The organism is Flavihumibacter cheonanensis, from assembly GCF_022352215.1.
GTDB lineage: Bacteria > Bacteroidota > Bacteroidia > Chitinophagales > Chitinophagaceae > Flavihumibacter > Flavihumibacter cheonanensis.
This window is the reverse complement of the sequence record NZ_JAKRWF010000003.1, coordinates 173,014-230,684: the sequence shown is the minus strand read 5'-3', so window position 1 is coordinate 230,684 and position 57,671 is coordinate 173,014. Positions and strand designations below refer to the sequence as shown.

The following is a 57,671-nucleotide window of genomic DNA, read 5'->3' as shown; positions in this document are numbered from 1 at the left end:
GTTATGAACTGAAACTCTCCCGCATACTGAAGCAGGGGGCCGATCTTTGGTTGAATGTACCCCGCATCGGGCATGAAGCTTCTGGTACCAGTGGGATGTCTGCCGCCATGAACGGGGCAGTTAATCTTTCCATTCCGGATGGATGGTTTCCGGAGTTTGTTAGAGACAAAGAAAATGGCTTCGTTATACCGCCTGCGGATCCCTCTCTGCCGGAACATATCCAGGATGAAAAAGATGCCAATACCTTATATGATCTCCTGGAAAAGGAAATACTCCCGATGTACTATCAAAATAAAACTCGTTGGCAAGCTATTGTAAAAAGCAGCATGAATTCCATTCTTCCCCAATTCGACAGTAATCGGATGGCGATTGAGTATTATGAAAAACTTTATGGAGGTGCTGAATAAAAGTTTTTGACTAATATTGACGTAGTAGGAAGTGAGAATAGAATGATTATGAGTAATCCATTATTAGATCCGGGTTCGAACCCGGCAGGTTCTGCGGAAAAAGAGTTTGAGAATAGTTTGCGCCCACGCGAAATTGACGATTTTGCCGGGCAGGCGCAGATCATTGAGAACCTGAAAATTTTCATTAAAGCAGCAAAAATCAGAGGTGAAGCCCTCGATCATGTCCTGTTTCACGGTCCGCCCGGTTTGGGTAAAACCACCCTGTCCAGGATTGTGGCCAATGAGATGGGAGTACAGATTCGGGAAACATCCGGACCTGTGATAGAAAAGCCAGCCGACCTGGCGGGCCTGCTTACCAACCTGGAGCCCAATGATGTATTGTTTATTGATGAGATTCATCGCCTGAGCACGGTGGTGGAAGAATATCTCTATGCCGCGATGGAAGATTACCGGATTGATATCATGATCGACAGTGGCCCAAATGCCCGCAGTATCCAGATCAATCTGAATCCTTTTACCCTCATTGGTGCCACTACGCGGAGTGGTTTATTAACAGCTCCCTTATTAAGTCGATTTGCGATCAAATCTCGCCTTGAATATTACAATGCCGGCACGCTGGAGAAAATCATTCGTCGTTCTGCTGCCTTATTAAATGCTCCTATTACCGATGATTCAGCTGCCGAAATTGCCCGCCGGAGCCGGGGTACGCCAAGGATTGCGAATGGACTATTGCGGCGCGTGCGGGATTTCGCTATGGTCTTAAACGATGGGCAACTTGATCTTGGAATTACCCAACATGCACTGAAAGCCCTGAATGTGGACGAACATGGTCTCGATGAAATGGATAACCGGATACTCTCTACCATTATTGAGAAGTTCAAAGGTGGTCCGGTTGGCATTACCACCATTGCAACGGCAGTAGGAGAGGAAGCAGGTACGCTGGAAGAAGTGTATGAGCCTTTCCTGATTCAGGAGGGGTTCCTGCAACGTACGCCCCGGGGAAGGGAAGCTACATTAAAAGCCTATGAACACCTGGGAAAGCAACCCCGTACGGGTCACTTCCCAGGTTTGTTTGATTGATTTGTGTAAAGACTGATTAAGCAGGAGTTGGTACTACCAGGCGGAATCCATTGCCGTGAATGTTGACGATTTCAATGCTGGAATCCTCTTTCAGGTACTTCCTTAGTTTAGCGATGTATACATCCATACTCCGGCCATTGAAGTAGGTATCACTACCCCAGATTTTTTTAAGAGCCTGCTCACGTGGCAAGAGGTCATTCATGTGCTCACAAAGCATTTTCAGTAATTCATTCTCCTTGGGCGACAAGGTTTGTGTTTGTCCGCTGTGCGTAAGCTCTCTCAATTTTGGGTTGAAATGGAAACTGCCAAGGTCAAATTCCTTGTTTTCCTGTTCCTTGTTCAGTTCCTCATTGCGCTTGAGGATAGCTTTAATCTTTAACAACAGCACTTCACTGTCGAAGGGCTTGGTGATATAATCATCCGCACCCAGTTTGTAACCCTGGATAATATCTTCCTTCATGGTTTTGGCACTTAGGAAAAACAGGGGCACATCGGGGTCGATATCGCGGATCTCTTCTGCCAAACTGAAGCCATCCATATTTGGCATCATTACGTCCAGCAGGCAGAGATCAAATTTTTCACGCTGAAAGGCTGCGAGACCTAGTCGGCCATCGCGTTCCAACACCACATCAAAATCATTCAATTCCAGGTAATTCTTCAACACCAGTCCGAGATTCTGATCGTCTTCACACAATAGTATTCTTGCTTTCTTTTCTTCCATGATCATTGATTTATGAGTTAATAATAAAATTAATTCATTTTCTGCCGGTGACCAAGTGGGATAAGATTTTGTTAAATGGGACAAAGGAGGTGGGAGGAGTGAAGCGGCCCGTCTCCTGCCTCCCGTCTCCCTTGTTTCCATCTTCCATTCCTCCGTATTTTTGCCAAAAAATACTACTCCATGCGCCTTACAGCTGATGCTAAACTGAAAAAACTGATTGTAATTGGTGACAGGGTGCTGATTCGTCCCTCCAAACCAAATGAACAAACTGCCAGTGGTCTTTATCTTCCTCCCGGTGTGCAGGAAAAAGAAAAAGTACAACAGGGATATGTAATTCGGACGGGCCCGGGTTATGCGATTCCTACACCTCCCGAAGATGAATCCTGGAAGCAGGCAGAAGAACAGGTTAAATATATTCCACTGCAGGCGCGCGAAGGAGATCTTGCTATCTTCCTGGTGAGTGGCGCCACCGAAGTGATGTACGAGGGAGAAAAATATTTTATTGTTCCTCAAAGTGCCATTCTGATGCTGGAAAGGGAAGAGGATTTTTAAACCACCCAATTCCATTTTTCCATTATCTTACCCGGAAATATCGATTTCATGTCAGCAGATACGAACCAGTTCATTGAAGCCATCAAAAAGGGCTACACGTTTAAAGGTGATTCCGCTAAAATTGGTATAGGCATACTGAATGGTCAGCCGGTTCCGGATGCAGAAATACTGCTGCCCCTGAAAACCCTGAACCGACACGGTCTTATTGCCGGTGCCACGGGTACCGGTAAAACGAAAACCTTGCAGGTACTGGCAGAGGTACTTAGTGATAATTCCGTGCCCGTACTGCTGATGGATATCAAAGGTGACCTGAGTGGACTCGCTGCAGCCGGTGCCAGTAATGATAAGATCAAAGAACGCTACCAGCATCTCCGGATGGACTATCAGCCAACATCCTACCCGGTGGAGCTGCTCTCCCTGAGTAATGAACCCGGAGTGCGCTTGAGGGCTACCGTTAGCGAGTTCGGTCCCGTGCTGCTGAGTAAGATTTTGAGTTTGAATGATACCCAGGCCGGGCTTGTTGCCATGATTTTCAAATGGTGTGATGACAACCAGTTGCCCTTGCTGGATCTCAAGGATTTCATCAAGGTATTACAATATGTGAGTGCTGAAGGCAAGGCGGAACTGGAGAAAGCCTATGGGAAAATATCAACTACTTCTACCGGCACCATTCTGCGTAAAGTGGTAGAATTGCAGCAGCAGGGGGCGGATCCATTTTTTGGAGAAAAAAGTTTCGAGGTGGAAGATCTGATGCGGATCTCCGACGATGGAAGAGGTGTGATTTCGATTCTGCGGGTTACGGATCTGCAGGATCGTCCCAAATTATTCTCTACGTTCATGCTGCAATTGTTGGCAGAATTGTATGGTTCCAGTCCGGAAGAAGGGGATATGGACAAACCCAAACTGGTCCTCTTCATTGATGAAGCTCACCTGATTTTCCAGGAGGCAAGTGAAGCCTTGCTGCAGCAGATCGAAACGATTGTGAAGCTGATCCGCTCCAAGGGAATTGGTATTTTCTTTTGTACGCAGAATCCAATGGATGTGCCAAAGGATGTTCTCGGACAATTGGGCCTGAAAGTGCAGCATGCCCTTCGGGCTTTTACAGCCGCTGATCGTAAAGTGATCAAACAAACTGCAGAGAATTATCCGGAAACGGAGTTTTATAAAACGGACGAGTTGCTAACCCAACTGGGTATTGGTGAAGCGATTGTCACATTGCTGAATGAAAAAGGTATTCCTACCCCGCTGGCGCATGTACTGCTTACCTCTCCACGAAGCCGGATGGATATTCTGACTGAACAGGAAATTGCCGGCCTGGTTTCCGGAAGCAAAATGGTAAAGAAATACAACCAGGAAGTAGATGCTGAAAGTGCCTATGAATTATTGACAGCCAAACTGGAAGAGGCAGCCGGACTCGAAGCTGCCGAAGAAGCAAAGAAGCAGGTTGCTAAAGAAGCGAAGGCAAACGGTTCTAAAAAAGAAGAAAAAACCGTGCTGGAAAAAATGCTCAACAGTTCCGCTGGCAGACAGGCTACCCGCACGCTAACGAGTACCATCACCCGAACCTTGCTGGGTGCATTGGGCCTGGGCGGAAGAAGCAGCAGAAAAAAAACACTTTGGTAGTGGGTGGCGTTACAAACGTTCTACCATGCCACTGATCTGCACCCGGATTAATTGTTCTGATTCTAAGAGACGGATAACCCCCAGCAATTCCTGCTGATTAGCATTGTTGCCAATTTCAGCCTGAAGCGTGGTTATTGATTTAGCGCCATTTTCCAGTGAATTCAGTATTTTATTTTGTAATTGCTGAGGTTTTGCTGCTTTCCTCTTTTTTTCAAGGCAGTTATCACAAATGCCACAATCTTTTATGGCTGCATCACCGAAATAGCGACCAATAAAACTACTTCGGCAGGTGTTGCCGATTGTGTATTGGAAGAGCGCATCCAGTCGTTCTTTCGCGATTTTTTTTCTGCGTTCAATGGCTTTCAGGTCCAGCTGGATGTTTTCAGTTTTAACCCGCTCGGTCAATAGAACCAGTTGTGGCTGATCACGGGCCTGTTCATAGTTTACTATACCAAGTGATTCCAACTGTTTCAATTGATTAATTATGTTTTCCCTTTCTGTTCTTAATAGCCGTGCCAGGTAGGTTTCCGAAATCATGCCCGGATAACTGAAAATTCCTTCTATCGTGCGAAGCAGGGTTTTAATAAGAGGTTCGAGTGCCGGATAATTTTTCTCCACCTGCTCCAGCCAGCTGCGATCCGCAACAAACTGCACCCTCGCTGGTTCATATACCGATTCATTCAAGGCACAATAACCATTGGCCTGAAGTAGTTGCAAGGCATTAATGGCTACCATCCGGTCCAAGTCAAAATTTTTGCAGAACAGCGTAAGGTCAAAATCGAATGATTGTCCCTCTCCGGTACCTGTAGGCAAATGCAGAAAATTCGCCATTGCCTGGTAAACTTTTTTAATTGTTTCCATGTCGGGGAATTTTTTTTCCAGTTGCTGCTCCACTTCAGTCAAATCCTGCTGGTTGTATAAGAGAACTGCATAGGCTTTTTGCCGGTCTCTGCCTGCACGGCCTGCTTCCTGGTAATAATTCTCCAGGCAATCCGGAACATCATAATGCACTACTGTTCGTACATCCGGTTTATCGATGCCCATACCAAAGGCATTGGTACTAACGATGATGCGTACCTGATTTTGTGTCCACTGTTGCTGACGTTCATTTCTTTCCTCCTGGTTCAGGCCGGCATGATAATAAGTTGCTGAAATTCCCCGCTCATTCAGGAAACGACAGATATCCACCGTGCGTTTTCGGCTTCTGCAATACACAATGCTGCTGCCTTCCACTTTGGAAATGATATCAAATAGTTTAGGAAGTTTGCTGCTTTCTTCAAAACAGCTATAGGAGAGGGCTTCACGAATAAAGGAACCCTTGTGCACAACAGCTTTCTTCAACTGCAATTGAGTCATTATATCTTCCTGAACCAAGGGGGTAGCCGAAGCGGTAAGCGCCAGAATAGGAACTTCCGGAAGGATTTCCCGTAGACTTGCTATCTGCAGGTATTGCGGACGGAAATCATATCCCCATTGGGATACACAATGTGCTTCATCCACAGCAATCAGGGTAACCGGAAGAACTGGCAGGTATTCCTTAAAAAGATTGGTCTGCAAGCGTTCTGGTGACAGATATAAAAATTTGATCTGGCCATTCAGTGCGAGCTGCAGGGTTTTATTCACCTCTTTGTAGGGCATGCCGGTATGAATCGCCAGGGCTGAAATACCTTTTTTACGTAACTGCGCCACCTGGTCTTTCATCAGGGCAATCAACGGACTAATTACCAGGCAGATTCCCTCCATCGCCAATGCCGGTACCTGGAAACAAACAGACTTCCCACTCCCTGTAGGCAACAGCGCCAGGCAATCCTGCTTTTCCAATGCTGTTCGGATTATTTCCTCCTGCAGCGGTCGGAACTCCGAATGCCCCCAGTACTGCTTTAAAATAGAATGAATATCCTGCTGCAATTGTTATTGTTTTGTTGTTCCCTCATTCATCTTCCTTTCCTCCATCCTCCCATCCTCCCTTTTCCATACTTATTTCACCCTCTTCACAAAAAGCCTTACCGAATTCACTGCCAGCACCACATCACTGAGGCCCATTACCAGTGCACCAATCGCGGGAGTCAGGAATCCAAATGCAGCCACCGGAATCGCAACCACATTATAGGCAAAGGCCCAGAATAAATTCTGTTTGATTGTAAGCAGGGTGTGTTTTCCTAATCCCAGCGCTTCCGGGAGTTGCGTCAATCCGTGATTCATAAGAACAATATCGGCAGTTTGCATCGCTACCTGGGAAGCATCACTCAGCGATATTCCAATGGAAGCTTTTGCCAGTGCCGGCGCATCATTGATACCATCACCCACCATTGCTGTTGGTATAGCTGCATTGCGTTCTTCAATGATCGCCAGTTTTTGTTCTGGTGATTTTTCCGCAATCACTTCCCGGATGCCCAGCTGGGAAGCAATAACTGCTGCCTTCGCCTGCCGGTCGCCACTGAGCAATACGGTATGAATTCCTTTACTATGCAAGTAATCCATCACCTCCTTTGCTTCCGGACGTATTTCATCCCGCACATCAATCCAGCCAATGAGTTCCCCATTTCGCAGGATATACACATTATGATGATCCTCACGGGTATGGCTATTGGCAATTTCATAAGAGCCGGCCCAGTATTGATCACCATCCTTACTCATTGCTTTCATGCCTTTGCCTTTTACTTCTTCAATGGAAGCCCAGCGGATCAGGTTGTTGTTTTTCCACTCGCGACTAATCGCCTGTGCAATTGGGTGATTGGAATATTTTTCCAGCGACACCACAATTCGTTTGAATTCATCTGCCGATACCCCCAATGCTTCAAATTGCTGGATGGTAAAACTGCCAGTGGTTACCGTGCCGGTTTTATCAAAGACCACCTGTTTGATATCTTTAAACGCTTCAAGGGATTTGGCATTTCGAAAGAGTATTCCTTTTCGGGCTGCACGACCCAATCCTACTGCGATCGCCGCAGGTGTGGCCAGACCCATGGCACAGGGACAAGCGATCACTAGTACCGCAATGCTGCGCATTAATGAATCACGCAGGGCATGTTCAGATGAACCTGACAGAAAAATATAATTCAACCCAAATGTCAGCAATGCTATCACCAGCACTACCGGCACAAAAATCGCGCTGATCCGGTCTGCCATACGCTGAACGGGTGGTTTATCTCCCTGCGCCTTTTTCACCAGGTTGATGATATTCGCCAATACCGACTGATCCGCTCCGGCCGTTACCTGCGCTTTCACGGTTCCTTCTAATAAAAGACTGCCGCCTATCAACATATCCTTCTGCTTTTTTAGAATGGGTTCACTTTCACCGGTAATGATGGATTCATTCACGCTGGCCTCACCCCATAATATTTTAGCATCCGCAGGAACCTGCTCCCCATTTTTTATCAGGATCAGATCACCACTTTTCAATTGCGTATTCTCAATGGGAAAGACCAATTCCTGGTGCTGATCGTCAAAGGCGATCATATTCGCCATTACTTTTTGACTCCTGACCAGTTTGTTCAATTCGCGTTGTGTGCTATGGATGGAAAGATCCTCCAGGTAATTTCCTAAAAACACAAGGGTGATGATAGCAGCAGCCGTTTCAAAAAACAGATAATCGCCGGGCTGTTCTAGAAATATCCCCACCAGGCTATATACAAAAGCGGCAGTTGCGCCCAGGGCAATTAACACATTCATATTCGGAACTCCTGAACGGAGACTCTTCCAGGCACTTCGTCCAAAATGATACATTCCGATTGCATAAACCGGTAAACTCAAAGCGAGCTGGACCCAGGGGTTCATAAGCCAGTCACAATGTAATCCCGGTATCATATGCAACATAAGTACCAGTGTAAAGGGCAGACAGATCAGCATATACCGCAGGTATTTGTTCATGGGCGGTTGCTGGCCCTCGGCTGGTTTGGCTGCTTTTTCATGTACAACCGCATACCCAAGGGAGGAGATTCCCTTTGTTAAACTAGCCTGCTTTTCTTTATCGAAGTGAACTGTTTCAAAATGAACATCGCCATCAATCGGGTTAACTTTCACATTCTGCATTCCCTCTTTCTCAAGATATTTGGTTACACTGAGGGCACAGTTGGAACAGGTCATTCCTTCCACTTTCCAATTAATTGATTCCATATTTCATCATTTGCCTGTTAATGAGCAAATTTACGAAAAGCCTGGCTGGCAGGAAGGCGGTTAAATTGCCCTAATTTTGGATATGGTTCGACGTTTTACCTACTCAGAATTGCACCTTGTGGCCCGGGAAATTCTGAACTACCTGAAGCAGCCCCGTATCATTGCTTTTAATGCACCCATGGGAGCGGGTAAAACCACCCTGGTTCATGCACTTTGTGATGCCCTGGGTGTGAAAGATCCGGTGGGCAGTCCAACTTTTTCCATCATTAATGAATATGCCAGCGAAAGTGGGCCTGTTTTTCACATAGATTGTTATCGCCTTAAATCTGAAGAAGAAGCCGTAGATGCGGGTATAGAAGATTGCCTGGAAGGAAATCACTGGTGTTTCATTGAATGGGCTGAAAAAATCCCGCGTCTCCTGCCAGATAACCTGGTTACCATCACCATCCGGGTTGAGGACCCAACCACCCGCTACCTCGAACTCAGGGATTCAACCCCTTCTTAGTCAAAAATCGCCGCAGAAATTGTAATTTTCCAACTCGATCTATTTCATGTCGCAGCAAAAACCATTTATCAGCACCTCCTTCAGTTACGAAACACTGGAAGAGACTTTGGATGTGAAACCAACCGGCGCCCAATTGCATATTGGTATTCCGAAAGAAATAGCATTCCAGGAAAATCGTATCTCCCTCACACCGGATGCTGTAGGTGTTCTGGTAAGTAATGGCCACCAGGTCACCATCGAGCACAATGCAGGTGATGCGGCTCATTTCCGTGATCGTGATTACAGCGAAGCGGGCGCGCGTATCGTCTATGAAAAAGCAGAAGTGTATAAAGCTCCTATCCTGGTGAAAAGTGCTCCGGTTATTGAAGAGGATATCCCGCTGCTGCAAATGGGCCAGGTAATCATTTCTCCCATGCATACAACGCTGCTTAAAGCTGCCCTGTTGGAGAAGATGATGGACAAAAAAATTACTGCCCTCTGCTTTGAACAACTCAAAGATGAAAGCGGGTCTCTTCCCATTGTTCGTAGCATGAGTGAAATTGCAGGAAGCGCCGTGATGTTAATTGCCGGTCAATACCTGAGTTCGGCTAATCATGGCAAGGGTGTTTTGCTCGGAGGTATTTCCGGAATTCCACCTTCCAAAGTTATCATCATAGGTGCAGGCATCGTTGGAGAGTATGCTGCAAGGGCAGCCATCGCGCTGGGCGCCTCCGTAAAAGTGTTCGACAACAGTGTGTACCGGCTGAAACAATTACAGAATAATATCGGCCACCGCCTTTGGACCTCCGTGCTGGAACCCAAGATACTGGCCAAACAACTCAAAACCTGTGAAGTAGCAGTAGGTGCACTTGGTTCAAGTACCGGCAGAGCTCCTGTTGTTGTTACTGAGGAAATGGTGAGTAACATGCGCCCCGGTAGTGTAGTCATTGACGTTAGTATCGACAGCGGCGGCTGTTTTGAAACTTCCGAAATCACCAGTCATGAACAACCGATTTTCATGAAATACGGGGTGATTCATTATTGTGTTCCAAATATTCCATCCGGATTTGCCCGTACGGCTTCACATGGTATCAGCAATGTTTTGATGCCCTTATTGCTAGAAGCTGCTGAAGAAGGGGGTATTGAAAACCTGATCTGGCAAAAAATCTACCTGCGTAGCGGCATTTACCTGTTTAAAGGAGCGCTTACGCATTTTCATCTCAGCCAGCGTTTTAACCTGAAGTATACGGATCTGAACCTGCTGATTGCAAGCAGGCGTTAACGGTTTTTTTTTGCTACCGGTTTCCAGTCGAGGATGGATAATTTCTCCTGGCAAAATCCATATTCCTGCGGGTCATTACTACTTACAATCACCAGTCGGTTCTGGCTGAACGCAGACATTAATTCCTGGTACATACTAATTCCTGATGTGTCCAGGTTGGAGCAGGGCTCGTCAAGCAATAAGAGTGCTGTATCCGAAAAAATAGCCTGTATCAATTTGATACGCTGTTTCATTCCCGAAGAATAAAATCGGATTTGCTTGTGCAGGGCATTTTGAAGTCCCACACGCTCCAGCATGGATTCAATTGAAAAGCCAGGCAAAAAGGGTTTGAAGGATTGATGAAATTGCAAAAATTCCAGGGCAGTCATCTCTTCAATCAGATCCAGGTAAGGTGCTGCTATAGAAAGTTGTTTGTATACCTGGTCGGGGTCAATACTACCGGTTGTATTTTGCCAGTTTATTTTACCTTCCGAATGTGCCACTGCCCCAGCCAGTACTTGTAATAAGGTGGACTTGCCAGAACCATTTGGTCCGGTTATAGCATAAGCATTGCCGATAGTAAATTCGTAGGAAAGCCCGCGAAAGATCCATTCGCGGTTATATCGTTTACCCGTATCAGATAGAGATATCGTCATCCGTGCTTCCTTTGGTGTATCGTTTGATGATACCCCTCCCGCTTTCCCGGATAAAGGTTACAATTTCATCCCGTTCATCAGTAGCACTGAATTCCTCCTCAATGAATTCCAATGCCTGGGAAGTGTTCATGCCCTTATTGTAAAGAATGCGATAGATATCCAGGATGTGATTGATGCGATCTACACTAAAACCACGGCGTTTTAGTCCCACTGAATTAACCCCTGCATAGGAGAGAGGTGTACGGGCTGCTTTGATAAAAGGAGGTACATCCTTGCTTACCAGTGATCCGCCACTTACGAAAGCATGCTGACCAATCTGTACAAACTGATGCACCGCACTCACACCACCAATAATGGCCCAATCACCAACGGTCACATGTCCGGCCATCTGTACATTGTTACTCATAATTACATTATTCCCAATAATGCAATCATGTGCCAGGTGGCTGTACGCCATGATTAGGCAGTTTTTTCCTACTGCCGTACGACCGCGGTCTTTGGTTCCGCGGTTGATGGTTACAAATTCCCGTATGGTAGTGTCATCGCCGATTTCAACGATGGAGTATTCGCCTTCAAATTTCAGATCCTGTGGAACTGCCGCAATAACCGCTCCCGGAAAAATCCGGCAGTTTTTACCGATGCGGGCACCTTCCATGATGGTCACATTGCTGCTGATCCAGGTTCCTTCACCGATCTCCACGTCCTGGTGAATAACAGTAAAGGGATCAACTTTCACATTGGTGGCCAGCCTCGCGTTCGGATGTATATAGGTATGTGGATGAATCATATTAAAAAAAACGTCAGATTTTTAATCTGACGTGCAAAAATAGGTGTTTATACCCGTTTCACCACCTGTGCCACCATATCGGCTTCGGCACAAAGCTTATTTCCTACATAAACGGTTCCCCGCATTTCGCAGATGCCTCTGCGGATAGGGGCGGAGAGTTCCATTTTGAGGAGCATGGTGTCACCAGGTACAATCTTCTGCTTGAATTTGCAGTTATCAATTTTTAAGAAATAGGTATCATATTGCCCGGCTGGCATAGAGTTGATCGCCAGGATGCCTCCGGTTTGAGCCAGGGCTTCACAAAGCAACACACCTGGCATAACTGGGTTGCCTGGAAAATGCCCGGTGAAGAAAGGTTCATTGAAGGTTACGTTCTTCACTCCCACAATCATTTTATCAGTCAGTTCAATGATCTTATCTACCAGTAAAAAAGGATAGCGGTGCGGTAATGTCTGTTCGATCTGCTGCGCTGTATAAATAGGAGGCTGGTTGCAATCATATACCGGAACATCTTTCAGGTGCCGGTTCTTTTTAATGTACTGTTTGATCTTTTTGGCAAACTCCACATTCGTGCTATGCCCCGGACGGTTGGCTATGATTCTTGCTTTTACCGGGTAACCAATGAGTGCCAGATCACCTACCACATCCAGTAATTTATGGCGGGCAGGTTCATTGGGAAAACGAAGCTCCAGGTTATTGAGGTACCCTTCATGCTTTACTTCCATTTTATCCCTTCCGAAAGATTTTGCCAGCCGGTGCATTTCATCTTCTGTTACAGGCTTGTCCACCACTACAATCGCGTTATTGATATCTCCTCCTTTGATGAGGTTGTTATCCAGTAGCATTTCCAGTTCATGGAGGAAAACAAAGGTTCTGCAGGGACTGATTTCTTTCACAAATTCCCGCATATTCTTGAGTCCGGCATGCTGGGTGCCCAGTACCGGGCTATTGAAATCGATCAGGGTGGTGATCTGGTAATCCATGGAAGGCATGGCCACCATTTCTACCCGCTTTTTTTCATCGTAGTGGTAAATATTTTCATCGATGCTGTACCAGGCTTTGGCAGCAGGCTGTTCCTGAACGCCAACTTCCTGGAGCAGTTCCACAAAGGGCTGTGAACTGCCATCCATAATTGGAGTTTCCGGGCCATTGATTTCAATCAGCACATTGTCCACGCCCATGCCTACCAGGGCAGCCAGCACATGTTCAACCGTGCTTATTCTGGCACCATTATCTTCCAGGGTAGTACCACGGGAAGTATCTGTTACGAGGTCACAATCCGCTTTGATGATGGGTTGTCCGGCCAGATCAATTCGCTGAAACTGAATTCCAAATCCGGGTGCGGCAGGCCGAAAAGTCATGTCAACTTTGACACCGGTATGCAGGCCGGTTCCTGAAATACTGATCTCCGCTCCAACGGTATGCTGCTTATCGGGATTGAAATTTGCGTCCATACTTAAAATTGAAGGGCAAATATAACGCATCAATCCAAAAGGGAAATTAGAGATTCACCCGCTCCGCCAGCAATTGCTTTACTAGTTGTTCCAGTTCCTTCAATCTTTTTTCAAGGTCAGGTAAATTGCGACTCAAGGCCTGGCTGCGCAGGGCACTGGTGTAATCAAAGGCCGGTGATCCGGTTACTGCTGTATTGGGTTGTTTGATGGACTTGCTAACACCACTTTGTGCGTTGATCTTGGTACCATCAGCAATGCTGATATGCCCTACAATGCCAGCTTGTCCGCCGATCATAACATTGTTTCCGATTTTGGTACTGCCACTTACCCCGGCTTGTGCTGCGATTACTGTATTATTTCCAACTTCTACATTATGCGCTACCTGGATCAGGTTATCCAGCTTGGCACCACTGCGAATAATAGTAGAGCCGATCGTTGCCCGATCAATGGTTGCATTCGCACCTATCTCTACATAGTCTTCAACAATTACATTACCGATCTGCGGAACTTTCTTGAAACTGCCATCTGCCTGGGGGGCGAAGCCAAATCCATCACTGCCAATCACTGTTCCCGCATGTACATTGATGTTTTTGCCGAGCTGGCAGTCGTGGTAAATTTTTACACCCGCATGTATGATAGTATTATCGCCAATGCGGACATTGTTACCAATAAAACTGTTGGGGAATATTTTTACGTTGTTGCCTATTACTACGTTTTCGCCAATGTATACAAAAGCTCCCAGGAAAACCTGATCGCCGATTTTAGCCGACTCAGCTACGTAAACCGGCTCCTGTCGGCCAACGAGTTGTTGGGTTTTTAATTCCTGGTATTTGGATAAAAGGGTAGCAAAGGCAGTATAAGCATCCGGTACTCTGATCAACGCGGCTTTAACCGGCTGGCGGAGTTCCAGGTTTTCGTTTATGATAACGATGGATGCGCTGGTAGAATATAGATGATCTTCGTATTTGGGATTGGCCAGGAAGGCCAGTTGTCCGGCTTTGGCTTCTTCGATTTTTCCAAATGATCCCACAGTTGCCTGAGCATCTCCTTCTACTTTGCCATTAATGAGTAGTGCGATTTGTGAAGCACTGAATTGCATAGAATAATTAATTTTATGTAGCCGATCCCGGATCTAAATAGCAAAAGTAGTATTTTTTAATAGGGCGGGATAAATTGTGCTGAATAAGTGCATTATCTACTTCCGATATATCACGTACTGTACCGTTCTTGAAAAGTATACGAATCCTTTCTTCCTTTGGATCATACGTGGTATTACTGGTCTCACCACTAAATACAAAATAGTCCAGTTCTGCTTCCGAGAAGCCGGACTGCTGCAACAGGTTTTGCCGGATAGCAGCTACTTTAGCTGGTTCCATGGGTTCTGCCTGTAACTTCACTTTTAACAGTTTCCGGTTGATCAGCATCCGGCAAAGGGTCGATAATACCTTGTCGGGGTGGCGACTCCAGGTTTTTACAGCAGCCATCAGGTCATAATCATCTAACTGGCAAAAAGCATCCAGCCGATCGCCTGCCAGTGGGAGAGGCGTCTGTTGATTCAGGAAAAGTTCCAGTACGGGAGAAGGAATAGGTAGGTTGGAGCCTGATTGGAGTAAATGTTTGGCCCGACGAATAATATTTACCAGCATCTTTTCTGCTCCCAATACAGTTTTGTGGAGGTAAACCTGCCAGTACATGAGTCGGCGTGCGACCAGGAATTTCTCTATGGAGAAAATTCCTTTTTCTTCCACCAACAGCTCTCCATCCCTGACTGTCAGCATTTTGATTATCCGGTCATATCCAATCACGCCTTCCGATACACCGGTGAAAAAACTGTCACGGGTCAGATAATCCATCCTGTCTACATCCAATTGCCCGGATACGAGTTGATGCAGGAATGGTTTTTCGTAAGTGTTACTGAAAATCTGAATGGCGGTATCCAGTGCACCATCATTTTCTTTGTTCAGCACTTGCATGATCTGCAGGCTGATGCTTTCATGGTGCACGCCTTCGATTAATGTATGCTCGAGTGCATGAGAAAAAGGACCGTGACCAATATCATGCAGCAGAATCGCAATTTTGGCGGCCAGCTCTTCTTCCGCTGTAATCGAAACGCCTTTGCTTTTTAGCTCCTGCAGGGCATTACACATCAGGTGATAGGCACCCAATGAATGGTGAAGCCGGCTGTGTACTGCTCCCGGGTACACCAGGTGCGCGAAAGCCATTTGCTGGATCCTGCGCAGCCGCTGGTAACAAGGATGGCCAATCACCTTGAATACCAGGGGGTGATCAATGGTGATAAAGCCATACACCGGGTCATTGATGATTTTTCTCCGTTCCGCCATTCCTTGCTTTATTTGTTAAATTCTTCTAATAGCTAGCCGGCAAAAGTACGAAGCCGGACAGATAAATTACATTTGAGTCTATGCCAATAGCTAACATACTCTGGGTCGACGATGAAATGGAAAGTCTGCAATCACAGAAACTTTTCCTTGAAAACAAAGGTTATGCCGTACATACGCTTGCCAATGGATTTGATGCGATTGATTATGTTAAGGAACATCCGGTTGATGTGGTGTTGCTGGATGAGAGTATGCCAGGTATTACCGGATTGGAAACGCTGGCCAAGATCAAGGAGATCAATCAACAGGTACCGGTGGTGATGATCACCAAGAATGAAACGGAAAACCTCATGGATGATGCGATTGGCTCGCAGATCAGTGATTACCTGATTAAACCGGTGAATCCCAACCAGGTACTGTTGAGCCTGAAAAAAATATTGGATAATAAAAGACTCGTGGCAGAAAAAACCACTTCTGCCTATCAGCAACAGTTTCGTGATTTATTTATGGCCCTCAACAGTAATCCGGACTACAACGAATGGATGGATATCTATAAAAAATTAGTGTACTGGGAACTGGAGATGGAGAAAAGTGATAGTCCGGAGATGCAGGAAATTTTGCTCTCTCAAAAGAAAGAAGCCAATAACGAGTTTTGCAAATTCATCGCCAAAAACTACTTAGGCTGGGTGCATCCTAAATCAAGCGATGCGCCGATCATGAGCAACACTGTATTTCAGTTTAAGGTATTGCCGCACCTGGAACCAGGAGTTCCAACTTTTTTTATTTTGATTGATAACCTGCGCTTTGACCAGTGGAAAGCGATCCAGCCAATTTTTGCCAATTATTTCCGGATACTGGAAGAAGATACTTTTTACAGCATATTACCCACTGCTACACAGTATGCCAGGAATGCAATTTTCGCGGGACTAATGCCATCAGAAATTGAAAAATCCTTTCCGGATTTATGGAAAAACGATGAAGAGGAAGGCGGTAAAAATCTGCAGGAAGAAGTATTTTTCAAAGGGCAGTTGAAGCGATTAAAGAAAGACAATATCAAATACAGTTATATCAAGGTGGTGAATCACCAGGCGGGTAATGAACTGGTGAGCAATGTTCATAATTTACTTAGCAACGACCTGAATGTGATTGTCTACAATTTTGTGGATATGCTTAGCCATGCGAGAACTGAAATGGAAGTATTGAAGGAACTGGCAAGTGATGAGATCAGTTATCGCAGCATTACCGCCAGTTGGTTTGAACATTCTCCTCTGTTTCAGGCACTGAAAAAAATTGCAGGTAAAAAGATAAACCTGATCCTGGCTACAGACCATGGCTCTGTGCGCGTTAATACCCCTCATAAAGTGGTGGGGGATAAACAGACGACTACCAATCTTCGCTATAAACATGGCCGTAACCTGAATTACGAGCCTAAGGAAGTGCTGGCATTTCGTGATCCGAAGGAAGCGGGATTACCGGTACCTACGGTGAATTCCTCTTTCATTTTTGCCAAAGAGGATGGTTATCTCTGTTATCCGAATAATTACAATCATTACGTAAATTATTATCGTAATACATTCCAGCACGGAGGGGTAAGTATGGAGGAGATGATCGTACCTGTGATCAAAATGTGCAGTAAATAAGGGGCCCGGCCAGCGGCTTTCGGTATTTTTGTATTTTGACAGGCATATGAAGTACACACAGGCTACATTAAACAAGATTGAACAGGTGCTGGAAGAAGCCGGGTATATCGTTCGTATGGAACGCGGTACCTTCCAGAGCGGCTATTGTATCCTTGAACAGAAGAAGGTGGTGGTCCTGAATAAATTCCTGCAATTGGAAGGAAAGATCAATACCATGATGGATCTTGTTCCACAATTGCAGGTGAATCCGGAGGAATTGAGTCCGGAAGCCAAAAAGACTTATTTAGATATTATTGAACGTCACCGCCTGGCTGCTTCCGATGATGCAGCCACTGATTCCAATCAAGCATAAGAATTTCCCCTGTCCACTCCCCTAACCATAACATTTTTAGGAACCGGTACCAGTAGTGGGGTCCCGATGATCGCCTGCGATTGCGAGGTGTGCCGGTCAGTTGATCCCAGGGATAACCGACTGCGGTCGAGTATCCTTGTACAATCGGCCGCAACTACGCTGGTAGTAGATTCTACGCCGGATTTCCGATACCAGATGTTAAGGGCAAGGGTCAGGAAGCTGGATGCTATTGTTTTCACACATCCGCATAAGGATCATATAGCCGGACTTGATGATGTTAGGGCATACAATTATTTTTCACAGCAACCCATGCAGATCTATGCGAATGAAATGACCCAGATGAATATCATCCGGGAGTTTCCTTATGCATTTGCGGAGACACGGTATCCGGGGGTGCCTGAGATTCAGATCAACCAGATTGATATGGATTCATTCACTGTGGGAGATATAACGGTTACGCCTATCCTCGTTTGGCATATGCGGATGCCGGTACTCGGTTTCCGGTTTGGCAATTTCACCTATATCACAGATGCCAACCGGATTGATCCGGATGAGATGGACAAGATCCGGGGTAGCAGTCACCTCGTTCTGAATGCGCTGCGCCATGAAAAACACATTTCTCACTTCACTTTATCTGAGGCTGTGGCGGTAGTGCAGGAGTTGAAAGTTCCAAATGCTTATTTTACACATATCAGTCACCAGTTGGGACTGCACGAACTAATCAATGCCAGTTTGCCTGCTGGAATCCAACTCGCCTATGATGGGTTAAGTATACAGGTATAAAACCGTTTTTTCACGCTTGCACCGGCTTGTTATAAGTAGTAGGTTGTGGTATGAAAAAGAAGGGATGGAAAACGTGGGTCATGGAATATCTTCATTTTTCCAAAAATGAACGGATCGGAATACTGATTTTGCTGGCTGTTATGCTGGCTATTAAAGTGGTACCCTATTATTGGCCTGCAGCTCCTCCGGCTCCGGTAGCGGTACCTGATAGTCTGATTGCCCGTTTGTTGGAAAAGTCGGGAGCTGATACTGTAAATCTTTTACGGCAGCGAGGTAGTTTGTTTGATCGTAAGGAATTTTCAACCCAGGAAGGAATTGCTTCCTCTGCCTATGAGCGATCGTTTGAAAAGGGTCGGCCATTTTCCGGAGCGTTATTTCCTTTTAATCCGAATCTTGCTACTGAGTTGGATTGGCAAAAGTTGGGCGTGCCTCCTAAAACTGTTGGAACCATTCTTAAATACCGGGAGAAAGGAGGGAAGTTTCGATCGGGAGAAGATTTATATCGGATTTATGGAATGCCGAAACAGTTGGCTGACCGGTTGATACCAATGGTGAGGCTGGAATCTGGAACTGGCGTGGCAATACCTGTCACCAATTCATTTGGAGGTGGTAACCAGGATCCTTCATCTCAACGGGTATTGGATAAAGTTGACAGCCGTTTTAATTCTACTGAGTACGGAAACAGGAAACTTGGCGGCTTCAAATCAAAGATGATTCGCATTAACCAGGCAGACAGTCTCGACTGGCTGGCCCTGCCGGGGATTGGTCCAAAATTATCGGGTCGGATCCTGAGTTATAGAAATGCTTTGGGAGGTTTTGTCAGGGTCGAACAGATTAAAGAAGTGTATGGATTGGCTGATTCGGTCTTCCAGCAACTGTTGCCACAACTGGAGCTGGATGGTGTTGCCGTTCGAAAACTGAATCCCAATGCTGCAACCATGGAGGAAATGGCCCGGCATCCGTATATCCGGTGGAAACTGGCGCAGGCAATTGTTCAGTACAGAAATAGCAACGGGGCCTTTCGGGAAATGAGCGATCTGGGCAAAATTCACCTGGTCGATACTAACTTGTTGAAGAAATTAGGACCATATTGTGAATTTAAATAACTAACACTTGTTAGTTTAGCAGAAATAGACTTAGTTTGCGTTATTCATGAACTAAGAACAACAAGCTGATTCTCTATGAATTTTGAACGCCAGGAATTAACTGAACAGGTTGCGCAAACGGCCCGGGAATTTGCCCGCCAGCATATATTACCCAATGTGATGAAATGGGATGAGTCGCAGGAGTTTCCACTCCAGGTATTTAAGGACATGGGGCAATTGGGCCTCATGGGTGTACTGGTACCTGAGCAGTATGGGGGAGCCGGGCTTAGTTATTTTGAGTATGTGGCAATTATTTCGGAAATCGCCCGGGTTTGCGGTTCTGTGGGTTTAAGTTTGGCTGCTCATAACTCACTTTGTACGGGGCATATTTTAACCTTCGGGAACGAAGAACAGAAGCAGCGCTTCCTTCCCAAACTGGCAACCGCCGAATGGATTGGAGCCTGGGGGTTAACAGAAGCAAATACTGGTAGTGATGCTGGCAATATGCGTACCACAGCAGTGAAGGAGGGAGATGAGTGGGTACTGAATGGAACCAAAAACTGGATCACTCATGGGATATCCGGTGATGTTGCCGTAGTTGTGGCTAGAACCGGGGAGCCCCGGACTCGTAACAACGCAACTGCTTTCATTGTGGAGCGTGGTACCTCTGGATTTACCGGCGGCAAAAAAGAGAATAAACTGGGTATGCGTGCGAGTGAAACTGCGGAAATGATATTTGATAACTGTCGTATTCCTGATGCTAACCGGCTTGGTGAAGTAGGCGACGGGTTCAAACAGGCGATGAAAGTGTTGGATGGTGGACGGATTTCCATTGCGGCCCTGTCCCTTGGTATTGCAAAAGGTGCTTTTGATGCGGCTGTTGCATATTCTAAGGAACGCCACCAGTTTGATCAGCCCATTTCCAATTTCCAGGGCATTTCTTTCAAGCTGGCTGATATGGCCACTGAAATAGCTGCTGCTGAATTACTGACCAACCAGGCTGCCGATCTCAAGAACCGCGGCCAGAAAGTAACCAAAGAAGCTGCAATGGCGAAGTATTATGCCAGTGAAGTAGCTGTACGTGTGGCAACCGATGCGGTACAAATTTTCGGTGGATACGGATATACGAAGGATTTTCCGGTTGAGAAATTTTATCGCGACAGCAAATTGTGTACAATAGGGGAGGGTACTTCGGAGATTCAGAAGATTGTGATTGCGAGAGAAGCGATAGGTGGTGAGAAGTGAAACGTCAGACGTGAGAATCACTCGTCGCTTTCGTCCAACTGGAAAAGATCTTCCACCTGCTTACCAAATACTCTTGCAAGTCTTAATGCAAGCACGGTAGACGGGACATACTTATTGGCTTCCATGGCATTGATGGTTTGCCGGCTTACACCTATTTTTTTGGCAAGGTCCTCCTGCGTTAATCCATGAATGGCGCGTTCAACTTTCAGGTTATTTTTCATCTGCATTCATTTTTCTGGATTTGAACAGGAGGTAATTAAAGCGACCAATAAAAATAAGCAAGACGGTGAATACATTGTAGATGAGCACATTCAGGAATGCAAATCCGTAAATGAATAAAAAACAGAAAAGCAGCAACGAATAATTGACCAGTACCGCCCATTGCAGCGAAGACAGCCTTAATCCTGCTATAAACTCATCTTCGACTTTCTCTCGGGAAAATGCAATTAATAAACAGCCCATTAAAAATCCGATCCCGATTAAAGTGCTGGTGATATTCGTTTCAACAATGGAAAACCATTTCTTATCTGAAAGCAAACTATCGTTATAAATGGCAAAAACTTTGGTGGTGATCCAATTTGGTTCATAATCCGTGATATGCAGGTAAATGCCCGCAAAGGCAAAAGGTATAAAGAGCAGCCAGCCAATCTTTTTAAATCGATAGGGAAGTAAGGGTTGCTGTTTCATAATAACTAATTTGATCTAATGTAAAGAATATTTTACTCAATGTAAATAATATTTTACATATTGTAACAAATAATTGACATATTGGAAATGAAATCCTACATAAAAAAAGGGTGCAAGCTGAATGCTGCACCCTGTATTAGTTGAACTCACTGAACTTTTAATCGAGAAAATCGTCTTCCGGTTTTTCCTTTGGACCATACTTATCGAATAAACGATCGATGGCTCCTCCGAAAATCGGAAACTTGTCTTTTGCAAAATTCTTTACGATCTCTACCGCCTTGTAAGCCTGGTCTTCCGTTAACCCTTCCGCCATTAATTTATCTATCAGTTCTTTCATGGTGAATTCGTTACGCCACTTTCAGCAGGCTCATTTTACTCTTATCAAATTTATTCTCCGCATATTCCAGGTTGAGGTGGAATTTGGTTTCCTTGCTGGAGGGTAGTTCAAACATCGCATCGGTTAGAATGCTTTCACAGATGGAACGCAATCCTCTGGCGCCAAGTTTGTACTCCATCGCTTTGGCTACCATGAAATCCAGTACGTCATTATCGATGGTAAGTTCTATTCCTTCAATTTCAAACAGTTTTTTGTACTGCTTGATCAACGAATTTTTCGGTTCGGTTAAAATGCTGCGTAAGGTTTCTGCATCCAGCGGATTCAGGAAAGTTACAACGGGTAAACGTCCCAGTAATTCAGGGATCAATCCAAAATGTTTCAGATCCTGCGCGTTTACAAATTGCAACAGGTTCTTACGGGCAGTTTCCTGTTGGTCTTTGTTGACATTGAAACCAATAGCGTTCGTGTTTACCCTACGGGCAATCAGCTTGTCTACGCCATCAAATGCACCGCCGCAGATGAAGAGAATGTTTTGCGTATTGATCTTAATCAGTTTCTGTTCCGGATGTTTACGGCCACCTTGTGGTGGAACCAATACATCGGTTCCTTCCAGCAGCTTCAACAATCCCTGCTGAACACCCTCACCACTTACATCGCGTGTGATGGAAGGATTATCCCCTTTTCTTGCAACCTTATCGATCTCGTCAATATATACAATCCCTCTTTCCGCTGCCGTTACATCATAATTACATACCTGCAATAAGCGGGTCAGGATGCTTTCAACATCTTCACCCACATAACCTGCTTCTGTAAATACAGTTGCATCAACAATAGCAAATGGAACGTTCAATAATTTGGCGATGGTTTTAGCAAGCAGGGTTTTACCCGTTCCCGTTTCACCAACCATTACAATATTGCTCTTTTCAATATCCACCTCATTTTCGGTGGGTTTCTGCTGGAGTCTTTTGTAGTGATTATAAACAGCTACTGCAAGTACTTTTTTAGCCTCGTCCTGTCCGATTATATATTCATCCAGAAACCGCTTGATTTCGATCGGCTTCTTAACCGTTAACTTGAATCCGGATCCTGCGCCATCGGTACGGGTTAATAATTCCTGTTCGATAATTTCCCTGGCGTGTTCCACGCAGTTCTCGCAGATATGCCCATCCTGCCCAGCAATCAGGATTTTTACTTCATCCCGACTGCGGCCACAAAATGAACAATGTAATGTATTTTTTGCCATACGCTCTGTTGCTTGCTTCCCGCAAAGGTAACCTTTCCTTAGAGTTTTTCCATGATGCCATCTACGATGCCATAATCAATCGCTTCTTTGGCATCCATCCAGTAATCGCGGTCAAAATCCTTCATGATCTGGGCAACCGTTTTGCCACAATTCTCCGCCAGTATCTTAGCTCCCATTTCCTTTACTCTCTTGGTCTGTTTGGCCTGGATTTCCAGATCCGCACTCACTCCCTGCATGTAACCACCCAGACTGGGCTGGTGGATCATCACTTCACCATGAGGGTAAATGAACCTTCTGCCCTTTTCGCCACCACTCAGCAGGATGGAACCCATGGAGGCTGCCAATCCCATACAAATGGTGCTGATCGGACTTTTAACCATCTTCATGGTATCGTAAATAACCATACCACTGGTTACTACACCACCCGGACTATTAATAAAGAACTTGATCTCTTCTTTTTTATCGGCATCCAGGAGTAGTATTTTGGTTACCACTTCTTTGGCAGATTTATCATCCACCGGTCCCCATAAATAAACGGCCCGCTCATCGAAAAAGTATTTTTCAAGTCGCTTATTAAGCATCATCAGCTCATCGCGTTTGTCTTCCCGCTGTTTTTCTTCTTCCTCCTCGTCCATCCGGTAGGAGAAATAATTAGTCCTATTCATAGCATCAATAGTTTAAGATTAGTCTTTATTTTCCTTTCTGGGATTTACCAGTAATACTTCATCCACCAGTCCGTACTCTTTCGATTCCATCGCAGTCAGCCAGTAATCGCGATCACAGTCTTTTTCCACCTGCTTTACGCCTTTGCCGGTATGATGTGAGATGATTTCGTATAATTCCTTTTTAAGCTTACGGATCTCATTTACTGTAATCTCGATGTCAGATGCCTGCCCGCCAATTGCCCCGGACGGTTGGTGCATCATAATACGGCTATGCTTCAGCGCTGTTCTTTTGCCCTTCGTACCTGCACACATTAGCACAGCACCCATGGATGCTGCCATTCCTGTACAAATGGTCGCAATATCGGGTGTGATGAACTGCATCGTGTCGTACATGCCCAATCCGGCGTACACACTGCCACCCGGACAGTTAATATACATCTGCACATCCCGGGTGCGATCAGTGCTCTCCAGGAAAAGAAGCTGCGCTGTCACAATATTGGCCACTTCATCATTAATGGGGTATCCCAGGAAAATGATGCGGTCCATCATCAAACGGCTGTACACATCCATCACCGCAATGTTCATCGGACGCTCTTCAATAATATTCGGTGTCAGGTTGGTTACCTGATATTTCTGGTAATCGTGCAGGGTCAGACTCGAGATGCCCCGGTGCTTGACCGCATATTTTTCAAATTCAGACTTCATAATAATCCTCGTTGTTTTGATAAAAATAAGGCAATGGACTGGTGCAAATACCTTTCCAATTGAAAATCATTGCAAAAAACGGCAGTCGGGCTGACAAAAAGGTATGGAAGAGGGGGTAGGGAAGAGGGGGGAATGGAAGATGGAGGAATGGAAGAAGGGAAACCCCAAATACCGCTCTGGCTGGGAAAAGAAAAACCGTGTGGGGCAACCACACGGTCTATTATATTCTCAGGACATTTATCCTCCATACACCCTTCTCACATTTCACGTCTCACTTTTCACCCTTCTTTCACCTTTCACTTTTCACGTCTCACATCTCACGTCTCACCTCCTAGTGGTGATGCTCCGCCTGCATTTTCTGGAAATCTTCCAGGCTGATCGGCTTTTCATCTCTTGTCACCAGGTTTTCTGCCACATTGAAAATTTTGTCGGTCTGGATGCGGTGATAGCTGTCTTCCACGAATTTGCGATCTTTCATCATTCGTTCTACATAATCATTCACCCAGGGTTGCTCAATGTCAAGTTGTCCCATATTCATGTTACCCATATAGGAAAACAGTTGTGCTTTGGCAAAACCACGCAGATCGTCCTGGTTTACTTCGATTTGATTGTCTTTTACCAGCTGATCTACAATCAGGGTCCATTTCAGGGAGTTAGCGAAAGAAGGATATTCTTTTTCCGCCTGTTCTGCCGTTTTGGGCTGCTCCCCACCCTGCTGCATCCAACGCTTCAGGAAGGATTCCGGAAACTCGATCTGGGTCTGGTCAATCAGGTAATGGTAGATGCTATCGTACAATTGGTTTCGGCTCTGATTATCCAGTTGTAATTCAATATCTTCTTTCAGTGCTGCGCGGAAACCGGCTTCATCAGCAATTTCTTTTCCCGGGAAAATGGCTTTGAAAAGATTCTCATCCAAAGGAGCTTTTTCAACCAGCCCTACTTTGGTAATGGTAGCCTGGAATTTTTTTCCACTGGCAGCAGGATCTTCTTTGGAGAGGCCCAGGTCACTCAGGATCCATTCTCTTTCCTTCTCTTCGAATGCTTCACTAAGGGTCAGTTGAAAAACATCGTCTTTTTTCTTACCCATCAGCTGGCTACGGAAGGCAGGTGCGAAATATTTAACCAGGACAGAGTTATCTTTCTTGGCGCCATCTTCTTTCACGGCGCCATTTTCGTCCAGTTCCTGGAAGCTCAGGTTCAGCACATTTTCTTCATTATCTACCAGTTCTGGCTCGGTCATATTTCCATTCCGAAGTTGCAGGCGATTGGTTTCCTCGTCCAGCATTTCTTCAGAAACAGTGATCTTGTAATAGGGCAATTTGGCAGCTTTGAGGTCGGCAACTCTGATTTCCGGCTTCAGGCCAACTTCAAACGCGAAGGAGTACTCTGAAGGAGACATATGGTCCAGGTTAGCACTGTCGTTCTCCGGCAGGGGAAGTGGTTGAGCGAAAATTTCGAGCTTTTCATTTACCATGAAATCACTCAGTTGCTTTTCTACCGTGCGCAATACCTCATCAGTAAATACCGACTGACCGTGCATTTTGCGAATCAGGCCGGCCGGAACCATTCCTTTCCGGAATCCGGGGATATTTGCCTGCTTGCTATAATTTTTGAGTGCTTTCTCGAAGGAGGGCAGGTAGTCTTCTTTTGACAGTTTCACAGTAATCTTGTCGTTCAACTGGCCAATATTTTCCCTCGTTACGGTTGCCATAAATGGTGTTTTTTGTTGATACAAATGGGCAAAAGCAGTTTTGCTTGCCTTAAAATGGGGGGCAAAGGTAAGAAGCAATTGGCAATTGACAAGTCCTATTTATCCTGAAGAACCAACAAAGGAATTTCCGACTGGTACACCATTTCACGGGTATGACTTCCGCTGAACAGGCGTTCCCACCAACTGTGTTTATGAGCAACCATTACCAGCACGTCCGTTGGATGGTCGTGCAGGTATTGTTTGAGGGATTCTTCTACCGATACATGTTCCAGGTCGAGATAACTATGGGGTATTGTTTCCAACATGGGATCCAGCCGTACCTTGCCTGCTATCTGTTCGGCTGACATAATTTCACCCGGTCTTTGTACATAAACGATTTTCATATGCATATCAGGCTGATTTCCTGATAGAACCTTAAGCATTTTCAAGCAACGCAAATTCATCGTATAGCTGAAATCAGTAGCGTATACCACCTGCTTCCAGGGTGCGTAAACCGATTGCTCTGGTACTACCAGCACTGGTACGGTAGACTTCCTCATAATGGCTGCTGTGGTGCTTCCAATCAGTTTGTCAAGGGTATTCGTTACTCCACGCATCCCCGTTACCACCAGATCGGCTCCGATTTCAGTTGCCTGGTATACAACTTCATCCGCCGGAAGTCCAATCGTCACCAGCGTTTGAACCTTGATGTCATATTGGTTTTCCAGTCCCTCCGCCATTTCCTTCACCAGTTTCTCATTGTCTTTCTGCAATTCTTCCACGGAAACCATCACATAGGGAACTTCGCTTACAGGTGTGGGTAATAGATAGGCATGCAGTAAAGTGAGAGTTGCGCCATTTAATTTGGCAAGGGCTGCAGCATAAGCGGCGGCACCGCGACTAGGATTCGAAAAATCGGTAGCAACCAGGATAGCGTTCATGATGGTTAATTTTATTACCTGAAATTACACTACCCTAATTTAATGAGAACCTGATATTTGTCAGGTTAAATTGTGATTATTTCAAAACCTGCTCAATTTTTATTTCGTAGTGCATCCGCGATAGCTTCGAGTTGCTCATTAAAAGCACTCATTTGCTGAAGAAATAGACCCGTGCTGTCCTGGCCGGCCATTCCCCCAAAACGATTGTTTTTCCTGAAGATAGATTGAATCTCTTTCCAGCGGGTTTCCTCTTCTTCAGTAAGCAGTCCAGCGATTTCTTTCAGTTTTAACAGATTGGCTTCTGCGTCCGAAGTGAGGGTTTGTGATTCTCCTTCATAATGAGCACGGATCAGGTCTCTTATCTCCTCCTCATTCATCAATGGTACCACCCTTCCTGCCAGCTTGTTCATATTGCGATAGGATCCCTGCAGTTTGAATGCCGGTTCCGTTCGGTAGGCGTCTTTCATGGCAGCACTGGCTATGTATTGCTGATTGACTTGTATAACGATATTGCGTATGCGAAGCATGTGTTTCAGTACTTTCATCGCATCTTCCAAATCCTGCTGGCTGTGATTCCCCTCCAGTTCAGGTATGGTTTCTGCTCCGTCCTCCAGGTATTGAATCAGTTTGTAGAGGTCCGTAAAACTTTTATTCGTGATTTTCTGCAGGTAACTGTTTTCGGCTACGGAGTTTTCAATCAGGCTCAGCTGGAATAAGGAATCTGAATTGCCAATTACGTCTCCGAGATTATACACATCTGCCCGGTTGGCCAGCATGTCCGGTATTTTGAATTGTTCACCGCTTTCTGTATAAGGGTTGCCCGCCATTACTACACAGAATCGTTTTCCACGGAGGTCGTAGGTTTTACTTTCTCCTTCAAAAATGCCATCCATTTTTCGTTGTCCATCGGCCAGTGAAATGAATTTTTGCAGGAATTCCGCACTGCAATGCTGGATATCGTCAATATAAAGCATCACATTGTCGGCCATCTCAAAGGCCAGGTTGATTTTTTTAAGTTCTTCCCGGGCACCTGATGTGGTAGCTTCCAATGGATCAATGGAGCTGATCTTGTGTCCGATAGTCGGCCCATTGATTTTCACGAAATGTAGTCCCATCGTTTTTGCGAGGTATTCCATCAATGTGGTTTTACCATACCCTGGAGGTGATACCAGCAAAAGCATGCCCATCCTTGCGGTTCTTTTATCATCACCTGCAGCCCCGATCTGTTTGGCCAGGTTCGCCCCGATTAAAGGAAAATAAACTTCATTGATCAAGCGGTTACGAATAAACGAACTTAATACTTTAGGTTCCAGCTCTGAAATCTTCAGCTGGTTGCGATAGGTTTTGATCAGCTTCCCTTTTTCCTGGTTGAAAGCTGTGAAAGCGGGTACTATGGTACGGTTGTATTGCTGAAGTTTTTCAATAAAACTGTGAAAATGCAAGGAATATTTTCCATCCTGTATCACAGTATGTGTTCCTTTTAGTGTATCCAGCACCGTTATATCAGCACCAGTTTTTTGTTTAAAAGGATGCTGGCTGAATACCTGTAATGCAACTGCTTCGGTCAGATACCAATTGGTTGTTTCACCCGGAATAGTATGAAGATAAGCCTGTAGCCAGCTTTGAATTAATTGGAATCGTTCCCGATTGGTAAATTCCTGGTTTTCGGTTTCCTGGTGAAATGCCTCCAGTCGTTTGTTTTGCTGGAGGTACTCCTTAAAGGATTTTGTCAGCTGGTAAGCCTGCTGGCTTGTTGTGAAATCTTTATTTACTGAAAACTCCCGGTACAAATAGACTGCCATCTCTGCGGCGGTTTCTCTATTTATTGTCGGTTCAGTCTTCATAATAGTGCTTACGATTTCATTCTCAGCAAATTCAAACTGCCTGCTTTGAGGAAAACTTTTTTCAATGGAATGGGTGGCAGTTATTAATTGCCGGAGTCGTTTCTGCACCGGCTCATCCAGCTCCATCCAGAACAATTGCGCACTGGCTCTCAGCTTTGGTGAATAATGAAGGATGCCCAATTCTTCCTGTAGCTTTTTCAATGCCTGGTAAATTGCTAAAGCATCTGTATTATGTACCCCTTTAATATAACCTGCCGCGAAATCACGTTCCGTTTTTTCATTGATATAAGCAGCAGCATCCCAATCCTGTGCACCTTGTTTACCCGCCAGGAAAGCATCATAGGCAAGAAACTCGGCGCGATATACTTCCTTATTTTCTGAAATTATCTCCTGGTCCCATATAGACTGATAAGCATAGAGTTTTTCCTCCCGAATCTCCTTGTAAAAACTGGTACCAAGTAAATGGTAATAGAGTTGTTCATTTCTTCTTACAATATTCAGATCCAGTACCTGCTTGTTTACAATGAACTTGTAATTGCCGAGCGATAATATGTTGTTGCCGCCAGTAAAGAGTTCAGTTTTATCGCGAAGCTGACGAAGCGCATTTTCCTGGGTCAGCTTGATCAGGTTCAGCAAATTTTCGGCCTTGGCTACATCACCTAAAGTCTTTAATTCTTCAGCCAGGTTACGAACCTTATCAATCATAAGGTCCGATGCAAAAAATGCATAGATGCTTTCTTTCTTATCGAGCGACTGAACCTTATTTTCAATATTCTTTAGTACCCGCAAACCGATTTGTTCCAGGCTGCCGGTTCGTTTATTGATTTGTGTTAGCAGGATTTCTTTTTTACCACTAAACGCTTTACTGATGTCCTCTCTTTTTTCTGCGATCTTCAGTACAAATTCCTCAAAATCGGCGAACTTACTCTCCAGTTCTTCAACCTGGATGCTGATTTTCGTAAAGTATTCATCGGCTTTTTCAGGGGTATCGGAGAGGTCCAGAAAGTTTACCATGCTTTGTTCCAGTAAGGTGAGCTGTGCATGGAACTCACCCGTAAGTTCCCTGGTCTTGAGGTTGGAAACAGTTCGGGTTAACGCCGCTTTCACTTCATTTAAGGAAGAGAAAATAACAGCGATTTTTTCAATAATCCGCGTGGTTTGTGTGCTGTCTTCAATTTTAAGGCTGTTCAGGATATCAATCACCATTTCCAGTTGTTTGGCGATTTCCTGAATGGCCTCTGAAACAGGTTGCGCATCCACTGCTTTTTGAATGCGCTCAATTGCCTGCTTCTGGTCAGCCACTTTCTGTTCGTAGGGTAACAGTGCTTCTTCCTTCAGCAGGAACTGTACGGTATCCTCAGAAAGCGACTGGTTATAGGTCTGCAAAACCTCTCTCAATTGTTGCACAGCTTCTGTATCAACATACTTAACATTAAGCAGATCGATTACAGTGCCCTGCATTCCGCGGGTATCCGCCAGTATTCGTACCAGTTGATCCAGTGTTTGAATGGAGGCGTTCTTGATGTCGATCACCTGTTGCTCCACTTTTTTCTTCATGGAGAGCAGCACTTCCCGTGCATGCTTGCGTTGCGACTGCACTTTTGCAAATTCATCTATTGCTGTATTGGCGATAGACTGGATCTGCGTCAGTGGTTGAGCCAGGTTGCCTGCCACATCCTCTTTGATCCAGAAATAGGCATCCAGGATATCCGACGATTTTTTCAGGATATCTTCATACAGTCCTTCGTAACTGTCTTCCTTTTGAATCAACTGCAATACTTCCTGGCATTCACTCATGGCAGCCACAATGTCTTTGTTGCCGATTTTGTAGAGATAATTATTGACCAGTTTCGGATTCTCCTGAAGTGTACTGGTATAGGGTGTTTGCCAGATCTGTACCTGGTGATGACGGATCGCTTCATTTTCAGACCGGAAATAAACTAGTTTACCATCATCATAAATTGTATATCCATTGCAGATAATCGGAGTTTCCACCTGCCGGGAAATTATGTTATAGGACATCAGTACATAAATGTTGGATGTCCGCTGGTAAAAGCAATACAGAAAATCTTCACCGTTGGGGGATGCGGTACTTTGTATGAATTCAAGATCCGTTAGGCCGTTTTCAAATAGTTTGTATTCACCGCTCTGAAGGTAATATCCATTCGAAAAAATTATACCCTGGTTCTCCGGCAATACAATACCCGCTTCTACCAAACTGGGTATGGAGGTGACCTCCTTCGTCCTTACATTAAAGATATAAGCCCGGAAATCTTCCTGGTAGGGTTTGATCTTTATGGCGATCAGGTTACCCAGGTCGGCATAATAATAGAAGGCATCATCCAATTGTTGATCCCGGTTATTTACAGGGTCTGAAAATATGCCCTTTCCGGTATCTGTATTGTTTTCAATCTTGAAAGTGATATCACCATTCAATGCTTCAATAAACACTTTATCCAAGATGGAAATATGCGGATGTACACCCAGCCTACGGTTGCTCAGATCGGTCTGGATCCACTTAAAATCATGTTGAGCTGCTTTTCTGACCTCGTGAATACTCCGGTCGTCCTGGTAGATCAACTGTCCATTTCGGATCAGCCATTTGAATGCTTTTCGGTCATCCGGATTTTTGCTGGTCTGAAATACCATGTACAGATAATTCTGCTTTTGATGGAATCCGGCAAAAATGGAGTCTCGATAGTATTTATAAAGGTTGGTATAATCAGTTATAAATGCGGGATCTTCCAGTATACTTAATGGCTGAGGCTCAAAGTGATCGCCTGTGAAAGTATAGATGCTGAATACATCCGATAATTTGATATCCTCCCGAAGTCCAAAGTGAACATTATAGGCGAAGAGGGTAGTATTACCGATGGCAGTTATGCCCCGGGCCACGCCATTGTTGTCCGTACTGATACGTTGGTTGGCGATCAATTGAAATCCGGAAGAATTGAAAATCTCTTTCCTTGCCTGGTTTAATTGTGCCAGTCTGCCGGACAATTCAATGCGTTGTTCCTGCAAACGGTTCCGGATGATTTCATATGTGCCTGCATCCAGCACATCCTGTCGGTTTGTATCCATTCCTGCTTTTACCTCCATCAATCAATCATTCACTTACGGTTAGAGCTTTTTGTTAGAAATGCCCAGACTGCTCGCCAGGTTTGCCAGGTTTAATAACATCGGGCGGTCGGCGTCTGAACTCTGTTGTTGCATTTTCAGAATGAGGCTGGATATGGTCAGGTTCTTGATATCATTTGTGGAGATATTGTACTTGTCGGCAAATTCCCGTATACGTTCGAGGAGATCACCACTGTTGCTGCCATCGCCGATCAGCGCCTTCTTTATATCCGTAGCATGTTCACTTTCATTGATCAGACGGTCAAATCCTTTGGCGTTGGAAATCTGGTTTACTATATTCCGGAAGAACATGGTTTCACCTCCAACAATATCGATTTTCGCAGTGCGCAGGGCTTCAGCCAATACATCGGCCTGCGCGTCTGCGATATCTTTCTGAATGTGAATTTGCGCCAAAGCGATGTCTTTTTCTTTCTGGAGCAGCAGTTTGAATTCTTCGTGATCCTTACCAACCGCATCCAGCTTCTTCATGGCTTCTGCTTTCTCCTGGATTCCTGCTGCTTCTGCAAGCGCTTTTTCCCTGGTTACTTCCGCCTGTGTCAACCCTTCCTTGCGTTTAGCTTCTGCAATTTTTTCAATCACCGTTGCATCCACTGCGCCCTGGCGTTCTGCTGCTTCAGCTTTTGCAATCATAACTTCTGCTTCAGATAAGCCAAGGGTTGCTTCTTCTCTGGCCTGGGCATCCGCCAAAATCTTCCTGGCTTCTGCCTGTTTAACAGCTGCTTCTTTTTTAGCCTCTGCATCGATGATTAATTGTCTGGCTTTTTCCTCGGCAGCTTTCTTATCTGCTTCGGCAGCTTTTACGGTGAAGATGAGTTTTTCTTCGGCTTCCCGACTCGCTTCTGTTATACCCACTGTTTTATTACGCTCAACTTCACGGAAGGCTTCGAGGTCTTTGATACCCTGTTGTTCCTCCACTACGCCCTTTTCCAGGCGAACCCGTTCCTTAATTACATCCTGAATATTCTTCCGTTCCACTTCCACTGTTTTCTCTTTCTCAATTTGCGCCAGTGTTACGATCTTTTCTCTTTCGGTTGCTTCGAGTGCCCGGTCTTTTTCCACTCTTTCGGTTTCCACAGCATCGGTTCTGAGTTTGTTTTTCTCTGCGATTATGATTTGGCGAAGTTTGTTCTGTTCTTGTATGGCGAGCGACTCTTCTGTTTTAATTTTCACCGATTCTGCTTTCAGTCGCTCTTCTTCCCTCACTTTCATGATCTCCGCATTTTCGCGTGCTTTAATATTATCGATTTCGCGGCGTTGCTTTTCTTCCTTCTCTGCCATTTGACGTTCCAGCTCAAGGATTGCTTCCCTTGCTTCCACGTTTTGTTTCTTAATTACTTTTTCTTCTTCCCGCTTGATCAGGTTTGCTTTGATGTTTTGTTCTGCGGTTAACTCCGTAATTTTTTTGATACCCTGTGAGTCAAGGATATTCTGGGGGCTCAAAAAAGAGATTTCTGTTTGTTCCAGGTAATCAATCGCGCAGTCGTCCAGGATATACCCATTCAGATCTGTACCAATGATATTGAGAATTTCTGTTCTGAACTCACGACGTGCTTCATAGAGTTCGATAAAATCGAATTTCTTTCCCACAGTTTTCAGCGCTTCAGAAAATTTGGCTTCGAATAAATTGCGGAGGGTATCCACATCACTGGCTCTTTCAGTGCCTATAATCTGGGCTACATTGAGAACATCGTCCACGTTTTTATTTACGCGTACAAAGAAGGCCACTTTGATGTCTGCCCGGATATTATCCTTACAGATCAGACCATCGTTTTCCATCCGGTCGATCTGCAGTTTTTTAACGGAGATATCCATGATCTCCATTTTATGTAAAATGGGAATCACATACATTCCTTTGTTGAATGCAACTTTACCACCACCAACGCCGGTACGCACAATGGCTTTACCCTGCGGAATTTTTTTGTAAAAAGTGGCAAATGCAAATAATACGATGAAAATCAGAAAAACGATACCGCCGATCAGCAGTAGGCTAATGCCGCCAAGTGCTCCCATAGTTGATTAAAGGTTTACAGGTTATATGTTTGGTTGGTAATATACTAGCAGAATCCAGTTTATACAATATTGGACAGATTTATTTCCGGAATAACTAGATAATATTTTTTATCTGCTGATTCATCGGCAATCATGACCTGGGCATCATAGAGTAGGGCTTCTCCTGTTTTGCTTTTTACATTGATCCGGATGATATCCGACTGGACTTTGAGTTCTGCAGCGCCAATGGTTTCACCGGAAATAGTTGAACGCATAATGGCATTTCGTCCGATAAGATCTACCGCTTCTTCGCCGTTATATCCCATTGCAGCGTATACTTTCACCAACGGTTTGGTGGCATATCGGGTGATGAAATAAGTGACAAGGAAAACCGGTAGCAGGATAAAAACTGATTTCCATCCCCATGCTGCCAGGCCAAGGGTTACAGAAGAAACCAGAGTTATGATCCAGGCGATAAATTTAAAAGTAGAATACACTACCATAAATGGCACTTTGCCGATATTGATATATTCCAGGGCCTTATCGAAAAAGGATTTGTCGCCACTGGAATCGCTCAGATCTGATTCGGTATCTGTATCTACATCTGCTCCATGTACATTCATGTCTGCCTCTGCTCCCCCGTCTCCAAAGAAATCCCCGGCAATAAAAGTAAAGAGCCAGTAGATAGCAGTGATGCCGGTTAATACCGTCATTATAGCATTACTCAGCGGATGAAACAGCAGATCAAAAAAATCAGACATAACTTAAGCAAGGTTTTGATTTATTCCTAGTTTTTCCTTGATGGCTTGTAAGTCTTTTTCAATGGAAAACGAATCATCTTTTACCAAGTCGTTCAATTCATCTTTTAAGTTGCTTTTGGCACCGGCAATTTCTCCATAAGCTTTTGCCAGGGCCTCCTGGTCTTCCACTTTGTTTTTCATTCGTTCAAGCATAGCAATGGTTCCGTTGGTATCCAGTTGGGCAAGTTGTTTATTTACCTGTTCTGTAGCCTTGCTTACTGTTGCTCTTGCTTTTAAGGTCCTCAATTCTTTTTCCCATTTCTCCATATTTTCCTTAAGGATCTCTGTGTTCCTCAACATCTCCCGGGACGACTGCTGCAACGATAGTACCTGGTTGCCCAGTTCCTCCGATTCTGTCCAGAATTTTCTTCGGAGTGATAAGGCTTCCCTAGCTAACGCTTCCGCTTTATTCATATCTACCTGGCCAACCTGCGCCTTCTGCATGATTAAAATAGCTTTTTCTGCATAATTCAGCGATTCTTTCTGGCAATGGAGTTGTTCATTTTCGGTTCGGATGGCAAGCGCTTTTACTTTCGCATATGCTTCAGTGGCATCCGCCAGGTCTTTGCGAAGTTCCCTCAGTCCCTGTTCTGTCATTTTAACCGGATCTTCCATTTTTTCAACCGCGGCATGTATTTCAGCCTGTCCGATCCGGAAAAGTCGTTTAAAAATGTTCATGTTTACAGTTTTGAATATGATAAAATCAGTTATTGCTACCGCTTTGAAAAATCAATGATTTGGTCTGCATATTCACTGAGCAGAAGTCCCAGTGAATTGATCGCTCCTTCAAACTCATTGAAATTTATATGCTCCAGTTGCATGGTATACCGAAACAACACTTTATTGCCTTCTTCATTTATAACAAATGCGCCATGTATAGTATCCCTGTTTTTCTGCAGCAGTTGTTTGAACATATCACAATGGTCCTGCTGGAAGGAAAACAGAAACTGCTCCATAATCAGGATCGGAGGTGCAATACCGATGATCAGGTTGTGGATGCCGTCTGCGGGATTATCAATCTTCAGTATGCCCTGTTGCTCGTTTCGATACAGAATCCTGCAGTCCAACTGCCGGGTAAAGGCTTCAATTTGTTCTATATAATGATTTGCCATGCTCAGAAGGTTCCTAACAAATCTACTGAAAAAAATAAAAAATGCAAAAAAAATTGGCATAAAGATAAAAAGAATATCACTTATCTTTGAGTGAATGACGAGGATCGGCGCCAATATTAAAAAAATTAGAACAGCCAAAGGGCTAAGCCAATTGGCATTTGCCGAATTATTTGAACTCACCCGGGGAAATATCTCTTCCTATGAAGAGAACAGGGCGGAACCCCGACTTGAAACTGCACTTCGTATTGCCAATTATTTTTGCATACCTCTTGAGGCCTTTATTACCCGAACCCTGACTATCAACGAAATACTGCAATTCAATGGCGATAAACTGCTGGAAGAAGAACAGCGGCTCCTTCAAATGCAACTAAGACAGGTTCCTTTTCTTAGCGAAACGATCTTTTTAAAAGCTTCCTACCGCGAAATAAAGTTTACAGAGCTGGACATTTTCCCCAAACTGACACTGCCGGAACTTAATTATCACTCCCTGCTGGCGGTTTCGTATCAATCAACTATGGTACATCATAGTTCATTTTCAGGGTATCAACCAAGGGATGTACTGGTTTTTGAAGCAGTTTCAGAAGAAAATTTCCATCTCTGTATTGGGAAAAAGGGACTTTTTCTGACTGATCAGGAACTTATCCTTGGGAATTTTGAATGGCAGGATGAACAGCTTTTATTCGTGCTGAATGAGCTACGGAAATTGCCGGTGAAACCTGGCCCTGAAACCGGCTTTTGGAAACTGGTAGCCGTATACCAGCATCTGATATAAAAAAAGCGATCGTTCATTGAACGATCGCTTCGTTTGTGCGGGCGATAGGAGTCGAACCTACATGCCTCGCGGCGCCAGATCCTAAGTCTGGTGCGTCTGCCAGTTTCGCCACGCCCGCTTCTCTCACGTCTCACGTCTCACGTCTCACGTCTCACGTCTCACGTCTCACGTCTCACGTCTCACGTCTCACGTCTCACGTCTCACGTCCCCTCAGGGGCTGCAAATGTAGTGGTTTTCACCAATAAAAGAAAACATCCTTCTTTTCTTTAAATTCGTACTGTTTATTATATTGATAAGGAGCAAGTAATGTATGGAAACAGTAGCGGTGATACCGAAATATAATCTTACTGAAGAGCAGGAAAAGAAGTTGATCTTGAGGGAATACCGGGCTTTGCTCCGATGCCTTAAACCAAAACTCAAACCCGGCGATAAGGAACTGGTTCGCATAGCTTTTGAGATGGCTGCCGATGCACATAAAACCATGCGTCGCAAAAGCGGGGAACCCTATATCCTGCACCCCCTTGCAGTAGCGAGGATCTGCGTGGAAGAAATAGGACTGGGAGTCCGTTCTACCATTTGTTCCCTCTTGCATGATACGGTTGAAGATACTGATATCACTCTTGATGATATTGAACGGCAATTTGGGTCCGAGATCGCCCGTATTGTAGATGGCCTAACCAAAATCGCCAATGTAATTGATGTGAACGCTTCTCAGCAGGCAGAAAATTTTAAAAAAATCCTGCTTACGCTTACCGATGATCCCCGTGTAATTCTAATCAAATTATCCGATCGCCTGCACAACATGCGCACCCTTGAGAGCATGAAGCGGGAAAAACAACTCAAAATCGCTTCGGAAACGGTTTACGTTTATTCACCGCTTGCACATCGAATGGGGCTCTATACCATTAAAACGGAGATGGAAGACCTTGCCATGAAATACATGGAACCCGATGTGTACAAAGAGATAGCCCGTAAACTGGCAGAAACTAAAAGAGAACGCACCCGTTATATCAATGAATTCATCCGTCCGCTTCGGGAGAATATGGAAAAAAGCGGCTTCAATTTTGAAATTCACGGCCGCCCTAAAAGTATTCATAGTATCTGGAATAAGATGAAGAAAAAAGGAGTCAGCTTCGAGGAAGTATATGATCTCTTTGCGATACGAGTTATTCTGGATTCACCCACAGAACGGGAGAAAGAAGATTGCTGGAAAGTGTACTCCATGATCACCGATGAATACACCCCATCACCCGAGCGGCTTCGCGACTGGCTCAGCAATCCCAAAAGCAATGGCTATGAAGCCCTCCATACCACTGTGATGGGGCCGCAGGGAAAATGGGTGGAAGTACAGATTCGTACGAAACGCATGAACGAGATCGCTGAGAAAGGACTGGCCGCGCATTGGAAATACAAGGAGGGGGCAGCAGATGAAAGCCGTTTTGATAAATGGTTTCACCAGATCCGCGAAGTGCTGCAAACACCCGATAACGATTCTGTCGATTTTTTACAGGATTTCAAAACCAGTTTTCTGGCAGAAGAGATTTATGTGTATACGCCCAAAGGTGATGTGAAAATGCTGCCTGTAGGCTCAACAGCGCTTGATTTCGCCTTCTCCATACATTCGGCTGTGGGTGCCCGTTGTATTGGTGCCAAAGTAAATCATAAACTGGTTCCGCTTAGTCATAAACTCAGAAGCGGTGATCAGATCGAGATCATTACTTCCAATAAACAGAAGCCTTCGGAAGATTGGCTCAACTTTGTAGTAACTGCCAAAGCTAAAACCAAGATCAAGGATGCCCTGAAGGAAGAGAAAAGGAAAATTGCAGAGGATGGTAAATACATTGTACAACGGAAGTTGGAAGGAATGGGAGCCGGTTTCTCCACCCACAATACGGAGATACTAGCAGAGTTTTACAAGCAACCTTCACTGCTCGATTTTTTCTACCAGGTGGCTACCCGTGGGATCGATTTGAAAGAATTATCAGAATTCAATGTGCTGGGTGATAAACTGGAAGCGCCCAAACCAGTAAAACCGGTAGAAGAAAAAAATGAGCATCCCACCATCAGTGATTTCTCCAAAAAAGATACAGAACTGATCATCTTCGGGGAAAGCAGTGATAAGATTATGTACAATCTGGCAAATTGCTGCAAGCCGATTCCGGGTGATGATGTATTTGGTTTTGTAACCACCGGAAAAGGACTTACTATTCATCGTACCAATTGTCCAAATGCATCCAAGCTACTTGCGAATTATGGTCATAGAGTAGTGAAAACAAAATGGGCAAAAAATAAAGAGATTTCTTTCCTGACCGGACTCAATATCATTGGCCTTGATGATGTGGGGGTTGTAAACAAAATCACGAACCTGATTTCGGGTGAAATGAAAATCAATATCAGTGCGCTGTCCATTGAAGCGAAAGAAGGTATCTTCAGAGGTGCTATCAAAGTATTCGTTCATGATAAGGAAGAACTAGATGAGTTGGTTGCCCGCCTGAAAGCACTGAGTGGTATTCACAGTGTGGATCGTTTCGATGCAGAATTAAGCTGATTTTTTGGTTCACGATAAGATGGTCTCAAATTGTTTGGGGTCTTGATAAGCACAATCTTTTCAAGGCCCTTTTTTCGTGATGAGTGGTAAGATTTCTCTGCAACGCTTCCGGTTTGCAAGCAGTCAGTGTCCCCGTTATCGTCTTAACAATTTATTAATTGTTGAGGCATTGTAAACACCAAATCAAAATGAATTCATGAGAAGATTTTTCGGGACCTGGCTGCCTGTCCTGCTGGGACTGGTATTGCCACTGCTGGCTGCTGCACAGCAAACTGTGAAAGGCAGGATTACAGATCCTGCAGGAAACCCATTGCAGGGCGCTACCGTACAGGTGAGAGGCGCACAAACATCCACCCAATCAGATGAAAACGGAAATTTTACCATTTCGGTGCCTGCAGGCTCCAACCGGTTGGAAGTATCCTTTGTTGGATTTCAAACCCAGGTAGTTTCCATCCGTTCAGGAGAACTGCTTATTCAATTAAAAGAGGATGACTCCAATTTAAATGAAGTAGTAGTAACCGGATTGGCATCAACCATCAAGAAATCAAATGCTGCCAACTCGGTGGCCAGAATCAGTGCCAAAGAGCTTACTGGTTCCACTCGTCCGCCTACCCTGGATGGTGCAATCAGTGGAAAGATTCCCGGCGCACAGATTACTGCTAACTCTGGTGCACCCGGAGGTGGCGTGAGTATACGCTTAAGAGGTGTATCTACCGTTGCTGGTTCATCCCAACCATTATTCGTGATAGATGGTGTTATTGTTAACAACGATCAGTTTGCAACGGGAACGGGTACCCGCGCATTTACCGGTGCCACCGGCCTCGATGCCGGTACACAAGACCAGGCTCCGAACCGGATTGCGGATATCAATCCGGCTGATATTGAAAGTGTGGAAGTGCTGAAGGGGCCTTCCGCTTCTGCAATTTATGGTTCAAGGGCGGGCGCAGGCGTGATTGTAATAACTACCAAAAGAGGTAAAACCGGTAAAGCACGTATTACCATCAATCAGGATGCAGGGTTTACCAAAGCCAGCAAATTCCTGGGATCATCCGACTGGTCGAGAGAAAAGATCCAGACCTATGGTGGCGCATATAATATTTCCGAAGAGGACGCACTTGATCTTTTTGATGCCGCCAATGGCCGTACCTGGGATTATGAAAAAATGGTCTGGGGTCATACTGGAAAAATCAACAATACCAGCCTGAATGTGTCGGGCGGAAACGATCGTACCCGTTACTATATCGCAGGATCTTACCAGCGGGAAACCGGTATTCAGAAAAAAACCGGCTATACCCGGAAATCCTTTCGAATGAACCTGGATCACAAGCTGACGGACCGGATCGATTTTAAAGTGAGCAGTAATTTTATCAATTCCTATGCAAGCAGAGGTTTTACAGGAAATGACAATAACGGTGTTTCATTAACCTACCACCTGCCGTACATCCCTAATTTCCTGGATATCGCTCGTCGGCCAGATGGATCCTATCCATTGATTCCAGGCCGCGCTCAGAACCCGATGGAAATTGTGGATCGTGCGGAGAATATTGAAAAAACCAATCGCTTTCTAAATTCCGGGGAGATGAACATCAAGCTGCTTTCCAGGGGTAAGTCAACCCTCAAGTTAGGTCTGCGTGGTGGCGTTGACTTCCTGGTATCCGAGCCAACCGTTTATTTACCGGAAGATCTGCAACTGATGCGGGAAGCAGCATTGAAAGGCGCAATTCGTTTGACTACGAATAAATCCCGCTATACCTATATGCAGGCAGGACTCAATTTCAATACCACCGTTGGCAAAAACCTCGAACTCACCACAGGACTTGTATTCCTGCGCGATGATCAGCGGACGGATCAATCCTATATACAGGGAGAAGGCTTATTGCCAGCCCAACGTAACCCCAGTATAGCACAGCGGGTAACTTCGGGCAATATCATCAACCGCAGTAGCGTGGTAGCATTTGATGCCAGCCAGGAATTGAACTGGGACGATAAGATCATTGGAAGGGTAGGAGTAAGAGCAGATAAATCAACTTTGTCCGGACTCAATTTTGACAAATACTATTATTACCCAAGGGCTGCCGTTGCAATCAACGTAGCGAATTTCGGTTTCTGGAATTCTAATGTCATAACGCAGGTGAAACCACGTGCCGCTTATGGTGAAGCTTCCGGATTCCCTTCTTTTGATGCTGTGTATTCCAATCTGCTGGGGGTCAACTATGGAGGAGAGCTTGGCTCCATACCGCCTACCTTACTTGGATTGAGTGCACTGGACCCTGAACGTGCACAGGAAATCGAATTCGGTCTGGACCTGGGATTCCTGCAAAATCGTATTACTCTTGAAGCAACCTGGTATAGTAAAAAAGTGAAAGACTTTTTATATCCCTATACTCTTGCACCTGGTACCGGCGTAACCTCCATCAAACTGTTCCCGGTAGGAGACCTTGTAAACAAGGGTATAGAGATTGGTCTGAATGCACAGATCATCAAGCGAGCCAACTTCGACTGGAGCAGCTCCATTCAATTCTGGAATAACCGGACAGAAGTTACCCGCCTCGCAATTCCGCCTTCTTATGTAGCGAGTTCCGGTTTCGGTACCTATGGCAGAAAACGAATCGCACTCGGAACTTCGCCCACAGCATGGTGGGGGGTGGATACTGCCGGAAATACCGTTCGCTACAAAGATTACCAGCCTGATTTTCAGTTAAGCTGGAATAACAATATCCGCTTTGCGAAAAACTTTGATTTCAATATGCTTTGGCATACCAGTCAGGGTGGTTACAATGCCTCCCTTACCCGCTTGCTGAAAGATGAGGGAGGTACTACTAAAGACTGGAGCACGATAGGTAAATCCGGAGATCCGGTAGGCATTGAACGCCAGGGCTCAGAGATCACCAATTTCGTTTTTGACGCGAGTTATATCCGCCTCCGGGAATTGGGTCTGTATTATACGGTTCCAACAAAGTTCCTGGAGTCTGGCTTCGGAAAAGTGATACAAAGTGTACGACTGGGATTCTCTGCGCAGAACCTGGTAACCATTACCGATTACTACGGGTACGACCCGGAAGTTTCCAACTTCAATACAGGTAACGCCGGTGGTGCGCTTACTGGTGGTGTTGACCTGGCCCCCTTCCCGCTTGCCAAGCGCTATTTCTTTCACCTCAATATCGGATTATAAAATTGATAGTAATGATGAAACGAATTTATAAAAGCCAGTTGCTTGTATTGGCCCTGGCAGCGGTACAATTGAGTTCCTGTACCAAAACGGATTATGTTCCCAATCCCAATGCACCAACCCAGGAATCGGTATTGAGAAATGCCACCCGACAGCAGATCAGCCAGTTGGGAGTAGGTGTTCAGTCGGTTATGCGGGATGGTGTCTTCTCCTTTCGGGCCTGGTCAGGTTCCATCGGTCGTGAAGTAGTGTATTTTGCTCAGACGGAAAGCCGCTATTACCGGGAGCTGCAGGGAGAAATTCCACTGGATGCAGCCGGTATTATGTATGGCTGGTATTCGAATTTCAATCAAACCCGTCGCCGGGCTGAAATCATGCTGCAGTCTGCTGCCAACACTGCAGCTTTATCAGATACTGAAAAAGCTGCCGCGAAAGGTTTCGGTAAAACTGTTCAGGCCTATGTTATGCTGAACTGTCTGAACATGATGGGGGCCAATGGAATCCGGACCAGCTTTTCGGATCTGAGTACAGAAGGCGATCTGCTGAAACCGGGTTGTTTTAAGAACTATACAGAATCCCTCACCTACCTGAAAGGACTGGCAGATGAAGGTCTGGCTGCCCTGGAGCAGGCTGGTACTGCTGAGTTTCCTTTCCCAATGGTAGATGGATGGGGTGATCTTGCAACCATTGGTGGATTCAAGCAATTCAATCGTGCTGTTGCAGCCCGCATTGCCCTTTATCAGCAGGACTGGAATACCCTGGAAACCACCCTCAATCAGTCGTTCCTGGATCTCGATGGAGATTTGAATGTTGGACCGACTTTCCTTTATTCAACCATACTGGGTGATGAAACCAATCCCATCTGGCGCAGTATTGAAAACAACAGTACACCGATTCTGGTGCAGTCTGATTTTGTTCCCGAGGCAGAAGCGGGCGATAAAAGGGTCTTCGGAGCCAGCATGGCAGAAGGAGGAACGGCAAGAGTTCGGCAGCGTACCACTGCTACTGCACCACCGGATTATCCTCTCATGACCCATGAAGTACAGATGTTTGCAACGAATACTTCACCGGTTAAATTTCTTCGCAATGAAGAATTGATCCTGATGTATGCAGAAGCAAAACTGCAAAAAGATGAACTGGCTGCGGCAGTTACAGCGCTGGATTATATTCGCACACAAAATGGTTTGGCTGCATTGGCCATTGCAAAACCGGGTACCATCGGAAATAAGAATGCCCTGATTGATGAGCTGCTGCACCAACGCCGGTATTCCCTGTTCATGGAAGGGCATCGCTGGTTTGATATGCGACGCTACAATAAGCTGAATACGCTGCCACTTGATAAACCTTCACATTCGGTATTTGAAAAATTTCACATACCTCGTGCTGAAGCCGACTGGGATAGTGTAAACCCTTGTCAATAAAGCGGGTAAGAGTTTTTGGTTATACTAATAATTTGATAGTCGGAAGAATCCCGAAAGGTGGATTTCTTCCGACTTTTTTTATTTCCCGAATCAGGTTTTTTATTTGAGTCTGATCCACCTATTTTTGCTGCCTGATTACAAGCAAGCAGTCAAATTATAAAAATGGTAGATGCAATTTTAGGCCTCCAGTGGGGCGATGAAGGGAAGGGGAAAATTGTTGATTATTTCGCTCCTCAATACGATATCATCGCGCGCTTCCAGGGAGGCCCGAACGCCGGACATACGCTCTATGTAGAGGGTAAAAAAGTAGTATTACACCAGATCCCTTCCGGAGTATTTCATGAAAATACCATCAATCTGATCGGCAATGGTGTGGTGCTGGATCCGGTAACTCTGAAAAGAGAATGTGAAACGGTAAAAAGTTTTGGGGTGGATGTACGTAAGAATATGTTTATCTCTCATCGCACGCACCTGATCCTGCCTACACATCGTGCATTGGATAAGGCTTCTGAATTGCAAAAAGGAAACGATAAGATCGGCTCTACTTTGAAAGGTATTGGTCCTGCATATATGGATAAAACCGGTAGAAATGGTTTGCGTGTGGGAGACCTGCTCGATAAAAACTTTACCACTTCCTATATCCGTTTACGGCTGAAGCACCAGCGTTTGCTGGATAATTTTAATTTCCAGGAAGATATCACTGCCTGGGAGGAAGAATTCTTTGAAGCAATTGAATTCCTGCGCAGCCTGAACGTGGTGAATGGCGAATATTTCATCAATGAACAAATGGCAGCTGGTAAAAAAGTACTGGCAGAAGGAGCCCAGGGCAGTATGCTGGATATTGATTTCGGTACCTTCCCCTTCGTAACTTCATCCAACACTACTACCTCGGGTGTATGCAATGGTCTGGGTGTAGCACCGCAAAAAATCCGTGAAGTGATGGGGGTAACAAAAGCTTATTGTACACGTGTAGGCGGAGGACCATTCCCAACTGAGCTGATGGATGAAACCGGTGAAGAATTGCGCAAACTGGGCAATGAATTTGGGGCAACTACCGGACGTCCCCGTCGTTGTGGATGGATTGACCTGGTAGCCCTTAAATATGCCTGTATGATCAATGGTGTTACCAAAGTAATTATGACCAAGGCGGATGTTTTGGACCAATTCAAGGAACTCCAGGTTTGTACGGCTTATGAAGTGGATGGTAAGGAAACACCTTATATCCCATTCCAGATGACCCGTCACCAGATCAAACCTGTACTGAAGGCATTAGCAGGATGGAACCAGGATACCAGCCAGTTGAAAAATCCGGCGGATTTACCTGCATCCATGAAAGAATATGTCTCCTTCATCAATAAGTTTGTTGGAGCAGACGTTAGTCATATTTCTAATGGACCTGGTCGCGATCAGATTGTTACCTTATAAATCTGGTAAGCGCTAAAAATTATTAGTTGAAAATTTGGCTATTTAACAAGAACGCTGAAAATTTACAATGTAATCCCTTTTGTGCTATGGCTGCTAAATCTGATAAGGAAAAAAAGACTACCCCGAAGGCTTCGTCCAGTGATGAGCCGGTAAAGAAAACTTCTTCTAAATCCAAGAAAAAAATGGAAGACGAGGAGGATGAGTTGGAAGATGAGGAGGAAACTCCAAAAGCTTCCAAGAAAGCATCCAAATCGGCAAAATCCAAAAAAGACGAGGATGACGAGGAGGAGGAAGAAGATACGGATGATCTGGAGGATGATGATTGGGAAAAGGTAGAGGAAGAGGACGATTGGGATCCTGATTTTGAGGAATTTGATCTGCCTAAATCAAAAACCAAAAAAAGTACCGGAACCAAGAAGCCTGGTAAAGAAGAGGATGATCTGGGTCTTGATGATGATTTTAAAGATCTTGATTTATTCAATGACACCGGCTTCGACGATGAAGAGGACGACTTCTAATGTTAACTGAAATATTGCTGCACGGCAGAACATTCAGGGCATACGCCATTGAACAACTGTCAGCACTGAAAATTCAAATGTTGAACTGGGCCAGCCCGTTCAACATTTGTTGCTTTATGGACAATCATGGTTACCAGGAAAACCTGCATAGCTATGAATGCCTTTTAGCAGCCGGTTCATGGAAGAATATCTCAGAAAAGGCAGGAACTGCGTTGCCTGCGCTCCGTCAATTTCTACAGGAGACATCCGACTGGACTTTTGGCCACCTCGGTTTTGGCATGAAAGCGGAAACCATGCAAAGTGGTACACAACTGCCTGATCCGATTGGATTTGCCGATTGCTGTTTTTTTGTGCCGGATACACTTCTGCTCGTAAGAGAGAACAAGGTATTGATCAGTAGTTATTCTATGGAAACTGAGCTGGTTTACCGGCAGATCATGGATACTCCGATTCAACCGGACACTCAGATTCCTTCAGCAACTCTTGAGGCAGCGATGAGCGCTCAAGATTACATCCGGAGAGTAGAAGCATTAAAAGCGCATATCCATCGGGGTGACTGTTATGAAATAAATTTCTGCCAGGAGTTCCGGGCGAAAAATACCGTCATTGATCCCGTTGTTGTTTTTAATAAATTGGTTTCGATTTCACCCAATCCCTATTCTGTTTTCTACAAATGGGAAAACCGCTTTCTGATGTGTGCAAGTCCGGAGCGATTCTTCAAAATGGAGGGTGGCAAAATCTGGTCTCAACCCATCAAAGGAACAGCTCCCCGCTTTAAGGATCCGGAAAAAGATGCGCGTTCCGCTAAAGAACTTGTAGCCAGTGAAAAAGAACGTTCGGAAAATGTGATGGTGGTTGACCTGGTGAGAAATGATTTGTCCATGATCTGTAAACCCGGCACTGTAAAGGTGGATGAACTTTTTGGAATTTACAGTTTTCCACAGGTGCATCAGATGATCTCTACCATTTCCGGCCAATTGCAGGATGGTGTTGACCTGGTGGACGTATTGCAGGCAACATTCCCAATGGGATCTATGACAGGTGCGCCCAAAAAGCGGGTATTGGAATTAGTTGAAGCGTATGAACTGGTTCAACGTGGGATATTTTCCGGTGCCGTGGGTTATTGTACATCGGATGGCAGTGCTGATTTTAATGTGGTTATCAGAAGCCTCATGTATAATCAGGAAGACAGGTATTTATCCTGCCAGGTTGGCTCCGGCATTACCTGGTATGCGGATGCAGCCAGAGAATACGAGGAGTGCCTGCTTAAAGTGGAAGCTATCCGCAAAGCACTGGAGTCAACAACGAAATAAGCCAACTGCTTAATTATTTACCCGGACTGCTCATGACAGCGGTGGAGGACAGTAGCAACTGGACAGATTCCTGTAGGATGGAATATTTGTGGGCATTGAATAATTCCATTTTATCTGCCGGTAATTTCATTTCATATGCATTCCCAGATGTAGACATAACGCGATCAAAGTCTGGATTGTAACGATTGAAATCGGTTATGTCCATCATTATATGCTTGGCAATAACAACAGATTGATATTTTCCGGCAACAGATTGAGAACGTGCGGAAGCTTCTTCTTCCTGAGTGAGTTTCCTGGTGTAAGCGTAGAGCCCATCTCCATAATGGTCGCGGGTTTCTGCTTTGGTTAATGTGGTGAGTCCTCCTTGTCCTTCAAACACATAATGGGTGCCAATAAATTTCTTTACGTGCTTTCTGGTTTCTGCAGGCAGGTGGTACTGAAGATCCCAGAAATTGCGGCTGCCACTGCGGGCAATGGCTTTTTGTACATTACCCGGACCTGCATTATAGGCTGCAATCACCAGTAGCCAGTCGCCATATATTTTATACAGATCTTTAAGGTATTTGGCTGCCGCGTGGGTACTTTTTACATAGTTGGTACGCTCATCAACTGATTTATTCACTTTGAGTCCCAGTCGGATGGCGGTACCCCGCATGAACTGCCAGGGACCAACGGCCCCTGCATGGGAAACGGCGTTTGATTTCAATTTGGATTCAATTACAGCCAGGTACTTCAATTCCCTTGGTAATCCATATTGGAGCATGATGCCATCCATCATATTGAAATAGGGTAGTGCCCATTCTTTCATGGCATGTAAGGATTTACCATAGGACTCAATATAATCCTGTACAAAACTGACTGCTCTTGGATTCAGTTTGGGAGAGCCGATGGTAGTACCGGTTTCTTCGAAAAGATTTCTAATGGTAGAGGGGGTTTCCATCTCGACCGCTGTTGATGCAATAGCCGGTTGAGTGGATTTATTTATTATGGAGGTATCAACACTGGTTTTCTCAGGTACGATGGACTGATCCGCTTTTTGGGCGAATCCACTTGTTAGGGTACCGAAAAACAGGCATCCCGCCAACAGAAATTGTTTCATGTTCCAGACTTTGGTTAACAACTAAAACAGTTTCTCACAGAGATTTTTGGCGCATTTTCAAGGGATGGACAGATACATTTGCTACACCAGTGACGCTGAAACCTGGAGCAAAGATAGCTCCTCAAATCGGTTTGTCATAACCTGGAGGCTAAATGGCATGCCATTACTGTGCCAAAAAATTGGGAGGGAGATTGCCGGAAGTCCTGTCAGATTGGCAAAAACGGTGTAAATATCACCGAGATACATGGCGATTGGGTCGTCTTTTTTCTCGCCGAAACGGAAAGCCGGAGTTGGCGCGGTTGGACCTAAAATTGCATCAAAGTCTTTGAATATCAATTGTGTTTGGTCAAATAACCGGCGTCTTACTTGTTGGGCTTTGGTAAAGTATGCATCGTAGTATCCGGCGCTCAGTACAAAGCTTCCAAGCAGGATGCGACGCCTGACTTCGGGACCAAATCCTTCGGATCGGTTTTGTGCATAAAAATCTGCTAAATCCTCCACCGGCTGCTTTGTGCGGTGACCATACCGAACGCCGTCAAAGCGGGAGAGGTTGGAAGAAGCTTCAGCAGTGGTAAGTATATAATAGGTTGGAACAATATAATCCAGCAATGGGAATTCGACAGCTTCTATCTGGTGACCTGCTGTTTTCAGGACTTCGAATTTATTGAGTAGGGCAGTTCTGATTTCCGGATCAAGGGATGGATGTTCTACTGCCTCCCGGAAATAAGCGAATCTGTAAGACTTTTCAGGTGCCTTAAGTTCTTTGGAATAGGCCGGGACCGGAGCAGGGGAGCTGGTACTATCAAAAGAATCTGCACCGGCAATTGTTTCAAGTACAAGTGCTGCATCGGCGATGTTTTTCGAAAAAATGCCCACCTGGTCGAAGGAAGAAGCATAGGCAATCAGACCATAACGGCTAATCCGGCCATAGCTGGGTTTTAATCCATAAACACCTGTAAAGTCAGCGGGTTGACGAACAGAACCTCCGGTATCGGAACCCAGGCTAACCATACAGAGTCCGGCTTGCACAGCAACCGCAGATCCACCGGAGGAACCGCCAGGAACCCGGCCATTATCAAGTGCATTGAGAGTAGGGCCAAATGCGGAATTTTCATTGGATGAACCCATGGCGAATTCATCGCAATTCAATCGGCCTATGATGATGGCTCCTGCATTCAGGAGGCGCTCTATACAGGTTGCTGAATAGGGGGCTGTAAAGCTTTCCAGCATGCGGGATGCAGCTGAAACAACATGGCCTTCATAACATAAAACATCTTTTATGCCGACCACCACACCAAAAAGAGGAGGCAAGGGTTGTCCGGTGGAATTGTTCCGGTCGAGTTGTGCTGCCCGTTCCAGTGCTTCCGCTTCGAATACTTCTATGTAGGCATTCAGATGTTGTTGCTGGCGGATTTGCTGCAAATAAAACTCCACTACTGATAAACAGGTAGTGGAGCCATCGTTTAATTCCTTATGATATTGAGCTATCGATTCAAATACAAACAATGCCACGCTAATTTCTTTGGTTCAACGCTTGCGTAACGGGAATCCAACGCTTACTGCTGGGGAGATGTGGTTTTATCTTTCTCCTTAATGCCCTGTTCAATTTCTTCTTTCACATTGTTCTTTGCATCGTTGAACTCACGGATACCACGGCCAAGCCCACGCATCAGTTCCGGAATCTTTCTTCCACCAAATAACAGCAATACCACCAGGATGATCAGGATCCACTCACTGCCTCCTGGCATTGAAATCATTAATAATTGATTAGCTACTAACATGCTAAAATTGATTTTGTAGTTTGTAAAGATACGGTTTTATAACAGCATTAGATTTGAACACAAAAAAAACCGCCAAAAGGCGGTTTGTTATTTTTAATGTGAATTGCTTATTTAGCAACTGCCATTTTCTTTTCCTTGATACGAGCACTCTTACCACTACGCTCACGCAGGAAATAGAGTTTCGCTCTGCGTACTTTACCAACTTTGTGAACCGCGATAGAATCGATGTTCGGGCTGAACAGGGGGAAAGTTCTTTCAACTCCCACACCGTCAGAGATTTTACGAACAGTAAAGGTTTGGGTAGTTCCCTGGCCCTGACGTTTGATCACATCCCCTTTAAAGCTCTGGATACGCTCCTTATTTCCTTCTACAATTTTATAATTTACAGTCACGTTATCGCCCGCTTTGAATTTAGGAAATTCTCTTTTGGGGGTTAATTGCTCGTGAACAAATGCTACTGCGTTCATGACGTTCTTTTTTTATCGGACGGCAAAGGTAAGAGAAAGATTGTGAATATTCAAAAGTAAAATAAAAAAATGCTACCTCGCTACATTCACCGCTCTCTTCTCCCTGATTACCGTTACGCGTATCTGGCCCGGGAAGGTCATTTCGGTCTGGATTTTCTGGGCAATTTCAAAGCTGAGGCGGTCACTGTCGGCATCTGTTACCTTGTCGGCTTCCACAATTACCCGTAACTCACGACCAGCCTGAATTGCATAGGCTTTTTCAACACCCTGGTAAGCCATCGCCATATTTTCAAGATCCTTAATCCGCTGCAGGTACTGCTGCATGATTTCCCTTCTGGCTCCGGGACGAGCGCCACTGATAGCGTCACAAGCCTGAACAATGGGAGAAATTACGTATTGCATTTCCATTTCATCGTGGTGGGCACCGATTGCATTCACAACCGCGGGGTTCTCACCGTATTTTTCAGCCAGTTTAGCTCCCAGCAGGGCGTGGCTCAATTCAGATTCTTCATCCGGAACTTTGCCTATATCATGAAGGAGTCCGGCTCTTTTAGCCAGTTTGGGGTTCATGCCCAGTTCGGAAGCCATGATCGCACAAAGATTTGCCACTTCGCGGCTGTGCATCAGCAGGTTCTGGCCATAAGAAGAACGGAAGCGCATTTTACCTACAATACGAACCAGTTCTTTGTGAAGGCCATGGATTCCAAGTTCAATTACGGTACGGTCGCCGATTTCCATTACCTGCTCCTCAATCTGACGGCGGGTTTTTTCCACCACTTCTTCAATACGGGCCGGGTGAATACGTCCATCTGTTACCAGTCGCTGTAAACTCAGGCGGGCAATTTCCCTGCGAAGTGGGTCAAAGGAAGACAAGATGATGGCTTCCGGGGTATCGTCTACAATGAGGTCTACACCGGTTGCGGCTTCCAGGGCGCGGATATTACGGCCTTCGCGACCGATAATCTGTCCTTTGATTTCATCACTCTCCAGGTTGAATACTGTGATTGAGTTTTCTATTGCCTGCTCAGCAGCGGTCCGCTGGATGGTTTGAATAATGATCTTGCGGGCTTCTTTATTGGCTTTTTGCTTCGCATCGTCGATGATTTCCTGCTGTACCGCAATGGCTTGGGTCTGTGCTTCCTTTTTAAGGCTTTCTACCAGCTGCGCTTTTGCTTCATCCGCCGTAAGCCCGGCAATTTTTTCCAGTCGCCGAATGTGTTCTTCCTGGTGCTTTTCCAGTTCAGTACGCTTGATGTTTACCAGCTCAATCTGGCGGTTCAGATTTTCTTTAATCGCTTCATTTTCCTTAATCTGCTTGTCCAGGTTAGATTCTTTCTGGTTGATGCTTACCTCTTTCTGCTTGGCCCTGTTTTCCAGATCGCTGAGTTTGCGATTCCGATCCAATACTTCTTTGTCGTGTTCAGCTTTTAACTGAACGAATTTTTCCTTGGCCTCCAGTATTTTTTCCTTTTTCAGGGTCTCGGCCTGTAATTGTGCATCTTTTACAATTTTCTGGGCCTGGTTTTCTGCATCGAGGATTTTTTGCTGCGTGTTTGCTTTAAAAATAAATTTTCCTGCCACTATGCCCACTACAAGTGCAAGTATGGCAACAATCAATAGTATGATGGTTTCGTTCATTGATGGATTGTTTTAATCTTTTTTCAATCGTGTCTTTCGGTCGTCTATCGCTCATAACTGGTTGAATAAGACGCTAATTCGCGAAAATACGAATTCAAAGCATAAAAGGTTGCAGCTTTTCCGATCTGGCCGTAAATTGGATGAAAGAATCCAATATGAAGCGCATTAAAATGGTACTGGGACTCCTGTTTTTCGGTCCTGCACTTTGGGCCCAGGATCAATCTTTCAATCTCCAGGGGAGTTTCTCCCGGATTCAAAATTTACCCAAAAAGCTGTACCTGCAGTATGCGATGGGCGATAAATGGATCAAAGACAGCTCCGAGGTAACGAATGGTAATTATTTCTTTTCCGGGAAGCTGAAGGAGCCTACCCTGGCTAGTTTATCTGGTTCATCGCAGGTAATCGGTCTGTTTCTGGAACCGGGTGCCATTCGGATTTTACATGCTGATACCATCACGAATCTAAGGGTCTATGGATCCCTGGCGCAGCTTGATTACATGGAACTGGAAAAAGCAGCAGCCCCTTACAGGTTCCGGCTGGATACCCTGTATGAGCAATTCAGCAAAGCAAGGGGAAGGCGGGATACTGCCGAAATAGCCCGCATTGAGGCGGAGATCACGGAAGTTGCGAATGAACACCGCGAAAAAGTCTACGGAAAATTTGCCGCAAACAATCCAAATTCCCCCGTGGCACTTTATGCCTTAACTGAATATGCCGGCATTGAAACGGATCCTGAGAAAGTAGAGCCAATTTTTTTAAAACTGGCACCTTCGATACGTAACTACCCATCTGCACAGGCACTTCGGCAAAAAATAGATTTCGCCAGGGCTACCGCCATCGGTAGAATTGCCCCTGAGTTTACCCTTCCCGATACAATTGGACAACCGGTTGCTCTATCTTCCCTTCGGGGCAGGTTTCTGTTGCTGGATTTCTGGGCATCCTGGTGTGGCCCCTGCCGGTATGAAAATCCTAACCTGGTGGCTGCCTATGCCAAATACAAAGAAAAGGGATTTGAGATCCTCGGGATTTCTCTTGATCAGCCAACCGGCAGGTCTGCCTGGTTAAAAGCTATTCGGGATGATAAACTAGCCTGGCGCCAAGTTTCAGACCTGAAGTACTGGAACAATGAGGCGGCAGTTCTTTATGGGGTCACTGCCATCCCGCAGAATTTTCTGCTGGATCCGGAGGGCAGGATCATTGCCCGAAATCTTCGGGGAAAGGAGTTGCTTGAAAAGTTGAATGAACTTTTTCCGGAATAACAGCTTATCCCTGCTTCATTTTATCCAGAAACTGTTCCATTTGCTCCAGCTTTTCCTCAATAGCACGGGTATCCAGTTGCGATCGGGTGGAAGAACTCTGCTCAGTGGCATACCATACCAATACCATCGCAATATAGTCCTGCATGTCTTTGGCTGAAAACTGGGTTTTGAACTCCAGTATCTTCTCATTGATGAGCTTTACCGTTGCCCGAACCGCCTCCTCGTCCTGCATCCGGATCTTGATCCGGTAGGTGCGGTCGCCAATTACAATATTGGCGGGAATCAACTGGTCTGCCATGGGTTATTCATTTAAAAGAGCAATGCATTGCTCAATTTCTTTAAGGTATTGATTGATTCTTTTCTCCAACGCCAGCCTATCTGCATCACTCATCGAAGCCGGCCGGGTAGCACGAACTACTTCTAATTGACGTTCCAGTTCTTCAATTCTGGCCTGCTGCAAGCGATCTTTTTCCTGCAGAAGTTGAAAGGTCTGTTGCATCCGCTCCTGTTCCTTTTTCGCCTGGGAATACTGCTTTTGCAGCTCTGCCAGTTTATCCTGGATCCGGTTGATATGGTCAAGTAGTGCCTGCATCAGGATTTCCGGATTTCTGCCCCGGTTTCTTTTTCCAGCGATTGAATCAGTTTCTGCATCAGCGCGTCAATCTCTTTGTCAGTCATTGTTTTTTCCTCATCAAGGAAGGAAAAGTTAATAGCCACTGATTTTTTATCCGCACCCAGCTTGTCGCTTTCAAACAGGTCAAACAACCGGTAACCGGCAAGTTTCGGAAGATTTGCTTTACGGATGGCCGCTTCAATGGTTCCATATGCCACGGATCGGTTAACCAGCATGGCAAGGTCCCTTTCTACCGCGATTTGGCGGGGCAGTTCCCGGAATACCAGTTTTTTGGAACCAGCAAGCTTCACTACCGCAGCCCAATCAAGATCAACCATAAATACGGGTACTTTAATATCAAACTGATTTAGTTTGGCTTTGGAAATCTGACCTTTTGTGCCAATCTTTTCTTTACCTGCATACACATCAAATCCCGGTTGCAATTCTGGAAGATCCGTTTCCTGCAATTTGAGTGCATTTAATCCAAGAGATGCACATAAACGGGTGAGTACTCCTTTCAATGCAAACAAATCCGCTGGTTTTGCCGCAGCACGCCAGGACCCTTCTGAATACAAGCCGCTCAGGTAGATGCAGCAATGCATTTGTTCCCTGTAATTGCCAATTCCGGTTGTAGAATAGGTTTTCCCGAATTCAAACAAACGCAACTGGTCATTCTTTCGGTTATGGTTGTACGAAATCACTTCCATTGCTGTTTCCATCATGGAGGGACGAAGTATATTCAATTCGGCCGAAAGATTGTTAAGCATTTTGACTGTCCCATCCAATTGCTCTTCTGTATAATAAGCACTGTTCGTAATGGAATTGGTCAGGATTTCCCGGAAGCCGGAACCTGCCAGGTACTGGGCAATCTTCTCTTTTAGTTTGCCATCCACATCGTTTTCAACAGAGGGAGTGATCGTAATAGCCTGCGGAATTTCCACGTTGTCCAGGCCATCGATTCGTAAAATTTCTTCCACGATATCCGCCGGCAGGGAAATATCCGGTTTATGATAAGGTACTGACAGCCTCAGTTCATCGATGCTGTCTTTTATTACTTCAAAGCCAAGCGCTTCGAGAATTTTTTTGATCGTATCGGGGTGATAACTTTTTCCACTGAGTTTTTTCAGGTAATGGTATTTGATGGCTACCTGCTTTTTTTCTTCCTGGTTCGGGTATACATCCACGATATCGGAGGAAATAGTACCACCTGCCAGTTCTTTAATTAATAATGCCGCTCTTTTCAAGGCATAGAGGGTTTGCGAAATATCTACTCCTTTCTCAAAACGGGTAGCGGCATCCGTGCGCAGGCCATGCCGGAAAGAGGTTTTGCGAATTCTGCTGGGATGGAACCAGGCGGATTCAAGGAATACATTTTTGGTTTCGTTGGTTACACCACTGCCCAGGCCGCCAAAAACTCCGGCTATACAAACTGGTTTGACTGCATCGCAAATCATAATATCTGATGCATCCAGTTTGCGTTCCTTGCCGTCCAGGGTTATAAAAGGGGTATCCTGTTTTACCTGCTGTACGATAATTTTATCACCCTGTAATGCTGAAGCATCAAATGCATGGAGAGGCTGACCGGTTTCATGCAACACGAAATTGGTGATGTCCACTATATTATTGATAGGTCGTAAACCGATTGATAACAGCCGGTCTTTCAGCCACTGCGGTGATTCGGCAACTGTGATACCGGTAATGCTTACCCCGGAATAACGCTGACAGCCTTCGGTATCGAGCAATTCTACCTGGATAGGAAGTGATTGATCCTGGGCTTTAAAACTATTGACAGAAACCGGACGGAGCCGTAATTCTTTTTTATCGTGATGGGTCAGGTAGGCGCAAACATCCCTGGCTACACCCATATGACTCATGGCATCCATCCGGTTGGGTGTAAGACCTATCTCGTAAATGGTATCGGTATAAACCGGGAAATGCTGGCTGAAGGGAGTGCCTGCTTTCAGGTGGTCTGGCAAAACCAGGATACCGCCATGATCCGGCCCCAATCCGATCTCGTCTTCCGCGCAAATCATTCCCTGGCTTTCTTCTCCCCGGATTTTTGCCAGTTTCATGGTAAGGGGATCACCGTTAAAAGGATAAATGGTTGTACCTACCGGCGCCACCACAACAGTTTGTCCAACCGCTACATTCGGAGCTCCGCAAACAATGGAAAGTGGGTTTTCGGCGCCGATGTCCACTTTGGTCAGCGATAGTTTATCGGCATTGGGGTGACGTTCACAAGCCACCACTTTTCCTATTACAAGTCCCTTTAAGCCTCCCCTTATAGATTCATAGGGAGACATACTTTCTACTTCGAGTCCTATTGAAGTAAGAATGCGCGACAACCGTTCGGGGTCAACCGAAACGGGTAGATATTCACTCAGCCAGTTATACGAAATCGTCATGTAGGTAGTTATCAATTAAGAACGCAAATATAACAGATTGTGCAGGCATCCTTCAGCACTTCTTCAGCATGTTCCACTGGTTGTCAACTGAAGTTTGGTGGATGCGTGAAACAGTAGTGAAACCGATGCTTTTAGAAAAAAAAGGTGATTTTACTGTTTTTTTTAAATGCGTGAAACAGTTGCCTGCATTGTATTTGAGTTGTTTTGTCAAAATGCTGGTATCGCCGCAATGCCCCTCCTGCTTCATTTTTGGGCGATTTAATGAACCTCAGAACCAAACAAAATCGCCGGAAACGCCATTCTGGTAATTCTAGTATCTGGCCAACGATCTGCCCCAAAATCTTTGTTCACAACTGGTGTGAATAAAGATTGCCATATCAAGGAAAACTTTTTTAAATTGTGTATATACCACCTTTAACCGTGGATAACCGTCTGATAGCTGTGGATAAACTCCTGCATTACTTTAGCAAAACTAAACGGTTTAAAAAATTTTTTCGAAGTTGGGTGGGGGTCTATATTCGCCGTCCTGATTATAGGTGTTAACACCTGATTCACGATTTCATAATGTTCTGGTAACGTTGCAAAGTTCAAATGGATATTACTAATCTAAATAAAGACCGAAAAAACAGGCGCAAGGGCACCCTTGACCTGAGCACCATGGTGTATGGAAAAGTTCCTCCCCAGGCCAAAGACCTTGAGGAAGCCGTACTGGGTGCCATTATGCTGGAGAAAACTGCTTTTGATACGGTTGTGGAAATTCTGAAGCCCGAATGTTTTTATGTCGATTCGCATCAGCGCATTTTTCGGGCTATGCAGGCATTGTCCCAAAAGAGTCAGCCCATCGATATTCTCACGGTGGTGGAAGAACTCCGTAAGCGGGAGGAACTGGAAATGGTGGGGGGACCCTATTATGTTACCAAACTCACCAATACGGTTGTTTCTTCTGCCAATATAGATGCCCACTCCCGGATTATTCTTCAGAAGTTCATACAGCGCGAACTCATCCGGATCAGTGGTGAAGTAATTGCGGATGCTTATGAAGATTCCACGGATGTATTTGATTTGTTGGATGCAGCAGAGAGCAAACTCTTTGACATTACCAACAATCACCTGCGGAAAGATTACAATTCCATTGATTCAGTACTTGTTCAGGCGGTTCAGCGAATTGAAGATTTACGCAATCAAACGGAGGATATATCAGGTGTTCCATCTGGTTTCCCCAGTATCGATAAAGTTACTTTTGGCTGGCAGAAAACGGATTTGATCATCCTGGCGGCACGTCCCGCAGTAGGTAAAACCGCTTTTGCACTTAACCTAGCCCGTAATGCCGCATTGAATCCGACCCGACCCACTGCGGTGGCGGTATTCAGCCTTGAAATGAGTGCCGGCCAGTTGGTACAACGTATCCTTTCCGCAGAGTCTGAAATCTGGCTGGAGAAAATAAGTCGCGGTAAACTGGAAGAGTATGAGATGAAACAACTCTATGCCAAGGGGATCCAGCGGTTGT

49 protein-coding genes and 1 tRNA gene (2 of these 50 only partly in view) are annotated in these 57,671 nt (G+C 45.2%); 20 read left to right on the top strand and 30 right to left on the bottom strand.

The annotated features are described in order from the left end of the window. Together glgP and ruvB are read left to right on the top strand one after the other, a co-directional pair. On the top strand, window positions 1-407 hold the final stretch of the coding sequence (gene glgP, locus MD536_RS14865) for an alpha-glucan family phosphorylase (protein ID WP_239601504.1). It extends 1,249 nt beyond the left edge of the window; 407 of the gene's 1,656 nt are visible here — the last part of the coding sequence; its start codon lies beyond the left edge, outside the window; its stop codon occupies window positions 405-407. A gap of 48 nt (window positions 408-455) precedes the next feature. After that, the gene (gene ruvB / locus MD536_RS14860) at window positions 456-1,487 is read left to right on the top strand and encodes a Holliday junction branch migration DNA helicase RuvB (RefSeq protein WP_239601503.1); all 1,032 of its coding nucleotides are present in this window, start codon (window positions 456-458) and stop codon (window positions 1,485-1,487) included. Window positions 1,488-1,503: 16 nt separating this feature from the next. Here the strand turns inward: ruvB and MD536_RS14855 are convergent, their stop codons facing one another. Further along, on the bottom strand, window positions 1,504-2,208 hold the full coding sequence (locus MD536_RS14855; RefSeq protein WP_239601502.1) for a response regulator transcription factor: 705 nt from the start codon (window positions 2,206-2,208) through the stop codon (window positions 1,504-1,506). A gap of 180 nt (window positions 2,209-2,388) precedes the next feature. Here MD536_RS14855 and MD536_RS14850 point away from each other — a divergent pair, with 180 nt between their 5' ends. Together MD536_RS14850 and MD536_RS14845 are read left to right on the top strand one after the other, a co-directional pair. Beyond that, window positions 2,389-2,760: a co-chaperone GroES gene (locus MD536_RS14850; protein ID WP_239601501.1), complete on the top strand. Its 372-nt coding sequence runs from the start codon at window positions 2,389-2,391 to the stop codon at window positions 2,758-2,760. 48 nt (window positions 2,761-2,808) lie between these two features. Further along, window positions 2,809-4,383 carry a helicase HerA-like domain-containing protein gene (locus tag MD536_RS14845; protein WP_239601499.1) on the top strand — a complete coding sequence of 525 codons (1,575 nt, stop codon included), beginning with the start codon at window positions 2,809-2,811 and terminating at the stop codon, window positions 4,381-4,383. Between the two features lie 9 nt (window positions 4,384-4,392). On the opposite strand, the gene MD536_RS14840 is transcribed toward MD536_RS14845, so the two are convergent. Further along, complete coding sequence (locus tag MD536_RS14840; RefSeq protein WP_239601498.1) at window positions 4,393-6,291, bottom strand: RecQ family ATP-dependent DNA helicase; 1,899 nt, start codon at window positions 6,289-6,291, stop codon at window positions 4,393-4,395. Between the two features lie 69 nt (window positions 6,292-6,360). Beyond that, window positions 6,361-8,499, bottom strand: a complete 2,139-nt coding sequence (locus MD536_RS14835; protein WP_239601496.1) for a heavy metal translocating P-type ATPase — start codon at window positions 8,497-8,499, stop codon at window positions 6,361-6,363. An 82-nt stretch (window positions 8,500-8,581) separates the two neighbouring features. On the opposite strand from MD536_RS14835, the gene tsaE reads away from it, so the two are divergent. Both tsaE and MD536_RS14825 read left to right on the top strand, forming a co-directional pair. Continuing rightward, on the top strand, window positions 8,582-9,004 hold the full coding sequence (tsaE, locus tag MD536_RS14830) for a tRNA (adenosine(37)-N6)-threonylcarbamoyltransferase complex ATPase subunit type 1 TsaE (RefSeq protein WP_239601495.1): 423 nt from the start codon (window positions 8,582-8,584) through the stop codon (window positions 9,002-9,004). A 46-nt stretch (window positions 9,005-9,050) separates the two neighbouring features. After that, window positions 9,051-10,265, top strand: coding sequence for an alanine dehydrogenase (locus MD536_RS14825; RefSeq protein ID WP_239601493.1), 1,215 nt, complete (start codon window positions 9,051-9,053; stop codon window positions 10,263-10,265). On the opposite strand, the gene MD536_RS14820 is transcribed toward MD536_RS14825, so the two are convergent. From MD536_RS14820 to MD536_RS14800, 5 genes are read right to left on the bottom strand one after another with little or no spacing between them, the layout of a single operon-like run. After that, entirely contained in the window at window positions 10,262-10,900 is a 639-nt protein-coding gene (locus tag MD536_RS14820) for an ABC transporter ATP-binding protein (protein WP_239601492.1), read from the bottom strand. The genes MD536_RS14825 and MD536_RS14820 overlap by 4 nt on opposite strands. Beyond that, window positions 10,881-11,687: an acyl-ACP--UDP-N-acetylglucosamine O-acyltransferase gene (gene lpxA, locus MD536_RS14815; protein WP_234867093.1), complete on the bottom strand. Its 807-nt coding sequence runs from the start codon at window positions 11,685-11,687 to the stop codon at window positions 10,881-10,883. The genes MD536_RS14820 and lpxA overlap by 20 nt, the downstream gene beginning before the upstream one ends. 47 nt (window positions 11,688-11,734) lie before the next feature. After that, window positions 11,735-13,141: a bifunctional UDP-3-O-[3-hydroxymyristoyl] N-acetylglucosamine deacetylase/3-hydroxyacyl-ACP dehydratase gene (locus tag MD536_RS14810; protein WP_239601490.1), complete on the bottom strand. Its 1,407-nt coding sequence runs from the start codon at window positions 13,139-13,141 to the stop codon at window positions 11,735-11,737. Window positions 13,142-13,187: 46 nt separating this feature from the next. Beyond that, window positions 13,188-14,240, bottom strand: a complete 1,053-nt coding sequence (lpxD, locus tag MD536_RS14805; RefSeq protein ID WP_239601489.1) for a UDP-3-O-(3-hydroxymyristoyl)glucosamine N-acyltransferase — start codon at window positions 14,238-14,240, stop codon at window positions 13,188-13,190. A gap of 13 nt (window positions 14,241-14,253) precedes the next feature. Further along, the gene (locus MD536_RS14800; RefSeq protein ID WP_239601487.1) at window positions 14,254-15,483 is read right to left on the bottom strand and encodes an HD domain-containing protein; all 1,230 of its coding nucleotides are present in this window, start codon (window positions 15,481-15,483) and stop codon (window positions 14,254-14,256) included. Window positions 15,484-15,563: 80 nt separating this feature from the next. On the opposite strand from MD536_RS14800, the gene porX reads away from it, so the two are divergent. The 5 genes from porX (at window position 15,564) to MD536_RS14775 (ending at window position 20,585) form a co-directional block, all read left to right on the top strand. Continuing rightward, window positions 15,564-17,120, top strand: a complete 1,557-nt coding sequence (gene porX, locus MD536_RS14795) for a T9SS response regulator signal transducer PorX (protein WP_239601486.1) — start codon at window positions 15,564-15,566, stop codon at window positions 17,118-17,120. A gap of 46 nt (window positions 17,121-17,166) precedes the next feature. Next, on the top strand, window positions 17,167-17,472 hold the full coding sequence (locus MD536_RS14790; RefSeq protein WP_239601485.1) for a hypothetical protein: 306 nt from the start codon (window positions 17,167-17,169) through the stop codon (window positions 17,470-17,472). A gap of 66 nt (window positions 17,473-17,538) precedes the next feature. After that, window positions 17,539-18,255 (top strand): MBL fold metallo-hydrolase, encoded by a 717-nt coding sequence (locus MD536_RS14785; protein WP_239601482.1) that lies wholly within the window; start codon window positions 17,539-17,541, stop codon window positions 18,253-18,255. Between the two features lie 80 nt (window positions 18,256-18,335). Continuing rightward, the gene (locus MD536_RS14780; RefSeq protein ID WP_239601481.1) at window positions 18,336-19,361 is read left to right on the top strand and encodes a ComEA family DNA-binding protein; all 1,026 of its coding nucleotides are present in this window, start codon (window positions 18,336-18,338) and stop codon (window positions 19,359-19,361) included. A gap of 75 nt (window positions 19,362-19,436) precedes the next feature. Beyond that, window positions 19,437-20,585, top strand: a complete 1,149-nt coding sequence (locus MD536_RS14775) for an acyl-CoA dehydrogenase family protein (RefSeq protein WP_239601475.1) — start codon at window positions 19,437-19,439, stop codon at window positions 20,583-20,585. Between the two features lie 17 nt (window positions 20,586-20,602). Here the strand turns inward: MD536_RS14775 and MD536_RS14770 are convergent, their stop codons facing one another. From MD536_RS14770 to MD536_RS14710, 13 genes are all read right to left on the bottom strand, one after another. Next, window positions 20,603-20,806: a helix-turn-helix transcriptional regulator gene (locus MD536_RS14770; RefSeq protein WP_239601461.1), complete on the bottom strand. Its 204-nt coding sequence runs from the start codon at window positions 20,804-20,806 to the stop codon at window positions 20,603-20,605. Beyond that, window positions 20,796-21,272 carry a hypothetical protein gene (locus MD536_RS14765; protein ID WP_239601459.1) on the bottom strand — a complete coding sequence of 159 codons (477 nt, stop codon included), beginning with the start codon at window positions 21,270-21,272 and terminating at the stop codon, window positions 20,796-20,798. The genes MD536_RS14770 and MD536_RS14765 overlap by 11 nt, the downstream gene beginning before the upstream one ends. A gap of 157 nt (window positions 21,273-21,429) precedes the next feature. Further along, on the bottom strand, window positions 21,430-21,609 hold the full coding sequence (locus MD536_RS14760) for a hypothetical protein (RefSeq protein WP_234867082.1): 180 nt from the start codon (window positions 21,607-21,609) through the stop codon (window positions 21,430-21,432). A 10-nt stretch (window positions 21,610-21,619) separates the two neighbouring features. Next, window positions 21,620-22,852 carry an ATP-dependent Clp protease ATP-binding subunit ClpX gene (gene clpX / locus MD536_RS14755; protein WP_234867081.1) on the bottom strand — a complete coding sequence of 411 codons (1,233 nt, stop codon included), beginning with the start codon at window positions 22,850-22,852 and terminating at the stop codon, window positions 21,620-21,622. Between the two features lie 38 nt (window positions 22,853-22,890). Beyond that, window positions 22,891-23,517 carry a ClpP family protease gene (locus MD536_RS14750; protein WP_239601457.1) on the bottom strand — a complete coding sequence of 209 codons (627 nt, stop codon included), beginning with the start codon at window positions 23,515-23,517 and terminating at the stop codon, window positions 22,891-22,893. Between the two features lie 18 nt (window positions 23,518-23,535). Further along, window positions 23,536-24,222 carry a ClpP family protease gene (locus MD536_RS14745; protein WP_262916026.1) on the bottom strand — a complete coding sequence of 229 codons (687 nt, stop codon included), beginning with the start codon at window positions 24,220-24,222 and terminating at the stop codon, window positions 23,536-23,538. A 331-nt stretch (window positions 24,223-24,553) separates the two neighbouring features. After that, the gene (gene tig / locus MD536_RS14740) at window positions 24,554-25,933 is read right to left on the bottom strand and encodes a trigger factor (RefSeq protein ID WP_239601455.1); all 1,380 of its coding nucleotides are present in this window, start codon (window positions 25,931-25,933) and stop codon (window positions 24,554-24,556) included. 95 nt (window positions 25,934-26,028) lie between these two features. Next, entirely contained in the window at window positions 26,029-26,853 is an 825-nt protein-coding gene (locus MD536_RS14735; RefSeq protein WP_239601452.1) for a universal stress protein, read from the bottom strand. A 92-nt stretch (window positions 26,854-26,945) separates the two neighbouring features. Next, complete coding sequence (locus MD536_RS14730) at window positions 26,946-31,778, bottom strand: DNA repair ATPase (protein ID WP_239601450.1); 4,833 nt, start codon at window positions 31,776-31,778, stop codon at window positions 26,946-26,948. A gap of 39 nt (window positions 31,779-31,817) precedes the next feature. After that, entirely contained in the window at window positions 31,818-33,845 is a 2,028-nt protein-coding gene (locus MD536_RS14725; protein WP_239601448.1) for a flotillin family protein, read from the bottom strand. Between the two features lie 59 nt (window positions 33,846-33,904). Further along, window positions 33,905-34,585 (bottom strand): OB-fold-containig protein, encoded by a 681-nt coding sequence (locus tag MD536_RS14720; protein WP_239601446.1) that lies wholly within the window; start codon window positions 34,583-34,585, stop codon window positions 33,905-33,907. Window positions 34,586-34,588: 3 nt separating this feature from the next. Next, the gene (locus tag MD536_RS14715; RefSeq protein WP_239601445.1) at window positions 34,589-35,302 is read right to left on the bottom strand and encodes a PspA/IM30 family protein; all 714 of its coding nucleotides are present in this window, start codon (window positions 35,300-35,302) and stop codon (window positions 34,589-34,591) included. Between the two features lie 35 nt (window positions 35,303-35,337). Then, window positions 35,338-35,736 carry a type III secretion system chaperone family protein gene (locus MD536_RS14710; protein WP_239601443.1) on the bottom strand — a complete coding sequence of 133 codons (399 nt, stop codon included), beginning with the start codon at window positions 35,734-35,736 and terminating at the stop codon, window positions 35,338-35,340. Window positions 35,737-35,830: 94 nt separating this feature from the next. Between MD536_RS14710 and MD536_RS14705 the strand changes: the two genes are divergently transcribed. After that, complete coding sequence (locus MD536_RS14705) at window positions 35,831-36,508, top strand: helix-turn-helix domain-containing protein (RefSeq protein ID WP_239601442.1); 678 nt, start codon at window positions 35,831-35,833, stop codon at window positions 36,506-36,508. Window positions 36,509-36,544: 36 nt separating this feature from the next. Here MD536_RS14705 and MD536_RS14700 read toward each other — a convergent pair. After that, window positions 36,545-36,626, bottom strand: a tRNA-Leu gene (locus MD536_RS14700). A gap of 192 nt (window positions 36,627-36,818) precedes the next feature. Between MD536_RS14700 and MD536_RS14695 the strand changes: the two genes are divergently transcribed. From MD536_RS14695 to MD536_RS14670, 6 genes are all read left to right on the top strand, one after another. After that, window positions 36,819-39,056: a RelA/SpoT family protein gene (locus tag MD536_RS14695; protein ID WP_239601440.1), complete on the top strand. Its 2,238-nt coding sequence runs from the start codon at window positions 36,819-36,821 to the stop codon at window positions 39,054-39,056. Window positions 39,057-39,252: 196 nt separating this feature from the next. After that, on the top strand, window positions 39,253-42,228 hold the full coding sequence (locus MD536_RS14690) for a SusC/RagA family TonB-linked outer membrane protein (RefSeq protein ID WP_239601438.1): 2,976 nt from the start codon (window positions 39,253-39,255) through the stop codon (window positions 42,226-42,228). 11 nt (window positions 42,229-42,239) lie between these two features. Further along, window positions 42,240-43,646 (top strand): RagB/SusD family nutrient uptake outer membrane protein, encoded by a 1,407-nt coding sequence (locus MD536_RS14685; protein WP_239601436.1) that lies wholly within the window; start codon window positions 42,240-42,242, stop codon window positions 43,644-43,646. A gap of 162 nt (window positions 43,647-43,808) precedes the next feature. Then, complete coding sequence (locus tag MD536_RS14680; RefSeq protein ID WP_239601434.1) at window positions 43,809-45,071, top strand: adenylosuccinate synthase; 1,263 nt, start codon at window positions 43,809-43,811, stop codon at window positions 45,069-45,071. An 86-nt stretch (window positions 45,072-45,157) separates the two neighbouring features. Next, window positions 45,158-45,589 carry a hypothetical protein gene (locus tag MD536_RS14675; protein ID WP_239601432.1) on the top strand — a complete coding sequence of 144 codons (432 nt, stop codon included), beginning with the start codon at window positions 45,158-45,160 and terminating at the stop codon, window positions 45,587-45,589. Window positions 45,590-45,705: 116 nt separating this feature from the next. Continuing rightward, on the top strand, window positions 45,706-46,902 hold the full coding sequence (locus MD536_RS14670; RefSeq protein ID WP_239601430.1) for an anthranilate synthase component I family protein: 1,197 nt from the start codon (window positions 45,706-45,708) through the stop codon (window positions 46,900-46,902). A gap of 13 nt (window positions 46,903-46,915) precedes the next feature. Here the strand turns inward: MD536_RS14670 and MD536_RS14665 are convergent, their stop codons facing one another. The 5 genes from MD536_RS14665 to rny form a co-directional block, all read right to left on the bottom strand. Further along, entirely contained in the window at window positions 46,916-48,001 is a 1,086-nt protein-coding gene (locus MD536_RS14665; RefSeq protein WP_239601429.1) for a lytic transglycosylase domain-containing protein, read from the bottom strand. Between the two features lie 81 nt (window positions 48,002-48,082). Continuing rightward, the gene (gene gatA / locus MD536_RS14660; RefSeq protein ID WP_239601427.1) at window positions 48,083-49,513 is read right to left on the bottom strand and encodes an Asp-tRNA(Asn)/Glu-tRNA(Gln) amidotransferase subunit GatA; all 1,431 of its coding nucleotides are present in this window, start codon (window positions 49,511-49,513) and stop codon (window positions 48,083-48,085) included. 44 nt (window positions 49,514-49,557) lie between these two features. Then, complete coding sequence (locus MD536_RS14655) at window positions 49,558-49,782, bottom strand: Sec-independent protein translocase subunit TatA/TatB (RefSeq protein ID WP_234867059.1); 225 nt, start codon at window positions 49,780-49,782, stop codon at window positions 49,558-49,560. A gap of 107 nt (window positions 49,783-49,889) precedes the next feature. Beyond that, entirely contained in the window at window positions 49,890-50,249 is a 360-nt protein-coding gene (rplS, locus tag MD536_RS14650) for a 50S ribosomal protein L19 (protein WP_234867058.1), read from the bottom strand. Between the two features lie 72 nt (window positions 50,250-50,321). Further along, the gene (gene rny / locus MD536_RS14645; protein WP_239601426.1) at window positions 50,322-51,887 is read right to left on the bottom strand and encodes a ribonuclease Y; all 1,566 of its coding nucleotides are present in this window, start codon (window positions 51,885-51,887) and stop codon (window positions 50,322-50,324) included. 155 nt (window positions 51,888-52,042) lie between these two features. Here rny and MD536_RS14640 point away from each other — a divergent pair, with 155 nt between their 5' ends. Continuing rightward, complete coding sequence (locus tag MD536_RS14640) at window positions 52,043-53,146, top strand: TlpA disulfide reductase family protein (RefSeq protein WP_239601424.1); 1,104 nt, start codon at window positions 52,043-52,045, stop codon at window positions 53,144-53,146. A gap of 4 nt (window positions 53,147-53,150) precedes the next feature. Here MD536_RS14640 and MD536_RS14635 read toward each other — a convergent pair whose 3' ends face one another. Genes MD536_RS14635 through pheT form a run of 3 tightly spaced genes read right to left on the bottom strand, consistent with a single transcriptional unit; the run spans window position 53,151 to window position 56,164 of the window. Next, entirely contained in the window at window positions 53,151-53,444 is a 294-nt protein-coding gene (locus tag MD536_RS14635) for a cell division protein ZapA (protein WP_239601422.1), read from the bottom strand. Between the two features lie 3 nt (window positions 53,445-53,447). After that, entirely contained in the window at window positions 53,448-53,738 is a 291-nt protein-coding gene (locus MD536_RS14630) for a hypothetical protein (protein ID WP_239601421.1), read from the bottom strand. Further along, window positions 53,738-56,164, bottom strand: coding sequence for a phenylalanine--tRNA ligase subunit beta (pheT, locus tag MD536_RS14625; RefSeq protein WP_239601420.1), 2,427 nt, complete (start codon window positions 56,162-56,164; stop codon window positions 53,738-53,740). The genes MD536_RS14630 and pheT overlap by 1 nt, the downstream gene beginning before the upstream one ends. A gap of 591 nt (window positions 56,165-56,755) precedes the next feature. Between pheT and dnaB the strand changes: the two genes are divergently transcribed. Further along, window positions 56,756-57,671: the 5' portion of a replicative DNA helicase gene (gene dnaB / locus MD536_RS14620; protein WP_239601418.1), read on the top strand. It continues 668 nt past the right edge of the window; 916 of the gene's 1,584 nt are visible here — the first part of the coding sequence; it begins with the start codon at window positions 56,756-56,758; its stop codon lies off the right edge, out of view.

Coding starts and splice junctions, on each gene's coding strand:
- ruvB (WP_239601503.1), top strand. CDS start 456: ATGAGTAATCCATTATTAGATCCGGGTTCGAACCCGGCAGGTTCTGCG.
- MD536_RS14855 (WP_239601502.1), bottom strand. CDS start 2,208: ATGGAAGAAAAGAAAGCAAGAATACTATTGTGTGAAGACGATCAGAAT.
- MD536_RS14850 (WP_239601501.1), top strand. CDS start 2,389: ATGCGCCTTACAGCTGATGCTAAACTGAAAAAACTGATTGTAATTGGT.
- MD536_RS14845 (WP_239601499.1), top strand. CDS start 2,809: ATGTCAGCAGATACGAACCAGTTCATTGAAGCCATCAAAAAGGGCTAC.
- MD536_RS14835 (WP_239601496.1), bottom strand. CDS start 8,499: ATGGAATCAATTAATTGGAAAGTGGAAGGAATGACCTGTTCCAACTGT.
- tsaE (WP_239601495.1), top strand. CDS start 8,582: ATGGTTCGACGTTTTACCTACTCAGAATTGCACCTTGTGGCCCGGGAA.
- MD536_RS14825 (WP_239601493.1), top strand. CDS start 9,051: ATGTCGCAGCAAAAACCATTTATCAGCACCTCCTTCAGTTACGAAACA.
- MD536_RS14820 (WP_239601492.1), bottom strand. CDS start 10,900: ATGACGATATCTCTATCTGATACGGGTAAACGATATAACCGCGAATGG.
- lpxA (WP_234867093.1), bottom strand. CDS start 11,687: ATGATTCATCCACATACCTATATACATCCGAACGCGAGGCTGGCCACC.
- MD536_RS14810 (WP_239601490.1), bottom strand. CDS start 13,141: ATGGACGCAAATTTCAATCCCGATAAGCAGCATACCGTTGGAGCGGAG.
- lpxD (WP_239601489.1), bottom strand. CDS start 14,240: ATGCAATTCAGTGCTTCACAAATCGCACTACTCATTAATGGCAAAGTA.
- MD536_RS14800 (WP_239601487.1), bottom strand. CDS start 15,483: ATGGCGGAACGGAGAAAAATCATCAATGACCCGGTGTATGGCTTTATC.
- porX (WP_239601486.1), top strand. CDS start 15,564: ATGCCAATAGCTAACATACTCTGGGTCGACGATGAAATGGAAAGTCTG.
- MD536_RS14790 (WP_239601485.1), top strand. CDS start 17,167: ATGAAGTACACACAGGCTACATTAAACAAGATTGAACAGGTGCTGGAA.
- MD536_RS14785 (WP_239601482.1), top strand. CDS start 17,539: ATGATCGCCTGCGATTGCGAGGTGTGCCGGTCAGTTGATCCCAGGGAT.
- MD536_RS14780 (WP_239601481.1), top strand. CDS start 18,336: ATGGAATATCTTCATTTTTCCAAAAATGAACGGATCGGAATACTGATT.
- MD536_RS14775 (WP_239601475.1), top strand. CDS start 19,437: ATGAATTTTGAACGCCAGGAATTAACTGAACAGGTTGCGCAAACGGCC.
- MD536_RS14770 (WP_239601461.1), bottom strand. CDS start 20,806: ATGAAAAATAACCTGAAAGTTGAACGCGCCATTCATGGATTAACGCAG.
- MD536_RS14765 (WP_239601459.1), bottom strand. CDS start 21,272: ATGAAACAGCAACCCTTACTTCCCTATCGATTTAAAAAGATTGGCTGG.
- MD536_RS14760 (WP_234867082.1), bottom strand. CDS start 21,609: ATGAAAGAACTGATAGATAAATTAATGGCGGAAGGGTTAACGGAAGAC.
- clpX (WP_234867081.1), bottom strand. CDS start 22,852: ATGGCAAAAAATACATTACATTGTTCATTTTGTGGCCGCAGTCGGGAT.
- MD536_RS14750 (WP_239601457.1), bottom strand. CDS start 23,517: ATGAATAGGACTAATTATTTCTCCTACCGGATGGACGAGGAGGAAGAA.
- MD536_RS14745 (WP_262916026.1), bottom strand. CDS start 24,222: ATGAAGTCTGAATTTGAAAAATATGCGGTCAAGCACCGGGGCATCTCG.
- tig (WP_239601455.1), bottom strand. CDS start 25,933: ATGGCAACCGTAACGAGGGAAAATATTGGCCAGTTGAACGACAAGATT.
- MD536_RS14735 (WP_239601452.1), bottom strand. CDS start 26,853: ATGAACGCTATCCTGGTTGCTACCGATTTTTCGAATCCTAGTCGCGGT.
- MD536_RS14730 (WP_239601450.1), bottom strand. CDS start 31,778: ATGGATACAAACCGACAGGATGTGCTGGATGCAGGCACATATGAAATC.
- MD536_RS14725 (WP_239601448.1), bottom strand. CDS start 33,845: ATGGGAGCACTTGGCGGCATTAGCCTACTGCTGATCGGCGGTATCGTT.
- MD536_RS14720 (WP_239601446.1), bottom strand. CDS start 34,585: ATGTCTGATTTTTTTGATCTGCTGTTTCATCCGCTGAGTAATGCTATA.
- MD536_RS14715 (WP_239601445.1), bottom strand. CDS start 35,302: ATGAACATTTTTAAACGACTTTTCCGGATCGGACAGGCTGAAATACAT.
- MD536_RS14710 (WP_239601443.1), bottom strand. CDS start 35,736: ATGGCAAATCATTATATAGAACAAATTGAAGCCTTTACCCGGCAGTTG.
- MD536_RS14705 (WP_239601442.1), top strand. CDS start 35,831: ATGACGAGGATCGGCGCCAATATTAAAAAAATTAGAACAGCCAAAGGG.
- MD536_RS14695 (WP_239601440.1), top strand. CDS start 36,819: ATGGAAACAGTAGCGGTGATACCGAAATATAATCTTACTGAAGAGCAG.
- MD536_RS14690 (WP_239601438.1), top strand. CDS start 39,253: ATGAGAAGATTTTTCGGGACCTGGCTGCCTGTCCTGCTGGGACTGGTA.
- MD536_RS14685 (WP_239601436.1), top strand. CDS start 42,240: ATGATGAAACGAATTTATAAAAGCCAGTTGCTTGTATTGGCCCTGGCA.
- MD536_RS14680 (WP_239601434.1), top strand. CDS start 43,809: ATGGTAGATGCAATTTTAGGCCTCCAGTGGGGCGATGAAGGGAAGGGG.
- MD536_RS14675 (WP_239601432.1), top strand. CDS start 45,158: ATGGCTGCTAAATCTGATAAGGAAAAAAAGACTACCCCGAAGGCTTCG.
- MD536_RS14670 (WP_239601430.1), top strand. CDS start 45,706: ATGGACAATCATGGTTACCAGGAAAACCTGCATAGCTATGAATGCCTT.
- MD536_RS14665 (WP_239601429.1), bottom strand. CDS start 48,001: ATGAAACAATTTCTGTTGGCGGGATGCCTGTTTTTCGGTACCCTAACA.
- MD536_RS14655 (WP_234867059.1), bottom strand. CDS start 49,782: ATGTTAGTAGCTAATCAATTATTAATGATTTCAATGCCAGGAGGCAGT.
- rplS (WP_234867058.1), bottom strand. CDS start 50,249: ATGAACGCAGTAGCATTTGTTCACGAGCAATTAACCCCCAAAAGAGAA.
- rny (WP_239601426.1), bottom strand. CDS start 51,887: ATGAACGAAACCATCATACTATTGATTGTTGCCATACTTGCACTTGTA.
- MD536_RS14640 (WP_239601424.1), top strand. CDS start 52,043: ATGAAGCGCATTAAAATGGTACTGGGACTCCTGTTTTTCGGTCCTGCA.
- MD536_RS14635 (WP_239601422.1), bottom strand. CDS start 53,444: ATGGCAGACCAGTTGATTCCCGCCAATATTGTAATTGGCGACCGCACC.
- MD536_RS14630 (WP_239601421.1), bottom strand. CDS start 53,738: ATGCAGGCACTACTTGACCATATCAACCGGATCCAGGATAAACTGGCA.
- pheT (WP_239601420.1), bottom strand. CDS start 56,164: ATGACGATTTCGTATAACTGGCTGAGTGAATATCTACCCGTTTCGGTT.